Annotated in this window: 39 protein-coding genes and 1 pseudogene (1 of these 40 running past the window's edge); 17 read left to right on the forward strand and 23 right to left on the reverse strand. The window is 61.5% G+C overall.

From position 1 onward, the window contains the following. Nucleotides 1–260 precede the first annotated feature (260 nt). The 3 genes from CFR72_RS09020 to CFR72_RS09030 are packed head-to-tail and all read right to left on the reverse strand — an operon-like array spanning nucleotide 261 to nucleotide 3599. Nucleotides 261–1085, reverse strand: coding sequence for an ABC transporter permease (locus CFR72_RS09020; protein ID WP_110913644.1), 825 nt, complete (start codon nucleotides 1083–1085; stop codon nucleotides 261–263). A gap of 13 nt (nucleotides 1086–1098) precedes the next feature. Further along, a complete protein-coding gene (locus CFR72_RS09025) occupies nucleotides 1099–2019 on the reverse strand; it encodes an ABC transporter permease (protein WP_110913645.1) in 921 nt (306 codons plus the stop codon). Then, complete coding sequence (locus CFR72_RS09030; RefSeq protein WP_110913646.1) at nucleotides 2016–3599, reverse strand: ABC transporter substrate-binding protein; 1584 nt, start codon at nucleotides 3597–3599, stop codon at nucleotides 2016–2018. The genes CFR72_RS09025 and CFR72_RS09030 overlap by 4 nt, the downstream gene beginning before the upstream one ends. Before the next feature lie 121 nt (nucleotides 3600–3720). Between CFR72_RS09030 and CFR72_RS09035 the strand changes: the two genes are divergently transcribed. From CFR72_RS09035 to CFR72_RS09055, 5 genes are read left to right on the forward strand one after another with little or no spacing between them, the layout of a single operon-like run. Further along, nucleotides 3721–4824, forward strand: a complete 1104-nt coding sequence (locus CFR72_RS09035) for an ROK family transcriptional regulator (RefSeq protein ID WP_167400340.1) — start codon at nucleotides 3721–3723, stop codon at nucleotides 4822–4824. An 18-nt stretch (nucleotides 4825–4842) separates the two neighbouring features. Further along, a complete protein-coding gene (locus tag CFR72_RS09040) occupies nucleotides 4843–6282 on the forward strand; it encodes a M81 family metallopeptidase (protein WP_110913648.1) in 1440 nt (479 codons plus the stop codon). Nucleotides 6283–6285: 3 nt separating this feature from the next. Continuing rightward, nucleotides 6286–7320 (forward strand): ABC transporter ATP-binding protein, encoded by a 1035-nt coding sequence (locus CFR72_RS09045; protein WP_110913649.1) that lies wholly within the window; start codon nucleotides 6286–6288, stop codon nucleotides 7318–7320. Then, nucleotides 7317–8306, forward strand: a complete 990-nt coding sequence (locus tag CFR72_RS09050) for an ABC transporter ATP-binding protein (RefSeq protein WP_110913650.1) — start codon at nucleotides 7317–7319, stop codon at nucleotides 8304–8306. The genes CFR72_RS09045 and CFR72_RS09050 overlap by 4 nt, the downstream gene beginning before the upstream one ends. Beyond that, a complete protein-coding gene (locus tag CFR72_RS09055; RefSeq protein WP_110913651.1) occupies nucleotides 8293–9021 on the forward strand; it encodes a copper homeostasis protein CutC in 729 nt (242 codons plus the stop codon). Before CFR72_RS09050 ends, CFR72_RS09055 begins: the two co-directional genes overlap by 14 nt. 20 nt (nucleotides 9022–9041) lie before the next feature. On the opposite strand, the gene CFR72_RS09060 is transcribed toward CFR72_RS09055, so the two are convergent. Beyond that, nucleotides 9042–9971 (reverse strand): DMT family transporter, encoded by a 930-nt coding sequence (locus CFR72_RS09060; RefSeq protein ID WP_110913652.1) that lies wholly within the window; start codon nucleotides 9969–9971, stop codon nucleotides 9042–9044. Nucleotides 9972–10186: 215 nt separating this feature from the next. Next, nucleotides 10187–10438 (reverse strand): hypothetical protein, encoded by a 252-nt coding sequence (locus CFR72_RS09065; protein ID WP_110913653.1) that lies wholly within the window; start codon nucleotides 10436–10438, stop codon nucleotides 10187–10189. 207 nt (nucleotides 10439–10645) lie between these two features. On the opposite strand from CFR72_RS09065, the gene CFR72_RS09070 reads away from it, so the two are divergent. Together CFR72_RS09070 and CFR72_RS09075 are read left to right on the forward strand one after the other, a co-directional pair. After that, nucleotides 10646–12580: an esterase/lipase family protein gene (locus CFR72_RS09070; RefSeq protein WP_244182231.1), complete on the forward strand. Its 1935-nt coding sequence runs from the start codon at nucleotides 10646–10648 to the stop codon at nucleotides 12578–12580. Then, on the forward strand, nucleotides 12577–13587 hold the full coding sequence (locus CFR72_RS09075) for an Lnb N-terminal periplasmic domain-containing protein (RefSeq protein WP_110913655.1): 1011 nt from the start codon (nucleotides 12577–12579) through the stop codon (nucleotides 13585–13587). The genes CFR72_RS09070 and CFR72_RS09075 overlap by 4 nt, the downstream gene beginning before the upstream one ends. A gap of 15 nt (nucleotides 13588–13602) precedes the next feature. Here the strand turns inward: CFR72_RS09075 and CFR72_RS09080 are convergent, their stop codons facing one another. The 6 genes and pseudogenes from CFR72_RS09080 to CFR72_RS09100 all read right to left on the reverse strand — a co-directional run bounded on the left by CFR72_RS09080 (nucleotide 13603) and on the right by CFR72_RS09100 (nucleotide 21525). After that, nucleotides 13603–14964, reverse strand: coding sequence for an amino acid permease (locus CFR72_RS09080; protein ID WP_110913656.1), 1362 nt, complete (start codon nucleotides 14962–14964; stop codon nucleotides 13603–13605). Nucleotides 14965–15409: 445 nt separating this feature from the next. Further along, nucleotides 15410–16438 (reverse strand): annotated as a pseudogene (locus CFR72_RS18025) (TonB-dependent receptor domain-containing protein); the annotation flags it as partial. 18 nt (nucleotides 16439–16456) lie between these two features. Next, nucleotides 16457–17848 (reverse strand): TonB-dependent receptor plug domain-containing protein, encoded by a 1392-nt coding sequence (locus CFR72_RS18030; protein ID WP_244182233.1) that lies wholly within the window; start codon nucleotides 17846–17848, stop codon nucleotides 16457–16459. Between the two features lie 1014 nt (nucleotides 17849–18862). Beyond that, nucleotides 18863–19564, reverse strand: coding sequence for a GntR family transcriptional regulator (locus CFR72_RS09090; protein WP_244182234.1), 702 nt, complete (start codon nucleotides 19562–19564; stop codon nucleotides 18863–18865). Between the two features lie 25 nt (nucleotides 19565–19589). After that, the gene (locus CFR72_RS09095) at nucleotides 19590–20588 is read right to left on the reverse strand and encodes a 4-hydroxyproline epimerase (RefSeq protein WP_110913658.1); all 999 of its coding nucleotides are present in this window, start codon (nucleotides 20586–20588) and stop codon (nucleotides 19590–19592) included. A gap of 43 nt (nucleotides 20589–20631) precedes the next feature. Beyond that, nucleotides 20632–21525 carry a dihydrodipicolinate synthase family protein gene (locus CFR72_RS09100; RefSeq protein ID WP_110913659.1) on the reverse strand — a complete coding sequence of 298 codons (894 nt, stop codon included), beginning with the start codon at nucleotides 21523–21525 and terminating at the stop codon, nucleotides 20632–20634. Between the two features lie 74 nt (nucleotides 21526–21599). On the opposite strand from CFR72_RS09100, the gene CFR72_RS09105 reads away from it, so the two are divergent. The 5 genes from CFR72_RS09105 (at nucleotide 21600) to putA (ending at nucleotide 31055) form a co-directional block, all read left to right on the forward strand. Continuing rightward, the gene (locus tag CFR72_RS09105; RefSeq protein ID WP_110913660.1) at nucleotides 21600–22877 is read left to right on the forward strand and encodes an NAD(P)/FAD-dependent oxidoreductase; all 1278 of its coding nucleotides are present in this window, start codon (nucleotides 21600–21602) and stop codon (nucleotides 22875–22877) included. A 22-nt stretch (nucleotides 22878–22899) separates the two neighbouring features. Next, a complete protein-coding gene (locus CFR72_RS09110; protein WP_110913661.1) occupies nucleotides 22900–24480 on the forward strand; it encodes an aldehyde dehydrogenase (NADP(+)) in 1581 nt (526 codons plus the stop codon). Nucleotides 24481–24554: 74 nt separating this feature from the next. Next, on the forward strand, nucleotides 24555–26177 hold the full coding sequence (locus CFR72_RS09115; RefSeq protein WP_110913662.1) for an APC family permease: 1623 nt from the start codon (nucleotides 24555–24557) through the stop codon (nucleotides 26175–26177). Nucleotides 26178–26480: 303 nt separating this feature from the next. Continuing rightward, nucleotides 26481–27173 carry a GntR family transcriptional regulator gene (locus CFR72_RS09120; RefSeq protein WP_110913663.1) on the forward strand — a complete coding sequence of 231 codons (693 nt, stop codon included), beginning with the start codon at nucleotides 26481–26483 and terminating at the stop codon, nucleotides 27171–27173. Between the two features lie 225 nt (nucleotides 27174–27398). Further along, complete coding sequence (gene putA / locus CFR72_RS09125) at nucleotides 27399–31055, forward strand: bifunctional proline dehydrogenase/L-glutamate gamma-semialdehyde dehydrogenase PutA (protein ID WP_110913686.1); 3657 nt, start codon at nucleotides 27399–27401, stop codon at nucleotides 31053–31055. Between the two features lie 102 nt (nucleotides 31056–31157). Here putA and CFR72_RS09130 read toward each other — a convergent pair whose 3' ends face one another. The 6 genes from CFR72_RS09130 to CFR72_RS09150 form a co-directional block, all read right to left on the reverse strand. Beyond that, entirely contained in the window at nucleotides 31158–32135 is a 978-nt protein-coding gene (locus tag CFR72_RS09130; RefSeq protein WP_233045190.1) for an MIP/aquaporin family protein, read from the reverse strand. A gap of 338 nt (nucleotides 32136–32473) precedes the next feature. Next, entirely contained in the window at nucleotides 32474–37087 is a 4614-nt protein-coding gene (locus tag CFR72_RS18500) for a GH36-type glycosyl hydrolase domain-containing protein (RefSeq protein WP_456303979.1), read from the reverse strand. Nucleotides 37088–37114: 27 nt separating this feature from the next. After that, on the reverse strand, nucleotides 37115–41068 hold the full coding sequence (locus tag CFR72_RS18505) for a cellobiose phosphorylase (protein ID WP_456303978.1): 3954 nt from the start codon (nucleotides 41066–41068) through the stop codon (nucleotides 37115–37117). 518 nt (nucleotides 41069–41586) lie between these two features. Then, nucleotides 41587–42336 carry a hypothetical protein gene (locus tag CFR72_RS09140; RefSeq protein WP_110913664.1) on the reverse strand — a complete coding sequence of 250 codons (750 nt, stop codon included), beginning with the start codon at nucleotides 42334–42336 and terminating at the stop codon, nucleotides 41587–41589. Beyond that, nucleotides 42333–42917 (reverse strand): type 1 glutamine amidotransferase domain-containing protein, encoded by a 585-nt coding sequence (locus CFR72_RS09145; RefSeq protein WP_110913688.1) that lies wholly within the window; start codon nucleotides 42915–42917, stop codon nucleotides 42333–42335. Before CFR72_RS09145 ends, CFR72_RS09140 begins: the two co-directional genes overlap by 4 nt. Nucleotides 42918–43078: 161 nt before the next feature. Continuing rightward, nucleotides 43079–43984: a LysR family transcriptional regulator gene (locus tag CFR72_RS09150; protein ID WP_110913665.1), complete on the reverse strand. Its 906-nt coding sequence runs from the start codon at nucleotides 43982–43984 to the stop codon at nucleotides 43079–43081. Between the two features lie 115 nt (nucleotides 43985–44099). Here CFR72_RS09150 and CFR72_RS09155 point away from each other — a divergent pair, with 115 nt between their 5' ends. The 3 genes from CFR72_RS09155 to CFR72_RS09165 all read left to right on the forward strand — a co-directional run bounded on the left by CFR72_RS09155 (nucleotide 44100) and on the right by CFR72_RS09165 (nucleotide 49503). Then, entirely contained in the window at nucleotides 44100–45815 is a 1716-nt protein-coding gene (locus CFR72_RS09155; RefSeq protein ID WP_110913666.1) for an NAD-dependent malic enzyme, read from the forward strand. Nucleotides 45816–45930: 115 nt separating this feature from the next. Next, nucleotides 45931–47943 (forward strand): FUSC family protein, encoded by a 2013-nt coding sequence (locus tag CFR72_RS09160; protein WP_244182235.1) that lies wholly within the window; start codon nucleotides 45931–45933, stop codon nucleotides 47941–47943. Between the two features lie 345 nt (nucleotides 47944–48288). Beyond that, on the forward strand, nucleotides 48289–49503 hold the full coding sequence (locus CFR72_RS09165; protein WP_110913668.1) for a cation:proton antiporter: 1215 nt from the start codon (nucleotides 48289–48291) through the stop codon (nucleotides 49501–49503). Here the strand turns inward: CFR72_RS09165 and CFR72_RS09170 are convergent. The 6 genes from CFR72_RS09170 to CFR72_RS18425 all read right to left on the reverse strand — a co-directional run bounded on the left by CFR72_RS09170 (nucleotide 49439) and on the right by CFR72_RS18425 (nucleotide 55633). Next, nucleotides 49439–50824: a DUF4910 domain-containing protein gene (locus tag CFR72_RS09170; protein ID WP_110913669.1), complete on the reverse strand. Its 1386-nt coding sequence runs from the start codon at nucleotides 50822–50824 to the stop codon at nucleotides 49439–49441. The two genes, CFR72_RS09165 and CFR72_RS09170, sit on opposite strands and share 65 nt — an antisense overlap. Before the next feature lie 34 nt (nucleotides 50825–50858). Continuing rightward, nucleotides 50859–51812, reverse strand: coding sequence for a hypothetical protein (locus tag CFR72_RS09175; RefSeq protein WP_146220697.1), 954 nt, complete (start codon nucleotides 51810–51812; stop codon nucleotides 50859–50861). A 45-nt stretch (nucleotides 51813–51857) separates the two neighbouring features. Further along, nucleotides 51858–52808, reverse strand: a complete 951-nt coding sequence (locus CFR72_RS09180; protein WP_146220698.1) for a hypothetical protein — start codon at nucleotides 52806–52808, stop codon at nucleotides 51858–51860. Nucleotides 52809–52856: 48 nt separating this feature from the next. Next, a complete protein-coding gene (locus CFR72_RS09185; protein WP_244182236.1) occupies nucleotides 52857–54194 on the reverse strand; it encodes a class I SAM-dependent methyltransferase in 1338 nt (445 codons plus the stop codon). Next, complete coding sequence (locus CFR72_RS09190; protein WP_110913672.1) at nucleotides 54191–54739, reverse strand: dTDP-4-dehydrorhamnose 3,5-epimerase family protein; 549 nt, start codon at nucleotides 54737–54739, stop codon at nucleotides 54191–54193. Before CFR72_RS09190 ends, CFR72_RS09185 begins: the two co-directional genes overlap by 4 nt. A 144-nt stretch (nucleotides 54740–54883) precedes the next feature. Continuing rightward, nucleotides 54884–55633, reverse strand: coding sequence for an SDR family NAD(P)-dependent oxidoreductase (locus tag CFR72_RS18425; protein ID WP_408869965.1), 750 nt, complete (start codon nucleotides 55631–55633; stop codon nucleotides 54884–54886). Nucleotides 55634–56019: 386 nt separating this feature from the next. Here CFR72_RS18425 and CFR72_RS09200 point away from each other — a divergent pair, with 386 nt between their 5' ends. Both CFR72_RS09200 and CFR72_RS09205 read left to right on the forward strand, forming a co-directional pair. Then, nucleotides 56020–57063, forward strand: coding sequence for an NAD-dependent epimerase/dehydratase family protein (locus tag CFR72_RS09200; RefSeq protein ID WP_110913674.1), 1044 nt, complete (start codon nucleotides 56020–56022; stop codon nucleotides 57061–57063). A 120-nt stretch (nucleotides 57064–57183) separates the two neighbouring features. Continuing rightward, on the forward strand, nucleotides 57184–57671 hold the 5' portion of the coding sequence (locus CFR72_RS09205; protein ID WP_167400342.1) for a hypothetical protein. The gene runs 322 nt beyond the window's last position; 488 of the gene's 810 nt are visible here — the first part of the coding sequence; it begins with the start codon at nucleotides 57184–57186; the stop codon falls past the right edge of the window.

Below are 57671 nucleotides of genomic sequence, written 5' to 3' on the forward strand. Positions count from 1 at the left end.
ATGTCTCACCGCTGGGATGGGAACACATCAACCTCACCGGCGAATATCGCTGGCCTAAATCCTTAGCGTAGGATTTCGCCCCATCCCGCAAACGACCCCTGAAGGGACGGCCGGCGCTGGTGCCACTGTTGCAGAAGACGTATGAACTGCAATCCTCGCTCTGGCCCGCGCCGGTCGGGGAGGCGACGGCCACTGCGACCTGAGGCGGTGGGGCATGGCCCCATGCCCCTTTTGAAAAAATCTTCACCAGAAACTTTATCTCATTTCCCCATAACCTTGCGCACACCTTCGCCCAGCAGGTTGAAGCCCAGCACGGCGATCGTGATGGCAAGGCCGGGGAACAGGGACGGCAGGATGTCGATCCCCAGGTAATTGCGGCCATCACTCATCATCGCACCCCATTCCGGTGTGGCGGGGGCCACCCCCAGTCCCAGGAACGACAGGCTTGACGCCGTCAGGATGACCGATCCGGCCGTCAGCGTGGACTGCACCAGGATCGGCCCCAGCGCATTGCGCATGATATGGACATGCAGGATACGCCACGTGCCGGCCACCAGCGTGCGGGCGGCCTCCACATATTCCGTGCGTTGCAGGCTGTGCGTCAGGTTCTGCGCCAGGCGGGCATAGACGGGGATGGAAAAAAGCGAGATCGCCAGAAGCATGTTGAGAAATCCCGGTCCCAGCAGGCTGAGGATCAGCAGCGCGAGCACGATCCCGGGAAAGGCAAAGATGATATCGACAACCCACATGACCGCCTGTTCCACATATCCCCCCACAAGCGCGGCCAGCATGCCCGCCAGCGTCCCGGCAATGCAGGAGACGAGGACGCTGATGCAGACTTCGGCAAGGGAATAGCGCGTGCCATAGACGATGCGGCTGAAGACATCGCGCCCGAACGCATCCGTGCCGAACGGGTGGTGCCACGACATCGGCTGGAACGTGGCGTACAGATCCTGTGACAGCGGGTCGGCCGGACTGATGAGCGGGGCGAGGAGCGCACCCAGCACCAGAAACGTGGTCAGCCCCATCCCCGCCAGCAGTGAAAGCGGCAGGCGTGTGAGCAGGACGCGAAAGGAAGCAGTCATGGCGGGATCTCCTTCAGCTACGCCGTGCCCTGGGGTCAACCCGGGAAATGAGGATGTCGGCCGCAAGGTTGACCAGGATGACCGACAGGACCGCGACCAGCGTCACGCCCTCGATCACGGGATAGTCGCGCCAGCGCACCGCCTCGATCATCAGGTGGCCAAGGCCGGGCCAGCCAAACACCGTTTCGGTCACCACCGCCCCGCCGATGACACTGCCAAGGTTCATGCCGATGACCGTAATGACCGGGGGCAGGGCATTGGGCAGGGCATGGCGCAGACACAGGCGCACAAGGCCCACGCCCTTTGCGCGGGCGGTGCGGATGTAATCACGCGACAGCACGACGATCATGCTGGCCCGCGTCATGCGCCCGATCAGCGCCATGGGCATCAGCGCAAGGGTCAGCGACGGCATCAGCAGGCTGGACCATGAATGCGCGCCCATCAGCGGCAGCAGGCCAAGGCGCACGGAAAACAGTTCCATCAGCAGCAGCGCGAACCAGAAATTGGGCACCGACGCCAGCACGATCGTCATCCCCATGAAGATCCGGTCCCATATCCCGTCCTCGAACATCGCGGCGGCAAGGCCACCGGGGATGCCAAAACACAGCGCAAGGGCATAGGCACTCAGCCACAGCAGCAATGTATAGGGGAAATGACTGGCGATCTCGTGCCCCACCGACTGGCGCGATTCAATGGAAATCCCAAGATCCCCCTCCAGCGCACCGCGCATGAACCCGCCATATTGCTGCAGGACCGGCCGGTCCAGCCCAAGGCCATGATGCACCGCATCGACCGCATCCTGCGTCGCGGCGGGGCCGGCCAGCATGCGCGCCGGATCGCCGGGCAAGTGGCGGACCGCGACAAAGACCGCGAACGACACCACCAGCATCACGACCGGCAGCATCAGCAGTTTATTGACGATACGTGCGTTCATGATCGGGACTGCCGGTTGCGTGTCACATGCGTGATGTCCAGCGCCCCGTCCGGCCGCACGACCAGTCCGGAGATATCCGCGCGCATGCCCACCAGCGTATCGCGGGTATAGATCAGCACGGCCGGCGCGTCGTGCATGATCATCTGCTGTACCTTTGCATAGATGGCCTTTCGGTTCTCCCCGGACGTCTCCACGGCCCCCGCGTTGATCAGCGCATCGACATCCGGGTCATGGAAAAAGCCAAGGTTGGCCCCCGCGGGTGCGGCAGAACCGCTGTAGAACAGGGGACGCAACTGCATGTCCGCGATGAATCCCGACGACCATGATGCCAGTACGCCATCCAGTTGCAGCGCCTCCTTCTGCGCGGGACCGGCAAAGGCCTCGGACGCATAGACGCCGCCCTCCAGTCGCGAAATATGCAGCGTGATGCCTGATTTTTTCCACATATCCTGCAATGCCTCGGCAATGGGTTCGTCCATTTCCTGCACGGCAAGGCTGAATGTCAGGCCCGTGCCCAGCCCCGCTTCGGACAGGAGGGCGCGGGCGCGTTGGGGATCATATTGCGGGTCGGGCGCATAGCTGACGAAATAGGGGGAAACCGGCTGCAGCGGGGATCGTGCGGGCTGTCCCCTGTCACGCAGCAGGGCATGGACGAGTGCCTGCCGGTCGGTTGCGTAATTCAGGGCCTGACGGATGCGCAGGTCGGATCCCGCGCGCCGGTCCATGTTGATGGCAATCCAGTACAGCGGCCCATTGGCGTCATCATGGATGACAAAGCGGGGATCGCCCTGCATCTGCTGTGCATAAAGCGCGGGCAGGTCGCTTACGATATCGCTGTCGCCGGTATGCAGCGACATGTCCATGACCGAAGGTTCCGCCGACCAGATCCAGCGCACGCTGGTGATCTCCGGCGGTGTGCCCCAGTACTCCGGGTTGCGTGACTGCGTGACATATTCAGAACTTTTCCATTCCTCAAACCGGAAAGGTCCAGTCCCGTCCGCATGCCGCGACAGGGACGCGCCGGCATAGGGCGATGTGACGAAGGCCTGACTGAAGGAAAGCAGCAGCAGGAAATCAGGGTAGGGACGGCGCAGGTGAAAACGCACCGTCATGTCATCATCCGTGGTCGTGACCGCATCGACGACGGCCATGAAACGGCTGCTTCCCGCAAGGGGCGCGTTCCGGTCCAGCAGGCGACGGAAACTGCGCACGACGTCCCCGGCCGTCATGGGGTGGCCATCATGAAACCTGACATTGCGGCGCAGGACGAAATCCCATGTCATGCCCTGCGTGTCATGGGTCCATGTGGTCGCCAGCAGGGGATGGATGGTGCCATCCGCACCGGCACGCACCAACCCTTCATACATCGCGGTCAGGATGGAGGACGTATCCGTCGCCACCTGGTCCGCCGGGTCCATGCTGCGCGGGGGTTCTGTCTGCATGACGCTCAGCCCCCCGGACACCTGTGCCGCCGATGCAGGGGGCAGGGTCGTGGCCAGCATGCCGATGCAGGCGATGATGGTGGTGCGGAGCAGGGGCAGGCGGTACTGGCATGTCATATGGCGGCCACGATCACCCATGTCGTTTCGATCTGTTGTCACTTATATCACATAAAAAACTTACTTGACGAATGAAAGATCAATCAATGATATAAATTGATCTTTAGCCGAAATGGAGGGGCATGTGTCCTGCCGGTCGCATGTGCAGCTGCTACGCCTGATCAACCAGTTCGGCCCCCTGAGCCGGGCGGAGCTGATCCGTCTTTCCGGACTGAGCAAGGGTGCCGTTTCCATGGTGACGGCGGACCTGCTTGCACACGGCCTGATTGAAACCCGCGACACGGTGCATGGGGGCGGGCGGCCGTCAATCCGGCTGGGCATTGCCGCGGACAGCGCATTTTTCGTCGGGATATCGCTCGCCGACCGTCCGGTCATGGTGCTGGGCGACCTGCACGGGACGATCCTTGACCGCCACGACATCGACCTGCCGGACCGGGTGGAGGATATCGGCCCGCATGTGCGCCGCCTGATTGCCCGGGTCGCGCCCGAAGGGTCGATCCATGCGCAGCGCCTGCGTGGCATCGGGCTTGCGGTGTCGGGACTGGTGGATGAACGGGGCGGGATATGCGTGCGTTCCACCCTGACGGGATGGGAAAATGCACCGCTTGGCCCCCTGATCACGCAGGCCTGCGGACTGCCGGCCTATGTCGAAAACGATGCCAATGCCCTGACCGTCGCGCAATACAGGTTCGGCCCCATGCGGGAGGCCTCGTCCTTCAGCCTTGTTTCCGTCGGGCAGGGGATCGGGTGCGGGCACATGTTCGGCGGCGAACTGTTCCGCGGGTTTCGGGGCGGGGCGGGGGAGATCGCGCACGCCACGGCGGAACCGGGGGGGCTGCCATGCCTGTGCGGCAAAACCGGCTGCCTTGATACCGTGGCCTCGCTTTCGGCCATTTCGCACCTCGCAACACGGGCAGGGCTGCCGGGGGACCTGGAGCAGCTTGAGCAGCTTGCGGCCCAGGGCAACCTTGGCGCGGTGGAACTGCTGCACCGCGCGGGCAGTGCGCTGGGCCTGATGATCGCGCAGATGGTGCAGATCATGGACCAGCAGCATGTGCTTGTCGTGCGGCAGGGCGGCGAACTGACGGGCCTGTTCGGGCGCGCGATGCGGCAGGCGGCGGAAGGCAACATCCTGCCGCAGCTTGCCCCCCGGCCCGAGATCATCACCGGCGACGTCATGGCCGATTCATGGGCATTCGGTGCGGCCAGCGTCGCGGCCGACCGGTCGTTATTCCGCGAATTCTGACAAAAGGGAAAACAGGACATGCGTATTGCCGTGGGCGGCATTCATATTGAATGCAGCACTTATAATCCGGTTCAGACCCGGATGGAGGATTTCCGGGTCCTGCGGGGCGATGCCCTGTCGCAGGCGCCCTATTTTGCGTTCCTGTCCGATTACCCGGCGCAGTTCATCCCGACCCTGCATGCCCGCGCCATTCCCGGCGGTCCCGTCGCGGCGGAAACCTACCGCGCACTGCGTGACGAGTTCCTTGAGCGCCTGCGCGCGGCGGGGCCGCTTGATGGTGTGTACCTGTCCATGCATGGCGCGATGTTCGTGCAGGGCATGGGGGATGCCGAAGGCGACTGGATCTGCGCCACCCGCGCCGTCGTGGGCGAGGATGTGCCCATTTCCGTCAGCTATGACCTGCATGGCAACGTGACGCAGCGCATCATCGACGCCATCGACATGTTTTCGACCTATCGCACCGCGCCGCACATCGACGTTCAGGAAACGATGCGGCGGTCGGTCACGATGCTGGTGCGCTGCCTGACGGACGGCGTGCGGCCCCATGTCGTATGGGCGCCGGTTCCCGTCGTGCTGCCCGGTGAGAAGACCAGCACCGAGGACGAACCCGCGCGCGGCCTGTACGCCCGCCTGCCGGAAGTGGACCGGCGCGAGGGGATCTGGGATGCCTCGCTCATGGTGGGGTATGTGTGGGCGGACGAACCCCGTGCGACGGCGGCTTCGGTCATGACGGGCACGGACCCCGCGGCCATGCAGGCCGCAGCGGTGGAAATGGCCACGGCGTACTGGGACGCCCGGACGAAATTCGAATTCGGCTGCTGGACCGGCAGCATAAATGAAACGCTTGACCGGGCGCTGCAAAGCACAAGCGCACCCGTGATCGTGGCGGATTCAGGTGACAACCCGACAGGCGGCGGTGTCGGGGACCGGATCGACGTGCTGCGCGCGCTGATCGAACGCGATGCACGCGATGTCATCGTGGCCGGTATTGCCGACCCGCAGGCAACCCGCACGGCCTGCGCCGCGGGCGTGGGCGCGCAGGTCACCTTGTCGATCGGCGGTGCGCTCGATATTGCGGACACGACCCCGATCAAGGTGACGGGGGAAGTCCGCTTCGTCCTTGACGATCCGCAGGAGCGCGAACGTCAGGCGGTCATCGCCGTCGGCGGGATCCTTGTCGTCGTGGCGGCCCGGCGCAGGCCCTATCATAACATTGCGGATTTCACGGCGCTGGGCCTTGACCCGCACAAGGCGCGTATTGTCGTGGTCAAATCCGGCTACCTGTCGCCGGAACTTGCCACCATCGCCAATCCCGCGCTGATGGCGCTCTCCCCCGGTGCGGTGGACCAGCACGTGACCCGCCTTGCACGCCTGCACAAGGTACGCCCGACATTCCCGTTCGATACGTCCTTTACATGGTCGCCCCATGTTTATCCTTCGGCGCGAAAGGCACGCTGACACATGGCGGTGTCACGTCCTGTCCTTTCGGTCGAAGGGCTGAATATCCATTTCCATACGCGGCGTGGCGACATCTATGCCGTGGATGACGTGACATTCGATATCCACCCCGGCGAAATCGTGGCGCTGGTGGGGGAATCCGGTTCGGGGAAAAGCGTGACCAGCCTGTCGATGATGGGGCTTCTGCCGCGCATCGGCCAGATCACGGGCGGCAGGCTGCTGTTCCAGCCTGCGGGCCAGGACCCTGTTGACCTTGCCCGCGCCCCGGAAAAGGAACTGCGCAGGGTCCGGGGTGGCGGGATCGGGATGATCTTCCAGGAACCCATGACCTCGCTCAACCCCGCCATGACGGTGGGCGAACAGATTGCCGAGGCCCTTGTCCTGCATGATCAGGCGGACCGCCACGCCGCCATGGCGCGCGCGACCGACCTGCTGGCGGCGGTAGGGATCGCCAATCCGGACAGACGGGTGGGCAGTTACACGCACCAGATGTCGGGCGGCATGCGCCAGCGCGTCATGATCGCCATTGCCATCGCCTGCCGTCCCGCGCTGCTGATCGCGGATGAACCGACCACAGCACTTGATGTCACGACACAGGCGCAGATTCTTGATATCCTGAAACAGTTACGTGACGATACCGGCATGGCGGTGCTGTTCATCACGCACAACCTGTCACTGGTGGAGACATTCGCCGACCGGGTAATGGTGATGTATGCCGGGCAGGTGGTCGAATATGGCCGCGCGGCCGATGTGATGGAGACCCCGCGCCATCCATATGCCCGGGCACTGCTGGACTGCCTGCCGGTGCGCCATCTTGGCGCGCTGGGGGAGGGGGCATTGCCGGAACTCCCGACGATCCGGGGCCATCCGCCGGATCTGGCCCACCGTCCGGCCGGATGCGCGTTTGCCATGCGGTGCGACATGGCGCGCGACGCCTGTCGTGTCGGGCATCCCGACCTGCAGATGGTCGATGCGGCGCGCGGACATGCCACGCGCTGCATTGCATGGCGCGACATGAACGTGGCGGCAGGCGCATGAGCACGCCTCCCTTACTGTCGGTTCGTGACCTGAGCGTGGAATTCCACGCCCCCCGCAGTCTGCTGGGCCGTCGCACCGGAAATGTTCAGGCACTGGACAAAGTATCATTCGATATCCATGCGGGCGAGATCGTCGGCATCCTTGGTGAATCCGGGTCGGGCAAGACCACGGTCGGCCGCTGCATGGTCCGCCTTCAGCGGCCGACGGCCGGGAGCGTCAGTTTCGAGGGACGCGACATCCATGCCCTGTCCGGACCGGACCTGAACTGGTACCGCCGTCAGGTGCAGATGATTTTCCAGGATCCCGCCGCAAGCCTCAACCCGCGCCTGAGGGTGCGTGATATCGTTGCCGAAGGGCTGGAAATCCACAGGATCGGTACGCGCGAAAGCCGCCGGCAGAAGGTGATCGACCTGCTGGCGTCCGTTGGACTGGGCGAAGATGCGCTGATGCGGTTCGCGCATGAATTTTCCGGCGGACAGCGCCAGCGTATCGGCATCGCCCGGGCGATGGCGGTCGGGCCACGGGTGATCGTGGCGGATGAACCTGTCTCCGCACTCGATGTATCGGTGCAGGCGAAGGTCATCAACCTGCTGCGCAACCTGCGCGAACGGTTGGGCCTCGCCATGGCGTTCATCTCCCACGACCTGCCGACGGTCATGTTCCTGTGTGATCGTGTCGTAATCATGTATCTGGGCCGTGTCATGGAAATCGCCCCGATACAGGCCTTCCGCGCGCAACCCTTTCACCCCTATTCACGCACCCTGCTGGCGCTAGCCCCGGGACTGCGGCAGAGGGAAGAAGGCGACATGCCCGCCGCGACCGACCTGCCCACGGCGGCGCAGGACCTGCGCCACGGATGTGCGTTCCGTAACCGCTGTCCCCATGCCATGGCGGCCTGCACCACCGTGGTTCCCCCCCTGCAACAGGTCGCACCAGGCCGGTGGGTGGCCTGCCTGCGACCGGAGATATTTCATGACCCGTGTTGAAATCTGCGTGGAAACCCCGCAGGGCATCGCCGCCGCCAATGCGGCCGGGGCGGACCGGATCGAACTGTGCGCCTCGCTCGATGTCGGGGGGCTGACGCCCAGTGCCGGACTGATGCGGTGCGCGGCACGCGGCAATCTCCCCGCACTGGCCATGATCCGCCCGCGCGCAGGGTCATTTGTGTTCGACGGTGATGAGGCCGCCATCATGGTCGATGACATACGCGCGGCGCGTGAAGCGGGCCTGAAGGGGGTGGTGCTCGGCGCGATGCGGCCAGACGGAGGACTCGATCATGACCTTCTGCTGCACCTGTCCGATCATTGCACGGGAATGGAGCGGACATTGCATCGTGTGTTCGATCTGGTGCGCGATCCTGCCGCGGAACTGGAATTCGCGATCAGGGCGGGCTTTACCCGCATCCTGACCTCGGGACAGCGCCCGACCGCGCCGCAGGGTGCAGACTGCCTGGCGCGCCTCAATGCACTGGCGGCGGGCCGTATCACCGTCCTTGCCGGCAGCGGTGTGAATGCGGGCAATGTGGCGGCACTGATCCGCGCTACGGGCGTGGGCGAGGTCCATGCCTCCTGCAGGCGGCGTGCGCAATCTCTGGCGGATGACGGTGCATTTGGCTTTGGCCCGATGCCGGGCCTGACCGATCCTGACGCCGTCCGTGCCCTTATCGCGGCAGCGCGGGGAGCAGGGCAGGCAGCATCATAGAAAGTCGGAACGGTCAGACGTCATATGCTGGCTTCGTGTTCCATGCGATGCCGGGCGGCGCGCCGCTCCTCAAAGGCGAGGTGTTCGTAGCGGATGCGCTGGCGGATCCAGTTCAGCATGCCAGAGAAGGTGACCACGATAATCCCGACGAAGGTCCAGCCATCAAGCGCCTGATGAAACAGGAAATAGCTGAACACCACCGCCCACAGCATCTGGCTGTACTGCGGCAGGGCCACCCGGTTGGCGGGCGCACGGGCGGTCGCCACCATCATCAGCAACTGCCCCAGCGCGGCAAGGAAGCCATAACCGAACAGGAAGAACCAGGTTTTCAGCCCATGCGGCCAGTGCGCATGCGCCAGCATCAGCAGGCCATCGCCCACAAGCGGGCCAAACAGGCTGGACCCGAACAGTGACAGTCGCGGCGTATTGTTTCCCGCCAGGCGATAGGCAATGACGCCCACGGCATTGGCCACCGCCGCGATCAGGGCGCACAGGTGCCCCAGATGCAGCGCGCGCATGCCCGGCCGCAGGACGATCAGCACACCGATAAACCCGACAATGACCGACACCCACGCCCAGGCCGAGACCTTTTCATGCAGCAGGGTAACCGACAGGATGGTCACGAAAAGCGGCATGAGGAACATCAGCGACAATGCTTCGGGCATGGGCAGAAGCATGAAGGCCTCGACACTCGCGGCGGTGGCGGCGAAGGTGGCAATGGCGCGCACGATCCACATGCCGGGTCGCTGCGGCGAGAAGATGTCGAGGTAGGATTCGTCGCGGCGGCGGATGAAGGGGATGATCAGGAAGCCGAAGACGCCACCCGAAAAGGCGAACTCGAAGGGGTCCACCGCCCCCGCAAGCAGCTTGGAAAAGGCGTCGCTGACTGAAAATGAAGAAAAGGCGGCAAAGGCCAGCATCATGCCCGAGGAAAGAAAGCCCATCTTCATCTGCTGTATCCGTGATCCGTATGTCCCGGTCGAGACTTATGGGGCGACAGGTATGAAAACCAGCGCTGTCATGCAACCCCAGCCATGCGAAAAGACTGCGGCCTGTCTTGTCATTTCAGATATGACGCTTCGCCCGGAACATGCGGCAATCCCGTCCCCGCGGTCACGGCATCCATGGCCGTGCGCAGGGACGGCACTTATGCTGTCAGATAAGATCAGTCAGCGGATTTGCGTCCGAAGATGTAACTCGCCAGCGACGCGGCCGCGAGGATCAGGACACCATAGACCTTGCACGAAGTCGGGATCTTGTTTTCGTGGATCCGCACCTCGCCCTTCAGGCCACGCAGATGCTCGGCGATCTGCTGGTGCAGTTCGGCCTTGTGCTGATGAAGGGACTTTTCCAGATGTCTGGTAATGTCCTGAAGGTCTTCAGGGCTCAGCTTGCGGAGGTTTTCGGTAGCGCTCATGATCCGTTTGATCCTGTCTGTAATCGTCCAGAAATGCCCGTGAAATGATCGGGCCTGTTTTTCATATCGGTTTCACCGCGATACATTTCAACCCTTGCCCTGCCGTCCCCCTGCCCGGACGGGTGGCATGTCATTGCAATGGGCGATCGTATTGTAAATAACACACGGACTGTTCTCGTCGGGCATAGCAGGTACTTGATTTTTTCAATGACACATCCTTCGTCAGGTCGCTTTCGCCGTGTCCGTCCCCGCAGGGGGGCGGCGCGCATCACTGTCGCACTTACGCTTACGATGCTGGCGGCATGCGCCGGCCCGGTCGAGGTCCGCAAGGTTTCCCTTGTCAGAAGCTATGACGACGCCCGCCATACAACCCTGCAGGGTCATGGGCCGGGTCCCGATACGCGGATCGTGCTGCATCGGCGCGGGCTGGACAACCTGTGGAACCGCCATCCCGACCGCGCCATCGCGGCGCTGCGACAGCAGGCGGCCACGGACCATGACGACGAACTGCCCGACATGCTGTTTGCGCTGGCGGAACTGAGCTACCGGCAGGGGCTGCGCCATCACCGGGGGGAAGATTTCCTTGCCGCCGCGGTCTATGCCTATGCGTTCCTGCAGCCGGGACGGGCGGATGGCCCCAACCCCTATGACCCGCGTTTCCGGCAGGCAGCGGATTTCTACAACCTCGGCCTGACGGCGGCTTTTCCCGCACCGGTCGCAATCGTGGCGCAGCGCCGCGCCCTGCCGTTCGGGGAGATCGAACTGAGCGCCGATCCCGCGCAACTGCACTGGCATGGCCGCCTGCTGGAGGGGTTCCTCCCGACTGCGACACTGGCGGTCAGCGGCATGCGCAATGTCTATCGCACCCCCGGCCTGGGCGAGGCGCTGACCGCGCTGGGACGTCCGGAGGACGGCACGCCGGGCGCAACGCAGGAGACAACGCAGAACAACAGGATGTTCGAAGTCACCAGCCGCCTGCGCATTCCCGCGAACATGACGCTCGACATTGACGATCCGCGCAGGCAGGTGCTGACGGGACACCTGCATGGGCGCCTTGTCATGCATGTCATGGACGAAGCCCCCGACACGCCCGTTCCCCCGGCCTATGACCAGACGGCCGCCCGCGCCATCAGCCTGCAGGAAACGGCGCTGTGGACCAAGGAATATCGTGGCTTTTTCGATGGCACCACCTATGACGGCACGCAGCCACGACTGGTCGCCATTACGCCGCACCGGCCGGGCAACATGCCGGTGGTGTTCATTCACGGCACGGCGTCAAGCCCCTATCGCTGGGCCGGCATGGTCAATGACCTGCTCGAAAATCGCAATATCCGCGACCATTTCGATTTCTGGTTCTTTTCCTACGCCACCAGCAACCCGATCCCGTATTCCGCATGGCAGTTGCGCCGTGCCATTACGCAGGCCGTGGACAGCCTTGGGGGGACAAAGGCCGATCCCGCCCTTGGGCACATCACGCTGGTGGGGCACAGCCAGGGCGGCCTGCTGGCGCGCATGCTGGTGATCAATCCGGGCGACAGGCTGTGGAACGGCACGGCAGGCCGCCCGCTTTCGACGTTTCATCTCAATGCGCGCACCCGGGAGTTGATCCAGGAAACCATGTTTCCCACCCCGATGCCCGAAATCCAGCGTGTCGTGTTCATCGCCACCCCCCAGCATGGCAGCTACCTTGCCGGGATGTCGCTGGCCCAACTGATCGGGGGCATGGCCAGCCTGCCGTGGCGGGTAAGCGAAACCGCGCGTGAGATCGTGACCGGGGCAGGGGACAGCACGCATGTGGACAACCGCATGCCACGGTTGGGCAGTGTCTATGCCATGTCGCCACGTAGTCCCTTCATGCGCACGCTGCCCACGATCCCGATCATGCCCGATGTGCACACCAATTCCATCATCCCGGTCTGTGGCACGGGGGATCCGCTCTCACGCGCGGACGATGGCGTCGTGTCGTATGAAAGCGCCCATATTCCCGGCGTGGATTCGGAACTGGTGGTCCGCCATTCCGAACATTCCACGCAATCCAATCCCTTCACCATCGCCGAGGTGCAACGCATCCTGCTGCTGCAACTGGCGCAAAATCCCGCCACGGCATCACGGTCGATACCGCAGCGGGCCGCGGCACGATGAACAGGCATCCATTGCGCCGATGGGGCGGTCATGTGCTGCTGCTGCTGTGCGCCGTGCTTGTGGGGGCGGCCATATATTATTCCACCCTCCAGCCGGATGTGCTGCGGGTGGGGGCGGGCGTGGCGTTTCCCGCCCTGCTGCTGGGTTCCGCATGGGTGCGCCCCCCGCGCCCGAGGCGGATCCTGCGCATGGGACTGATCGGTGGGCTGGGTGCCTGGTATGTCACGGATCCCCCGCGCAATGACCGGCAGTGGGCGCCGGAATATTCCATTCCGGCCGACGCGTGGCGTGAGGGTAATGACATACATGTCCGTCACGTCCGCAATTTCCGTTATCGCACGCCAAGCGACGGCATCCCCGCATGGTACGACGCCACATATCCTCTGGACGGGTTACGCAGCGTTGACCTTGTCACCTCCTACTGGGCCGGGGAAACCATCGCCCATGTCTTCCTCAGCTTCGGCTTTGCCGATGGACGGCACCTCGCGATCTCCATCGAGACACGGCGGCAGGCGCGTTTCGATTATTCCACCATTGCCGGTTTTTTCCATCATTATGAACTGTTCTATGTCACGGCGGACGAACGCGACCTGATTGGCGTCAGGACCGACATACGGCGTGAACGCGTCTATCTCTATCGCCTGAATCTTTCGCCCGAGGTGCGCCAGCGTCTGTTCATGAGTTATGTCGGCGCGATCCATGACCTGATCAGCCACCCACAATGGTACAACACGCTGACGGATAACTGCACCACCGGCATTCTGGCGCGCGCCGGGGCGCGACTGCGTTACCGGCTGGACTGGCGCGTGATCCTCAGCGGCCATACGGCGGCAATGGCCTATGACATGAACCTGCTGGGGCCGTATGATCCGGTGCGCTTTGCGGATTTCGCGGCCCTGCATGCCGCAAGCCACATCGTCTGTGCACCCGGCGCCGTGCTCGGGCCGGATTATTCCGCAGCCATCCGCGCCCACCTGCCGCCGCCCGAAGGGCCGGGAACTCCGTAGGCGGTTTGCTCCCGATTACGGATATCCCTGTTCCGTGCGTGCGGCGCTGGCGCGGTCGCGGCGGCGGGCCAGCATCTGCCACCCATCATACAGGCAGACAAAGAATACCGCGTTCAGCAGGCTGGCAACCGCCGTCATGCGCTCTGTCGGGTCAAGCAGCATCGCAACAAACACCACGCAGATGCCACCAATGCTCAGATAGGCCTGCCAGCTACCGTCTGGCGTGTCCTGCCGCCGTTTCATGACAAGGTAGGTGACCGCGATCAGCAGGTAGACAAGCAGGATGACGCCACCGCTGCAATTGAGCAGGAAAGAGAAGATCACATTCGGCGACAGGATGGAGCAGAACGCCACGACCAGGCCTGCAAGCGTGCTGGCGATCAGGGCGGAATGCGGTGCACCCTGCGCCGAATGCCGTGCCATCAGGGCAGTGGCATTACCGGAACGGGCAAGTTCCGCCAGAATGCGCGATGTGATGTACAGGCTGGAATTCAGGCATGACAGGATCGCGCTGAACACGACGATGCGCATGATGGTTGCCGCACCGGGAACCCCCATGACCGTCATGGCCGCAACAAACGGGGATTTGCCTGCCGTAACATCGGTCCAGGGAACAATGGCAAGCAGCAGCATGATGGAGGTGAGGTAGAAGACCGTGATCCTGACCCCGATGCTGCGTGTCACGCGGGCCACGCCCATGCGCGGGTTGGCGGATTCCGCCGCCGCCACGGTCGCCACCTCGGACCCGATCATGCTGAACATGATGGTCGGGATGACCGCCAGCAGGGCGGTGACGCCATGCGGCGCAATCCCCCCATGTCCGAAATAATTGGCCCGGACGGATATTCCCGGCCCGAACATATGCCCCACGAACAGTACGCCCATCACGACGAACAGGATGATACTTGCGACCTTCAGCAGGGAAAGCCAGAATTCACACTCCCCGAACACATCCACCGATCGCAGATTGATCGCCATCAGCACAAGGATGATGCCCACCGCCAGCAGCCAGGTTGGCAGGGCGACCCAGTCCTGCAGCAGCAGCCCCCCGGCGATGGCCTCGCTTCCCATGGCCACCACCCAGAAAAACCAGTACATCCAGCCCGCGACGAAGCCCGCCCTGCTGCCATATCCCTGCCGGATATATTCCACGAATGAACCAAGGCCCGGCTGCTGCATCACCATTTCGCCCAGCATGCGCATGACGACCATGATCAGTCCGCCGCACAGGGCATAGGCCAGCAGGACCGCAGGCCCCGCCACCGCAATGGCGGAACTGCTCCCCACGAACAGGCCGGCCCCGATGACACCGCCAAGGGCAATCATGGCGATATGGCGATTTTTCAGCATCCGGCCGGAAGCGGCATCCTGTGTCATCAAATATCCTTCATGGTCACGGACTGCTGGCAGCCCGCCAGAACCGCCCCCACCATCAGGAAGAGGACGGCATCATGCCAGTTCCCTGCGGGCGGGAACGCTATCACCTTTCATGACATGTGTCCAAAACCGTAACGTAAATTCCCTTGTCATGATTTGGTTTTCCAGATTTCACCATGTCATTTCGCTGCATGTACGGAAATATTGCAACATGCCGAAAGAATGGGCATCGGTCCCGAATCCCGCCCATTGTGCATCATGGAAACCGCAAGGAATTGTCTGGTACAGGTTTTGGGAAAAGATCCGGACAGCACCGGACTTTACTGGTCATCAGGCCGTTGCGAAATGGACATCCATCATAAAGGAAGGCCCTGCGCCATCCCATCCGCCTGGGCAGGGATCCGGTGGATGGAAACAGGGCAGGGCGGTTGTCCATGCCGTGCGATCAGAAATCGGCCTTGATGGCGCCAAAGGCCATACGCGGCGTGCCCAGCAGCATCGACTGGTCGGTATAGGCGGATGCGGCGTTCATCGGGTTGCCGTTTTCGCCCATGGTGGCGATGTAGCGGGTATTGGTCAGGTTGGTCAGGTTGAACGACAGGGTCAGGCCACGCAGGAACCCACCCAGGCGTGGGCCGGTATCGCTGGTTTTCTTGACGTGCCACTGCAGGCCAAGGTTCGACAGCCAGTACCCCGGGATGCGGTATTCACCCTCGTAATCGTAATTGCGCTGCCCGACGTAATTGCCATCAATATAGAAGCTGAGCGAACGCCAGTCATAGGACAGGCGCGCCTTGTACATGAATCGCGGATAGTTCACGACCTGCTGCCCCTTCGTGGGATGGGTGCCGTTGGAATCCGTGATGTTATCGTCATAGACAGCGTGGTTGTAGCTGATGCTGTTGGTGATCGCGAGGTTGCGCAGCGGCGTCACCGTCAGGGCCGCATCAACACCATTCATGGTCACGCCACCCACATTGGCGACACTCGAAATCGGGTTGACCGCCGGGCCGGACGTGATCTGCTGCAGGCGGTTGTTGAAATTCGTGCGGTAGGCATAGACCGACGCGCCGAGCAGGCGGTCATGGTACCGGTAGCCGATGGCATAGGTCCAGGCCGTTTCCGGGCGCAAAGTGCTGCGCGCGTCGTTATAGGCCGTCTGCGTCACGGCGAACGGGGAGTTCGAGAGCTTGAAGCCCGATTCCGCATAGGTATGGACGTTTTCGGAAATATCGATGAACAGTTCATGACGTTTCAGGAATGTCCAGTCCACGCCGATATGCGGCAGGAACGGCTTGGCGATCGTCTGGCTTACGCCGCTGGTGATGTTGCCGATGTTACCGTAATAATCCTGATTCAGATATCCATCACCCACGCGCGTCGTGTTCAGCAGCGACTTGAACCCGAAATGCAGGGCCAGGTTGCGGATCGGGCGATAGGTATCCTGCACGAATGCGGTGAAGGTGTTGGTGTTGTAGTTCTGGTTGAAGACCTAGGCAAAGGGGTCCTTGAAATGTCCAAGCGGGTTGACCAGGTTGCCCTGCACGACGCCATTGACGACATTCGGTTCCGCATACTGGTACATCGGGGACTGGTAATCGTTGTTTTCATACCAGACGCCGCCGCTGATATGGTTGTGGGCGACATCGTAGGTCACCTGAGACAGCACGCCAAAACGCCGGATGGAAGGCTGCTTGACAAGTTCACTCAGGGGGGAACCATTGGGCGAACCGCTATAGGGCGTGGTCCACGTGGTCTGCTGGGATTCCCCATGGCCATAGGCGGTGGTGGTCCAGCGTACCTTGTCCGTCAGCGCCAGATCCGCCTTGAGGTAGCCTACGATGTCGTCCTGGTTGGTTGCACTATCATAATAGGACGCATCCGACGCATCGCTCAGATTGCCATACCCGGCGGGATAGCCGCCGCCCTTGCCCTGCGCCGCAAGGGCAGCGTCATAGGCGCGGATATAACCGCTTGCCTTGCCGTTATAGTAATTGTCCGCATTGTAGCCGAGATGATTGAGGATATCAGGCGACATGTCCTGATATTCCATCTCGTGCAGATCGCTCCAGTCGAAATAGGCGGAGATGGAGCTGTTCTGTCCGATCGGCTGCACCAGCTTGGCGTTGACCTGCTGGTAGAACTGCTCCCCATACCCTTTCCACTTGTCCTGATCGTTACGCATATACGACGCATAGAAGCGGGCGCCGGTGCTATTCAGGTCGCCACTGTCCACGCGCGCATAGGTGTGGAACGTATCAAAGCTGCCGAACCCCTGGTTGACCGTACCGCCGAGCTTATGGCTCGGGTCGCTGGTGGTATAGGCAAGCGACCCGCCAAGGTTGTTGGTCGCCGCCACGTCTTCCGCACCGGCGGACTGCGACACGTCAATGCCCTGCACATTCTCCGACGAGACCGCGAGCACGGGATTCATGCCGTTGTAGTTACGATACGTCATTTCGCCGAGGGGAATGCCATCGAGCGTCATGCCGATTTCCTGCTGCTGGAAACCGTGCATGAAGATCTGCGTGCTCCAGGTGCTGACACCCTGCGCGTCGGCGGACTGGAAATCCACGCCAGGCATGGTGTTCAGCGCCGCCATGGGGTTCGTGCCGGGCGGGGCGGATTCCAGGAGTTTCTTGCCGACGATCAGGTGCGCGCCATGCACCGTGCGATGTGCCGAAACCGACAGGGCTTCGGGGGCAGCGTGTGAACGGACCGGACCGGCAGGGTGGGCCGTGGCCGTTCCGCGTGTCGCATGCACGCCCGTCGCACGTGTCGTACCTCGTGCCGCGGCGTGGCCGGGGTGGGACGTGGCTGTCGTCGTGGTGCTGGTGGCGGCATGAACCTGATGAGACGACATGCCCGACAGGACCGTTGTCATCAAAAGCAGGCCTGAAAAGAGATTACGGTTGTTCATTCGTCTGTGTTCCTACCGGGCGGATGGACAGGGGAGGATCAGGATGCGCGCAGACATAAGGTGAGCCACGGTCCGGGCCGACAGGCGCGATGCCGCGTCATGACTGTCCGCCAGGTGGTAAAACAGATTGTTTTCATACAGCATCATTCCTCACCTCCTTTGCATATATTATTGAATTTCAAGAACAAAAACGTACGATCCAAATGAACACGCAAGTATTCCCATGACGCACCCACCCAACCGGACGTGGCGTTTTAGCCACAATATTTTCTCCGTTTGAAAGCGCAACCGGACGGAGCGATTGGTATGGATGTCCCGGCCTGGCATTCGCGTGCAGCATGCCGAATTCCCTTGGAAAATCACGCATATCCAGAGTGCTTCGTTATTTTTGTTTCTTTCAATCCCCTTATTGGTATCGAATATATCGTATACCGTGCATGAAATATAATATATGATCAATACGTTTTCGCATTATTCCGCGACAAAAAGATGTTGCGTCCCCATGCCGTTGCATATTTGACACATGTTTTATGATAAACATTACATGCGTCGGGTTAGTTTGATTTATGAAAAAAAGCAGGGGAACCCTTTCGGATTCCTGACATTCCCATGAAAGAAGGCTATCTTTCCCCGGAAAATGTATCGAAGATATTCAATCTCTTGGAATTCATATAATTATCAGCATATTAAAATACAGATCGAAACGTATTACATTTTCTACTCTGAATTTATTATGAGTCTGCTTTTGTGTCCTGTTCGACGACAGGAACCAGCATGTCACCATCGGTACGCATATGCAACATCATATATTATATGATGTTGATATTTATATATGGGATGTGATTTTCGTCAAAAAATTGGGCATCAGCGACGCAAAATCAATGCATCTGCCCTGTTTCCGGTCATTTTGTAAGGCGGGGCGATTCATGACCACAGGCCATCTGGGTCGCCTGCGTCCCCGCCATGCCCCGGCAGGCGTTACAGCCGGGAGCCGTTGCGCGGCAGTTCCTTGCGCAGGTCGTCATGCGTATTGCGGATATGGCTGCGTGACAGTTTCAGCAGGGTCTTCTCATCCCCATTGATCCATGCCTCCAGTATCTGGCCATGCTGGATGTTCGCCTGTTCCGGCCGTCCCATCGGTCCCAGATGGAACCGCACATAGCGGTCCGCAATGACATTGAGGCGTTCGATCATGGTATAGGTCAGCGTGCCCGCACCGGGGGCGATAAGGGACATGTGAAAGGCGCGATTGCATTCGCCCCAGTCAACATCATCCTGCATCGCGGCATTCCCGACCGCCGCCAGGGTCGCGCGGGCCAGTGCATGGTCGGCGGCGGTCGCGCGCCTGCTGCCTGCAACAGTGGCGGTGGGTTCAAGCTGCAGCCTGAGCGCAAAGACCTCGTCGGCTTCTTCCGCGCTCAGCGTATTGACGGTAAATCCACGATTGGCATGCGACCTGACCAGGCCATCCTGCTCCAGACGCGCCAGCGCCTCACGCAGGGGGATCTTGCTGATGCCCAGTTCGGTGGCGATCGTATCCTGACGGATGGGTTCGCCTTCTGCCAGTTCACCTTTAAGGATACGTTTGCGGATCAGGTAATAAAGCTGATCCGCAATGGTGCGTACCTGCAGTGATGTGGAATGGCGTACGATGCCCATGCGCAGGGGGCCTTTATGCAAGAAGGGTCACTCCGGATGGACGTGCTCAGACCACCTGGAAACCGTTGCTGAAAACATCTTCCTCATCAATCCAGATCGTGTTGAACCCGGTTGAAATGGCGCTGCCCGTAATCAGCGGGACGATCGCACGATGGTCGCCGACTTTTGTCTCGCTGTCGATACGTCCTGTAAAGCGGCTGCGGATATAGCTTTCATGAATGAACGGCTGGTCCACGCCAAGGACCCCCTTGTGCCACAGATGCGCCAGCCGTGCCGACGTGCCGGTGCCGCAGGGGCTGCGGTCGATGGCCTTGTCGCCATAGAACACGGCGTTGCGGCCCTGCTGCGCCGCATGTTCCCCCGGTTCCGCCCATAGGACGTGACTGACGCCGGAAATGGTGGGATCAAGGGGATGGACGGGGGTATAGGCGTCGCGGACAAGATCGCGGATCACCGGGCTGAGTTCAAGGATGCGCCGCGCGCCAAGTTCATCAAGCGTGCGGTACTGGCCATGCGGTTCCACGATGGCGTAGAAATTCCCGCCATAGGCCACATCGACCGTCAGGGGCCCGAATCCCGGCACGTCAATGGAAATCCCGGTTTTTGCCACCCATGCCGGGACATTGCGGATGGTAACGGATGTCACCCGGTTGTGTGTATGGGTATAGGTGATGTCGATGATGCCTGCCGGCACCTCCAGCCGAAGCTGGCCCCTGATGCGCGGCTGCAGCAGCCCGTGTTCCAGCCCGAACGTCACCAGCCCGATCGTGCCATGCCCGCACATCGGCAGGCAGCCGCTGGTTTCGATGAACAGGATGCCCCCATCCGTATCCGGACGGGTAGGGGGGTAGAGGAAACCGCCCGACATCATGTCATGGCCCCGGGGTTCAAAGCACAGCCCGGTGCGGATCCAGTCAAAGCGCGAGAGAAAATCCTGGCGCCGTTCGCTCATGCTGGTCCCACGCAGCAGGGGCGCACCACCCGCGACAAGCCGGACGGGATTACCCGCCGTATGACCGTCAACACAGAAAAACGTATGTCGCATCGTCATGTCCTTGATTAAAGTGCGGCCGTCGCGGGCATATGGCCTATCGTGCGGAAGGGCGCGTGGCGGCAGCCTTTTCCACCATGGCCGTAACTTCGGCACGACGCGCACCCGTCAGGGGCATGCGCGGCATGCGCACACGTTCATTGCCGCGTCCCATGATCTGTTCCGCCAGCTTGATCGACTGCACCAGATCATGTTCCGCATCCAGGTGCAGCAGGGGCATGAACCAGCGATAGATCTCCAGCGCCCGCGCCATGTTTCCCTTCTGCAGGGCCTCCACCAGTTCGACCGACTCCTGCGGGAATGCGCTGGTCAGGCCGGAAATCCAGCCCGCCGCCCCCAGTGTCAGCCCTTCGAACGCCACATCGTCCAGCCCGGCCATCATGATATACCGGTCCCCGAACGCATTGACCACATCGGTATAACGGCGGGTATTGGCTGAACTTTCCTTGACCGCAACGATTGTTTCCACATCCGTCAGTTCACGCAGCACATCCATGCTGATGTTCACGCGATAGGCGGTAGGGTTGTTGTACAGCATGATCGGCAGGTCGGATGCCGCCGCCACGGCCTTCAGGTGGGCGACAAGTTCCGCTTCCTTGGGCACATAAACCATCGCGGGCAGGACCATCAGCGCGTCCGCGCCGATCCGTGCGGCATCGGCCGCGAATTTCACCGCCCGCGGCGTCGTCAGTTCCGACACGCCCACGATGACGGGCACGCGTCCCTTTGCCGTTTCGCACGAGGCGGCCAGCACCTTCAGCTTTTCATCCGGTTCGAGCGAATTGTTCTCGCCGCAGGTGCCCATGATCGTCAGGCCATGGACGCCATCGCCGATCAGGTTGTCCAGAACCTTCTGCGTCGCGGCGAAATCGATCGACAGATCCGGGGCAAACTGTGTGGTCGCCGCAGGAAAAACACCCGTCCACTGCATTGGAACTCTCCACTTGATTTCGATAACGTTTCGTCTATCGTATACGTATCGATTTGGAAAGGAAGAAAACATCCATGCCCGAAAATACCGGTCGCGTTGCATCCGCTGTCGTGGTCGGGGGCGGGATTGTGGGACTTTCCTGTGCGCTGCGCCTCAGGGCGCGGGGCATGCATGTCACCGTCATGAATGTGGGCGCACCGCAGGACGCGGCGTCATGGGGCAATGCGGGGCATATCGCTGTGGAGCAGGTGATGCCCCTGGCGTCCCCACAATTCCTCCTCTCCGCGCCGGGACGCCTGTTTTCCCTGACGGGCGGGGCACTGGATATCGGCTGGCGATATGTCGGCACATGGCTGCCATGGTGCCTGCGCTATATCCGCGCATGTGGTGGTGCGACGGCACGGCGCGGGCATCTGGCCCTGCGTGAACTGCTGTCGCATGCCCTGCCTGCCTGGCGGCGCATGGCGTGCGATCTCGATGATCCCGGACTGCTGATCGAAACCGGGCATCTGATGCTGTGGAACGGCGCGCAGGATCCGCTTCCGGCGATGCGCGCGGTCATGTCATCGGACCACGGGACGGCCACGGTGCGTCCCATGGCGCAACATGAACGTGAAAGTCTGGTGCCGCTGCTGGGCCATGTTCCGCGTGGGGGACTGGTGTTTGACGGAACGGCGCAGGTACGTGCGCCCGCCCTGGTGATGGAGGCGCTGCGCAACCGCCTGCATGCCGATTCCGGCTGCGAACTGCGCCAGCAGCGCGTCATCCGGGTCACGTCGGGTCCGCAGGGGCCGCGCGTGTTCGTGGCGGATGGCACATCGCTGTCACCGGATGTCGTTGTCATGGCCGCCGGCGTGGGAACGCGCGACATCGTGCAGGGATGGACGCCGCCACTGATCGCGGAACGCGGCTATCACGTCGAATGGGACCATGGCGGGGCACCTGTCGCACCGCCGATGATATTCGCGGATCACTCCGTCATCGTCTCGCGCTTTGGCCCGAGGATGCGGGCCTCGACATTTGTCGAATTCACGCGCGCGGACGCCCCGCCAGACCCGCGCAAGTGGCAGAGTCTGGAACGGGTAGTACAAAACAGTGGCCTTCCGGTCCGCTCGAACTTTTCCCGCTGGGTTGGCTGCCGTCCGACCCTGCCTGATTACCTGCCGGCCATCGGCCCGATTGCGGGCCTGCCGGGCGTCATCGCCGCATGCGGGCACCAGCATCTGGGCCTGACGCTGGCCCCGTTCACGGCGGACCTGGTGGCGGCCATCGCAACCCATGAAGAAACACCGCTGGACCTGCATGCCTTCCGCCCCGACCGTTTCGGGCGGGCGCAGGCAAACGCGGCATGAAAGACATGAGAGGAAAGAGAGCATGACACTGAGCGGAGCCCTGCTGATCGGACAGCACGATGTCGGGGGCAAGACACATTTCCATGCGATCAACCCGGCGACGGATGCACGGATGGAGCCAGCCTTTGCCTGCGCCACGCATGCGGATGTGGATGCCGCCTGCCGTCTGGCGGCAGGCGCATTCGACCCTTATCGCGCCATGTCGTTTGAACGGCGTGCCGCATTCCTTGAACAGATCGCGACCTGTCTGGGCGAAAACGCGGATGCCATCATCGCGCGCGCGGGTGCTGAAACCGCATTGCCCGAAGGCCGCCTGCGCGGGGAAATGGGACGCACGATGGGGCAGTTGCGCCTGTTCGCCACCCTGGTCCGGCAGGGAGAATGGAGCCAGCCACGCATTGATCCCGCATTGCCCGACCGTACACCGATGCCGCGCGCCGACCTGCGGCAGCGCCGTATCGGCGTGGGGCCGGTGGCGGTATTCGGTGCCAGCAACTTTCCGCTGGCCTTCTCTGTCGCGGGCGGGGACACGGTTTCCGCGCTTGCGGCGGGATGCCCTGTGGTCTGCCGTGCCCATCCCGCCCATCCGGGGACCAGCGAACTGGTGGGGCGCGCGATCCGTCAGGCCATGACAGCCTGCGACATGCCCGAAGGCGTGTTCTCGCTTCTGGGCGGGAACGGGCACGAGGTCGGGGAATGGCTGGTGAAGCACCCGGCCATCATGTCGGTCGGCTTTACCGGTTCCTATGCCGGGGGGACGGCCATCGCGGCACTGGCGGCACAGCGCGACGTACCCATTCCCGTCTTCGCCGAAATGGGCAGCATCAATCCGGTCTATCTCTGCCCGCAGGCGCTTGCGGCCCGCACGGAAGCCCTTGCGCGCGGGTTTGTCGACTCCCTGACGATGGGGGTGGGGCAGTTCTGTACCAATCCGGGCATTGTCATTGCGCCCGAAGGCGAGGCGTTCGAATCATTCGTCCGTATCGCGGCGGAGTCGATCGCCACACGACAGGCCGCAACGATGCTGACGCCGGGAATCCACGCGGCCTATGACACGGGTGTGGACCGGCTGGCGCGGTGTCCGGGGATCGAGGCCGTGGGGCAGGGAAATGATGATGGTGCGCCCAACCGGGGCCGCCCGATGCTGTTCCGCACGACCGCGGAACATTTCATGCGCGAACGTAAGATGCAGCATGAGGTTTTCGGCCCTGTTTCGATCCTGGTTTCCTGTCCCGATACCGCCACCATGCACGCCATGACCGAAAGTCTGGAGGGGCAGTTGACCATCACCCTGCAGATGGATGGCACGGATACGGATTTCGCACGCGCGCTGCTGCCGGTCTTCGAGCGCAAGGCGGGACGTATCATCGTCAATGCATGGCCTACGGGGGTGGAGGTCTGCCCCGCCATGGTCCATGGTGGCCCGTTCCCCGCCACGACGGATACCCGCACCACATCGGTGGGAACGGCGGCGATTGAACGATTCCTGCGCCCGGTCTGCTATCAGGACCTGCCCGATATCCTCCTGCCGCCCGAACTGGCGCGCGCCAATCCGCTTGGACTGACGCGACTGGTCAACGGGACGATGCAGGCCCCCGCCTGAACCTCTGTCCACACCGGCTCGCGGTCCCGGCGGGCCGCGCGCCGCCATGCATTTACCAAGCGAGGAGGCGCGCCATGGCCCCGCCATCACCGGCATTCAATCGTTCGCTGTCCCTTCTTGACCTGACATTGCTGGGGTTCGGAGCCGTCTTCGGGTCGGGCTGGCTGTTTGCGGCATCACATGTCGCGGCGATCGTTGGCCCGGCCAGCATCATTTCATGGATCGCCGGCGGGATCGCGGTCCTGTTTCTGGGGCTGATCTATTGCGAACTTGCCGCCGCCCTGCCAGAGGCCGGGGGCATGATCCGCTATCCGGCCTATGCACATGGGCCATTGCTGGGGGCGCTGCTGGGTTTCATCACCGTCATTGCCTATTCCAGCCTGATTTCAATCGAAATCATCGCGGCGCGCCAGTATGCCGGGTCATGGATTCCGGGACTGACGGCCAACAGCGCGGGGGATCCGACCCTGCTGGGGTGGGCGGTGCAGGTCGCGGTCCTGTCCGGGATGCTGCGGATCAACATTTCCGGGGTCAAGACCTTCGCGCTGTTCAACAACATCATCACCATCTTCAAATTCGTCGTGCCCATGCTGGTCATCGGCGTGCTGCTGCTGTTCCTCCATCCCGGGAATTTCACGACATACGGCTTCATGCCCTTTGGCTGGCAGAGCATCGAGGGCGCCGTGTCCATCGGCGGCATCATCTTTGCCTATCTGGGCCTGACCCCCATCATCGCGGTGGCGAGCGAGGTGCGTAACCCGCAGCGCACCATTCCAATCGCCCTGACGCTTTCGATTTTCCTTGCCGCATTTGTCTATGTTCTGCTGCAGGTCGCCTTTGTCGGCAGCGTACCCGCCGGCATGCTTGCGGCCCACGGATGGGCGGGCATCGACCGCCTGCTGCCCCTGCCATTCCATGACATCGCCATGACACTGGGGCTTGGATGGCTGGGTTTTGCCGTCGTGATCGATGCGGTGGTGTCCCCCACGGGCACGGGCAACATCTATATGGGTTCAACCGCGCGCATCATTTACGCCTGGTCGCATTCGGGCACGTTCCTGCCATGGTTCGGCCATCTGGACCCACGCCATGGCGTGCCCCGCCGCGCGGCCTTCCTGACCTTCGGGCTTGGCGTGTTCTGGATGCTGCCGTTCCCGTCATGGGAGGCGCTGATCGGCGTGGTGTCGTCGGCCCTGATCATGAGTTACGCCTTCGCCCCCGTTGCGGCGGCGGCACTGCGGCACGCCGCCCCCGGACTTGCGCGCCCGTTCCGGGTTACGTGCATCAGGGTCATGGGGCCGGTTTCCTTCATGATCGCAAGCCTGATCGTCTTCTGGTCGGGATGGCACACGCTGTCATGGCTTCTGTCGGTGCAACTGCTGTTCGGGGTTATCTTCCTGGCCATCCGCGCCCTGCGCGGGACGGGCAATACGGGCGAAGACATCCGCAGCAGCGCATGGGTGCTGGCCTATTTCGCCGGCATGCTGGTCCTCTCGGCCTGCGGGACGTTCGAGGGATACGCGATCATGGCCCATCCCTTCGACGACATGATGGTGGTGATCTTTGCGGGCCTGATTTTCGTATGGGGGGAACATGTTGCCCATCGCGACATGCAGTTGCCCAATGTCACGGCTGACACACCGCAGGCAATGACACCGGATACGGTCATTGCCAACGAACCCGTGGTTTCACTCTGAAGGCATATCGTCATCTGCCATCTCTTTCCTTTAAAAGGTGGCATCCGAAACTTCCTGCTAAAAGCTTCACCAGAAACCCGCAACGGTTTCGAAGGGCGTCTTGCAGGCGGGAATGGCAAACCATTTGACGGCATGCATGGCGTATCATATAATTTGACACATAATGTATACCAACCTTCCTGTCGTATAACGTACCCTATGGTACTGCGGCAGGAGTGGGGCCCGGGATCATGATACAGGGATGCCGCTGTTTTCCTGTCTGGAACATATGGGGACAGGGCCTCCTTGCCAGGGAAAATACCTATGCTGCCATCTTCCATCTTTGACGTGGAAACCGGCCAGAAACGTGGCGCGGCATCCATCGTGGTGGGGGCGGCCCTGCGCAATGCCATCCTGACAGGCAAGCTGCCGGCGGGACAGGCGCTGCCGCAATCGGAACTGGCCGGTGGTTTTGGCACCAGCATCATTCCCGTGCGCGAGGCGCTGAAGCAACTGGAAGCCGAGGGACTGGTGACCTTCCTGCCCAATCGTGGCGCGATGGTCACCGGCATGACCGAACAGGACATCATCGAATATTCCGAAATCCGCGCCTCGCTGGAGGAAATGGCCGCCCATCATGCCGTCAGCCATATGTCGCGCATGGACCTTGCCCGGGTCGAGGATGCCTATGAAGCCTTTGTCGAGGGGGCGGCGAATGCGACAAGCAAGCATGATTCGGGCGACCTGAACCGCGCCTTTCACAATGCGATCTATGTCGCGGCGCAACGCCCGCGCCTGCTGGAAATGATCGACGACCTGCATATCCGGCTTAACCGCTATATCCGCAGCCATCTCGAGATCGAGGGGCGCAAACTGGTAACCGACCGGGAACATGCCGAGATCATGCAGGCCTGCCGCAGGCGCGATGCCGACGCGGTGGCACGCCTGACGCGACAGCATATCCTCGAAGCGGCCAATATTTCCATCAAGGTGATCCGCGAACGCGCGCAACGCTGACGGCGCGCTACATCCCGGCAATTCAGGCAGACATACCGCCGCCATATCGGGCAGGCAGGGGCAGATTATGCCCATTTTCCGGGCAGACGCCGCCAGCACGGGATGCAGCATGTCATAACGCTGCAAAAACATGCTATGCATTTTTAAATCATATATTATAATATCTTCATTATATCATTCTGGGGGCATTCCCCGGACATGCCGTCCTGCCTTGGGATCTTCATCATGGTGTTTTTCAAAGATTTTGCTGGCCCGGTGGATGCGCCGTCATCCCTGCGGCAACGGATAACCGATGCCCTGCGGCGTCCCGAACCTGACTGCATGGCCGAACTGGCCCCCGGCGCGACACTGACGCCGGAACAGGGCGCGCATACGACCGCGCTTGCGACCCAACTGACCGAAGGGCTGCGCCATAACCGTGCGCCCGGCGGGGTGGAGGCCCTGGTACAGGAATTCTCCCTGTCCTCGGCCGAAGGGGTGGCCCTCATGTGCCTGGCGGAGGCACTGCTGCGCATTCCCGACAATGCAACCCGCGACGCGCTGATCCGTGACAAGATCGGGTCCGGCGACTGGATGGCGCATATTTCGCGTGACCGTCCCCTGTTCACCAATGCCGCGGCATGGGGACTGCTGGTGACGGGACGGCTGAGCACCGGCACCAAAGACGGGCAGGCCGGGCTTGCACGCGCGCTGAAGGGGCTGGTGGGCCGGTGCGCCGAACCCGTGATCCGCAAGGCGGTCGATATGGCCATGCGCATGATGGGCGAACAGTTCGTCGTTGGCGAAACCATCGAAGCCGCGCTGAAGAACAGCGAAAAGCTGGAGGCCACGGGCTTTCGCTACTCCTACGACATGCTGTGGGAGGCCGCGCTGACGGCGCATGATGCCGAACGGTACCGGCAGGATTACATCACGGCCATCCATGCGATCGGCAGGCGGGCGCGGGGTGCGGATGTGTATGAACGTCCCGGCATTTCGATCAAGCTGTCGGCACTGCATCCGCGCTACAGCAGGGCACAGCGCGCGCGCGTGATGGCCGAACTGCTGCCGGTTGTCATCGAACTGACGGTACTGGCGCGGCAGTATGACATCGGCCTCAATATCGACGCCGAAGAAAGCGAACGGCTTGAGCTTTCCCTCGACCTGCTCGAAGGGCTGTGCCACGAACCGGCGCTGCAGGGCTGGAACGGCATCGGCTTTGTCGTGCAGGCCTATGGCCGGCGCGCGCCCTTCGTGCTGGACTTCATCATCGACCTTGCACGCCGCACGGGCCATCGCCTGATGGTACGCCTTGTGAAAGGGGCTTACTGGGACAGCGAAATCAAGAAGGCGCAGATCGAGGGGGTCACGGATTTCCCCGTCTATACGCGCAAGGTCCATACCGACATCAGCTATATTGCCTGCGCGCGCAAACTGCTGGATGCGCGTGACGTCATCTTCCCGCAGTTCGCGACCCACAATGCCCGCACGCTTGCCACGATCTATACGCTGGCAGGCAAGGAATTCCATGTCGGTTCCTATGAATTCCAGTGCCTGCACGGCATGGGTGAACCGCTGTACAAGGAAGTCGTCGGCCCGAACAAGCTGGGGCGGCCCGCGCGTATCTATGCCCCGGTGGGCACGCATGAAACGCTGCTGGCCTATCTGGTGCGGCGTCTTCTGGAAAATGGGGCGAATTCTTCCTTCGTGAACCAGATCGGCGATGAGCGGGTGCCGGTTTCCGCGCTGGTGGCGGATCCCATGACCATTGCGCGCGGCGTCGTGCCGTTCTGGTCCCCCAATCCCGCCATCGCGGCCCCGCCAGACCTGTTCGCACCCGAACGCCGCAATTCGGCGGGACTGGACCTGAATGATGAAAACTCCCTGACCGCGCTGGGCAGGGGACTGGCCGCGGACATGCCCGCATGGACCTGCGCCCCGATGGTGGCCACGCCGGTTGCCGCGGGCGCGGTGCTGGACGTTGAAAACCCGGCGGACCGGCGTGACAGGGTGGGGACATGGACGCCCGCCGATGTGGCGATCATCCCTGCCGTTGTGCAGGACGCCGTCAGGGGCGGCGTGGCATGGGCGACCATGCCACCGGGCAAGCGCGCGGAAATCCTTGAACGCGCATCGGACCTCATGGAATCCCGCACGGATGCGCTGCTGGGCCTGATCGTGCGCGAAGCGGGCAAGTCATTTCCGAACGCCATTGCCGAAATACGCGAAGCTGTCGATTTCCTGCGTTACTATGCCGCGCGGATCCATGCGGAATTCGACAACGCCACCCATATCCAGCTGGGGCCGGTGGCCTGTATCAGCCCATGGAACTTCCCGCTGGCGATCTTCACGGGGCAGGTGGCGGCGGCCCTTGCCGCAGGCAACAGCGTCATTGCCAAACCGGCCGAGGAAACGCCGCTGATCGCGGCACAGGCCGTAGACATCCTGCACCAGGCCGGTGTGCCCGCCGATGTGCTGCAACTGCTGCCCGGTGCGGGGGATGTGGGCGCGGCCCTGGTCGCGGCCCCGCAGGTCGCGGGCGTGATGTTCACCGGTTCGACCACGGTGGCGCAGTCGATCAACCGCCAGCTTGTCACCCGTCGGGACCACACGGGACAGCCTGTGCCGCTGGTTGCCGAAACAGGCGGCCAGAACGCGATGATCGTGGATTCCTCCGCCCTGGCCGAACAGGTCGTGACGGATGTCGTCGCCTCCGCCTTCGACAGCGCGGGGCAGAGATGTTCGGCACTGCGCATCCTGTGCGTGCAGGAAGATTGCGCCGATCATGTGCTGACAATGCTGCGCGGGGCGATGCGTGAACTGCAACTGGGCAATCCCGCCCTGCTGTCCACCGATATTGGCCCGGTCATCACGCCGGATGCGGCAAAAGGGATAGAGGCCCATGTCGCGGCCCTGCGCGCGAAGGGCGCGCCGGTGTTTCGTGTGGACATCCCGGCGCATTGCGGCCATAGCAGCTTTGTTCCGCCGACCCTGATCGAGATTGATTCCATCTCCGACCTCGGGCCGGAAGTGTTTGGTCCCGTGCTGCATGTCCTGCGCTATCGCCGGCAGGCGCTCGATACGGTCATCGATGCCATCAACGCGTTGGGCTATGGCCTGACGGGTGGGCTGCATACCCGTATCGAAACGATGGTCGATCACGTGACGCAGCGTCTGGACGTGGGGAACCTGTATATCAACCGCAATACGATCGGCGCGGTTGTCGGGGTGCAGCCCTTTGGCGGGCGTGGCCTGTCCGGAACGGGGCCAAAGGCGGGGGGGCCGCTGATCCTGCGTCGCCTTGTCGCGCAATGTCCCGCGATGGAAAACCTGCTGCCCGGCATGAAGGGTGGCGCGGTGCCACACATGATGCAGACATGGCACGACTGGCTGATGGGCAAAGGCCACCAGCAGGTGGCGCGGCAGGTGGCCGAGATGATGAAAACCCCGCTCTGTGGCGCGGAAATGGTACTGCCCGGACCGGTGGGGGAGGAAAACCTCTACCGTCTCATGCCGCGCGGCAATGTCCTGTGCATCGGTGGGGGCACGCGTGAAGACCTGTTGATGCTGGTTTCCATGGCGCTGTCCTGTGGCAATACGGTCTTCGTCACGGGCGGGACCGACGATACGGCGTGGCTGTCTGGCCTGCCGGCGGATGTCGCACGCCATGTCCGCGCTGTCAGTGACGTGGCGCAGCACGAATATGCGGTTGTGCTTGGCGCCTGCGATGATGACGGTTTCCGGACAGCCACACGCACCCTTGCCGAAGGGAAGGGACCGATTGCATCGGTCTTCGTCATGAAGGAAGGGGGCCTGCGACGCGAATTCCTCGTCGAGGAGCAGTGCCGCAGTACGAACACGGCGGCTGCGGGCGGCAATGCCAGCCTGATGTCGATCGGGTAGGAAATCTGTCCGGGGTCAGAAGATGGGTCCCGGGGTGCCGTCTTTTATCCACCAAGGCGGCACCCTCTGACGTTTTTTCATGCAGGCAGGTCCGAACCGGCCTCAGTCCGGTGTCGGTGCCGCCTGTGACGCCTGTGACGCCTTGGCTTTTGCCAGTTCCTCCAGATGGGCGCGATAGACCTCGTAATGTTCCGGGGCGGCATGTTTGAAATGGGGGTCGTCCAGATGAGGCACCCGCCCATGGTGGCCGAAATTGACCAGACGTGCCTCCAGAAGGTGGATCTTGCCAAACAGGTCGAACCGGATGGCCAGAACCGCCAGTGACGAACCGGCAAACGGCCCGATCAGGTAGATCCACAGATTGGTCCATGTCCCGTCAAACAGCGCGGGCCCCAGGCTGCGGGCGAAGTTGACGCTGTTCCCCGACAGCCACGCGGTCAGCGGGTTCATGACCAGGAAGAAGATCCCCCCGATCCATGGCGTGACGGCCTTGTAACGCGGATGCGCCGCAAGCCAGTAGAGCGTGACGATCAGCAGGCCGGTCACCAGTGCTTCGGACCCAAGGGCATACCAGACCGAAATGCTGGTATAGGGAATGGTCGCGCCGTAATGCACCTCGCTCGACAATACATGCCACGGGGCGAAAACCAGTCCCAGGGCATAGACCGCCGTCGTCCCCGCCAGCGCGCCGAGGATCTGCGCGATGGCATAGCCAAGGGCGTCGATCCAGACGATCTTTTTGGAGAGCATGAAGGCAAGGGTCACGGATGGGTTGAGGTGCGCGCCACTGATCTTGCCAAACGGTGTCATTGCCGCTGCTGTTCCCGCCATGCCAAAGCACAGTCCGCACAGGGCGGTCTGGATGTTCGGATACGGCGCCAGCAGGCGGGCGAAGAATGTTCCCGGCGCGGTCAGCAGGATGACACAGACCAGTCCCACGATCATCAGCACGGCCGTGGCCAGTGCCTCACACCAGTACAGGCGCCAGTGGAACGGCCGTTCCGGATGCGGTTCCCCCGACAGGGGACGGTCATGGAAATGGATGTGGAAATGCGGCCAGTGGATATGTGGCAATCGCACATGGGGAAGATGAAAATGCGGCAGGTGCATGTGCGGCATATGGAAATGCCGATGGTGCCTGTCCCTGTTTTCCGTACCGTCCTGATGTTCCGCCATTGCCCTGCCCATGTATTCATCATGCCGTGAAAACGGAAACACATCATATACTGATATTGACCTTTGTCATGGCGCCTCAATACATAGGTGGTATCCAGATATGACAGCGTAAATACATCGTGATCTCGTGGTCATATTCATTTATCTTATTATAGATATTTCGAGGTCGTTGGCCTTTTTTATCATTATATTTCTGGATTTTGCGGGGACCATATCCCTGTCGGTGATGCACGGCCCCATGCTTAGCCAAGTGTCACCGATACCGTATGCTGTCGTGCGTCATCGAGCATGGTGATGCGGTGGCTTTCCGCCATGGGCTGTCCATCCACAACCAGTCGCGTGACCCCACGGCAGACATGGTTCGGGTTTTCAACCCTGATGGCATAGCGCGCCGTGCGCCATGCAAGCTCCACCTCGAAAGCGGACCAGTCGGCGGGAATGCACGGATCAATGCACAGTTCCGTGCCCTCGACATGAATCCCGAGGATGGTTTCACACCCGACCCGCTGCATCCAGCCTGCCGATCCCGTATACCATGACCACCCGCCGCGTCCCTGATGGGGCGGGCGGGAATAGATATCCGCCGCCACGACATAAGGCTCCAGCAGGTAGGTCCGGGCATCGCGCATCGTCCGCGCATGCGTGATGGGCAGGAGTTCATGGAACAGGCCATGGGCGCGCGTCCCGTCATGCAGGGCCGCCACCGCCATGACGGTCCACAGCGCCGCATGGGTATACTGTCCACCATTTTCGCGGATACCGGGGGGATAACCGCTGATATAGCCCGGATCGGGACCCGCCCCCTCAAACGGTGGCGCAAGCACGAGGACCAGTCCCTGCGGATGTCCCGTCAGGTGCTGCAGCGCGGACTGCATGGCGTGTGCGGCCCGTTCCGGCGTCGCAACCCCGGACAGCACGCTCCATGACTGCGAAATCGCGTCGATCCGGCATTCCCTGTCAAGGTGCGATCCCAGCGGTGTGCCGTCATCGAAATAGGCACGCAGATACCAGTCCCCGTCCCACGCCGCCTCCAGCGCCTGCGCCAGGGCGTTTGCATGCGCCTGCCACACATCCGCCCGCGCGCCTGCCCCACATTCCCGTGCCAGCGGGATGAACGCCATCAGCGCGGCATGCAGGAACCATCCCAGCCACACACTCTCCCCATGGCCCTTTTCCCCCACCCGGTTCATGCCGTCGTTCCAGTCGCCCGTTCCCATCAGGGGCAACCCATGCGCACCCACAGCCATGCTGTGCTCGAGCGCGCGGGCGCAATGCTCGAAAAGGGACGCGACCTCGGCGGAGACGGCAGGGACCATGAAACGGTCATGCTCGGTCATCGGCAGCAGGGGAGCGTCCAGAAACGGGACCTGTTCCTCCAGTATCGCGCGGTCCCCGGTGGTTCGCACATAATGGGCGACGGTGTAAGCCAGCCATGCACAGTCATCGGAAATATGGGTACGCACGCCCGCCCCGGTCTGCGGCAGCCACCAGTGCTGCACATCCCCTTCGACAAACTGGCGCGAGGCCGCGCGCAGCAGATGTTCGCGCACCCGTGCGGGAGAAGCCACCGCCAGCGCCATGCCATCCTGCAACTGGTCGCGAAAGCCGAAGGCCCCGCTGGCCTGGTAAAAACCGGCCCGCGCCCGGACCATGCTGCTCAACGTCTGATAGAGCAGCCAGCCATTGAGCATGATGTCCATTGCGCGATCCGGCGTCCGGACCTGCATCGAACGGGTCAGCGCCTCCCACCTGGCGGTGACCCCGCGCAGGACCGCATCGGGATCGGCCGCGCGATATTTCAACACGAGGGAGCGCGCCGTATCCTCGTCCTGCGCCTCGCCCAGCAGGCAGACAGTTTCCACCCGGCCATCGGGCGGCAGGGTGACGAGCGTCTGCAACACCCCGCACGGGTCCAGTCCCGCGCCCAGCGCGCCCGCGACACCATCGGCCCGCGTGAAGGCCGCAGGTGCATCCAGCGTGCCATTGCGGCCCACAAAGGCGCGCCGGTCCCCACATGCGGCGGTCCTGTATCCCCCGATATCCAGAAAGGCGATACGGCGGCCATAGGTCGCATCCCACCGGTTGCACGCAAACAGGGCGCCGGTCTGTGGATCGAGCCATGTGATGACGAACGGTGCGGCATTCCCGCGCGCGGCCCCCAGCACCCATTCCACATAGGCGGTAATGGACAGGGTCCGCGGGCGGGGGGAGAGGTTGTGCAACTGGATGCGGGAAATCTTGACCGGATCGCTCTCCGGCACGTACTGCACCACCGTGCTGGCGATGCCATGCGCCACACGTTCCTGACGGGTATGGCCCCATCCGTGACGGGTGACATAGGTCGCGCCCGCATCCCGCCGGGTCGCGGCGTTCGGACACCACAGGTCATGCGTGTCCTGATCATGGAAATAGAAGATTTCCCCGCCCCGATCAGCCACCGGATCGTTCGACCATGGCGTCAACTGGTGTTCACGGCTGTTGAGCGCCCACGTATATCCCGTCCCCTCGGCGGAGATCTGGCACCCGAAATCATCATTGGCGATGACATTGACCCACGGTGCGGGTGTCGTTCGGCCGGGAGACAGGATGACCACATATTCCCGGCCGTTATCGGCAAAGCCGCCGAACCCGTTGAAGAATTCCAGTTCCGGCACAACAGGCCCGCCACGTGCGGCCATATCCGGGCCGGGTGGCGCGGTCCTGCGCGCGACCTGTGTGGCGGCGGGATGTGGCGGCGGCAGGGTTTCCGCATGCCCAAGCTGTTCGGCAAGGGACTGGCGCGCCGACAGCACGACCCGCGCCACCGATACCAGCAGGTCATGCAGGGCAGGGGGGATCAGGTCGGCACGCAATATGCGCACCGATCCTGCACCTGCTGCCACCCGGCCCGACGCACGCACCATGTCTTCAAGCGAGGTCTGAAGATCCTGGAGGTAGGAAGAGGGATGTTCATTGAGGATCACGATATCCACCGCCAGTTGCTTGAGCCGGAAATATTCCTGTGCCTGCAGCAGGTGACGCACCACGTCGGTATTGGCGTTATCATGGATCCGCAGCAGCACGATCGGCAGGTCGCCCGAAATGCCCTGCTCCCACAGGGCAGGCTGCGCGCCAGCACCGGCGCGTATGCTCTGCGTGTCGGCGCGCAGGGCTGGCCCTGCATAGATGATGTGTCCCGCAAGCCGCTGGAACAGGTCGGCATCCGCCGGGGTGATGTCCAGATGGCGCAACTGCACCTGCGCCTGCGTCCATGCCAGCATGCGCACCCGTTCGAACGCGACCGCATCCCGGTGCGTGTCGATCAGGTCCAGCAGTTCCGTGCGTGAGGCGGCGACCAGTGTCCAGAAGGTGATCCGCGTCATCGCACCGGGTTTGATGAGCAGCGTGCTGCGGATGGCAAAGACCGCATCCAGCACGGTCCCCGTGCGTCCCGACATCGTCCCTTCGGGCAGGAGCGCATGCGGCAGGCGCACGCCATGCCCGCGCCCGACAAAGTGCGCCCGGTCCGTTTCCACCTGTACCGGCGTGGCGCAGACCGCCAGATGCGCGGCCCAGATTTCAGGCTCCTCCGGCGTGCGGCGGCGGCGGGTGGCCAGCAGGGCGCGGGACTCCGGCAGGTATTCGGTCTGCACGAACAGCTTGGTAAACGCCGGATGCGCAAGGTCCGCCGCCTGCGCGATCAGCGCAAGTTCGGCATAGGACGTGACCTCGATCTCCAGCGTTTCGCTGCCACCATTGAACAGGGAAACCTGCCTGACCTCCACATCATCCTCGGCCGAGACCATGACCTCCATCATGGTGGTGACATCGCCATCACGGCGCGCGAATTCCGCCCGGTCCTCATGGAACATGACGGCATATTCGTCCGCCCGCACGCCGCAGGGTTGCAGGCCCGCGGACCAGACCTGCCCGGTGCGTACGTTCCTGAGATAGACATATGATCCCGTATCATCGAGTGTCGGGTCTTCGCGCCAGCGGGTGATGGCCTGCCCCTGCCACCTGCTGTATCCCGATCCCGCCGCGCTCAGCATGACCGTATAGCGCCCGTTCGACAGCAGGTGCGTCACAGGTTGCGGTGTATCGGCGGTGGCATAATACCGTCCGCCGGCCGTGGCCTGCGCATGGGAGGGTGCTGGTGCGGCTTCCTCCGACGGAAGGGCGCGTGCGACCGCGCCGGTGCGTGGCGCGCGTTCCTGCAGCAGCAGTTCGGCCGAGGCAATGGTCGGGTCATCATGGAAACGCGCGCGCATGATGCCATTCATGACCGTATCCGCGACCGCCAGGATCGACATGCCCTGATGATGGGCCATGTAGGCGCGCACGATCGCCATGCGTTCACGGTCCGGCACGCGCTGCGGTGTATAATCGAGGGATTCGTAAAACCCGTAACGCCCCTGTGCCCCCAGCCTGTCGAGGGCCGAAAGGTTGGCGACCGCCTTTTGCGGGTCAACCATGGCCGCCAGCATCGTGGCATAAGGCGCAACGACGGTGTCATTCCCCAGACCGCGTTTCAGCCCCAGCCCGGGCACGCCGAAATTCGAATACTGGTAGGTATATTCAAGATCGCGCACATTATAGGCGGATTCGGAAATGCCCCATGGAATGCCGCGCCCCTGCCCATAGGCGATCTGGCACTGCACGACCAGCCTGTTGGTCTGTTCCAGCAGGCTTCCGATCGGCGCGCGCATGACCAGCGACGGCATGAGGTATTCGAACATCGACCCCGACCATGACACCAGCGCCGCGCCATTGCCGACAGGGGTGATGGCACGGCCAAGGCGGAACCAGTTGCGCGCCGGCATGTCCCCCTTGGCGATGGCGAAGAAAACCGCCAGCCGTGCCTCCGACGCCAGCAGGTCGTAACAGTTGCTGTCCTGCGCCTCCTACGACACCACGAAACCGATCGAAAGCAGCTTGCGCGATTCATTGCACAGAAACCCGAACTCCATGTCCTGCGCCATGCCGCGCGCCGTATGCTCCAGCGCTTCAAGCCGCGCGTCCAGGGCATTGCCCCCGTCCGGCGCCATGTCACGCATGTGGCTCTCGAGGCTCCGCAGCGCCGCACCGGCCCAGAACCCCGGATCGGCACGCCGTCCGGCCGCCGTATCGTCAGGCCCGCGCCCGGTGCCCACCGCCAGTTCGTTGACAACACGCGCCCGTGACTGCAACACCGCAAGCTGCGCGGCCGAGGGGACCTGTGGGGCGGACAGGATCGCGGTCTTCAGCCCCGCAAGCGCACGCAGCAGGCGTCGTTGCCCGAGGGAGAGGGGCAGGCGTGCGCCATCGCGAAACGTCAGGTCCGTAATGGCGATGTTGAGCGCATCGGCAACCCCTTCGCGCCATGATGCGCAAGGGCCGCCGCGATCACGACGCCACATGCGGCACGTGCTGGCCAGCGCCACCAGATGACCCGCCATGTTGCCGCTATCCACGGTAGAGATGTAGGCAGGCTCCAGCAGCGTGAGGTCGGACGTGTCATACCAGTTGTAGAAATGCCCGCGATAACGCGGCATGGAAGCCAGCGTGACGAATGTCGCCTCCACCCGGTAAAGGGTATCGGCAAGGCCCGCCCACCCGAAATCGCGCGCACTGATGCAGCACAGCAGGTACAGCCCGATGTTTGTGGGGGACGTGCGATGCGCCAGAATGGCATCCGGGTCCTCCTGAAAATTGTCCGGCGGCAGCATATGGTCCGCCGGGGTCACGAATGTTTCGAAAAACCGCCACGTCCGCCGCGCGGTCATCCGCAAGGAGCGGATATCCGTACGCGACGGACGCGACCGCGCCGCCGTGACGGGAAACCTGCTGACCCACATCGCAACAACGGGCGAGGCCCCCCACACGACCGCAAGTGGCAAGGCGACAAACAGGCTCCACGCTGCAAAGCGTGTAACCATGTCCACCATGAAAAGGCAGAGCAGCGGGGCCGAAAGCATGCGGCGGTAATAGACCGCAACGCCTGGACGCGCGGTGGGAAGGGTCTGCGCCGCGGGCACCCATTGCAGCAGGTTGCGGTGGGTCACGCAGACCCGGATCAGGGTCCGCACGATCGCATCCCCCATCAGGTAGGCAAGATGTGCGGCAAACGTGATGTTGAGCAGCACGACAACCAGCGCGTCGCGACTGTCGGCCAGCAGGACGCTGCCGTAACTGCGCAGTGTGATCCATTCACGACGGGGGACAAAATCCGCAAGGACAGGCAGGAAAACCGGCAACGCCATCATCGCCAGGATGAACAGGGTCCAGATGGCGGCGAGAGGAAGCGGCAGGAACCAGCAGGCAAAAAACGCCAGCAGCACAAGCGGCGCACCCAGGGTCCGCCGCAGGTTGTCCGCCATTTTCCACCGCGCGATCCCCGACAGCCTGCGGCGCGGGTCCGTATGGCGGCCAAAGCCGGAAAAAATCCACGGCAGCAACTGCCAGTCCCCGCGCGTCCAGCGATGCAGCCTCTGTACCGCGACAAGGTAGTCGGTGGGGGAGTCCTCCACCACCTCGATGTCGGAGGCAAGGCCCGCACGGGCAAAAATCCCCTCGAACAGGTCATGGCTCAGCAGGGTGGAGTCCGGGACACGATGCGCAAGTGCCGCCTCGAACGCGTCGATGTCGTAAATCCCCTTGCCTGCATAGGATCCTTCGCCAAACATGTCCTGATACAGGTCGGACACCGCGGCGGAATAGGCGTCGATGCCACTGGCGCTGGAGAAAGCGCGCTGGAAGATCGTGCTCTTGTGGCCGACCGGCAGCGCGGGCGTGACCCGTGGCTGCAGGATGGCGTATCCTTCACACACGCGCGCGGTCACGGGATCGAAACGCGGCAGGTTCAGCGGATGCGCCATCTTGCCCACCAGCCTGCGCACCGTCTCAAGCGGCAGGCGGGTATCGGCATCAAGGGTGATGACATAACGGACGTCATCGGGCAGCACCCGCGCCGGGTCGGGCAGGAACGTGGTATTGCGTCCACCGCGCAGCAGCAGGTTGAGTTCATGCAGCTTGCCACGCTTGCGCTCCCATCCCATCCAGATACGCTCGCTGTTGCACCAGACGCGCCTGCGATGCAGCAGCACGAAGCGCGGGCCACCTGATGCCGCGCCATGACGCCGGTTGAGGCGGTCGATCCCCTGTGCCGCAAGCGCAAGCAGCGCGTCGTCATCTGGTGCATGCGCGCTGTCATGGTCGCGCCAGTCGCTGAGCAGGGCGAAATGCACCGCATCGTCCCGCGTCGCGAGGTAATGCACCTCCAGCCGTGCGACGAGTTCCGCGACGGTTTCCTCCGTCACCAGCATGACCGGCATGACGACCATCGTACGCAGGTGCTGCGGGATGCCCTCGCTCAGATCCAGTCCCGGTAGCGCCATCACCCGGATCGCCTGCAGCGCAAGGCGGTTGATGCAGGCCACGGCGGCGTCGGTTGTCGGCACGAAGGCAATGAACGCCACAACCATGACCCATGGCATCGCTGTGTCCACGGATGATGAAAACCAGACCGGAACGGCCAGGAACAGGAGCGCAAGGAGCGTGACCGCGCCACTATATCCCGCGATCCCCCACCGGCATCCCCCGCGCACCATCCGCATGAATGGCGTAGGCCTGAACCCCAGCACCTGTTCCAGTATCTGGCGCCCGTCCATCAGCAGGTAATATCCCGGATCCCCGCGCCGGGGATCATCCGGATGGTCCTGTCGCGCCGTACGGGCAAGCGAGACGGCGGCCTGCGCTATGTCCATCTCCGTACGGGCGCATCCACGGGCCAGTTCCTCTATCGCCTTGCGATAAAGGTCGCGACTGGCGAAATCCGCCTGCGTGAAGCTGTCATATCCGGCGAATACCCGGTCCACCAGGCAGATCCGCTCGAACGCCTCGGTCCAGTCCAGGCCCGCGATCAGGCGCAGGCTGGTGATGATGTTGCGGATCGTGGCGTTGAAGGCCCCCTGTTCATGCAGGTCGTCACGCACGGCGGCGTCAATCGTGCTGCCCCTGTCGGACAGGCGCTGTTCCAGCCAGACAAAGGCGGCATCCTTTTCCGGGTCCAGTCCACGCAGGCAATGGGCCATCTGCGCGCTGAATGCAGGCGTCAGTATGGCAGGATCGACCGAGGCGAGGAGGCTGGACAGGGCCGGGTGGCCATCCTTACGCGCCTGCGCCATCTGTGCCGCCAGCAGGTCGGCGGCGCGGCGGTCGGCATTGTTGTGCATGATGGCCTGGACCACGCGCCGCAGGTTTTCAATCAGCACAATGCGCAGCGTAATGGGAACGGCCCATAATTCGCCGATCGTCAGCGCCTCCACCTCCTGATAGGCGAGGAGATAGCCGCGCAGGACATCAGGCTGCAGGTTGCTGTCGGTATGGGCGACATAGGCCCACGCCACGGCGAATATCCGTGGCAGTCCCGCAAATGGCCCGTTGGCAAGCTTGGGCAGGCGCGCATAATATCCCGGCGGCAGGTCCAGCGTGATTTCACGGATCTGCATGTCCACCAGGGCATAATTGTCCGCCAGCCATTGTGCCGCGGGGGTCAGTGGCTGTTCCTGCGTGATGGCCTTTGCGATCCGGCGCTCCGCATCGCGCAGGAAGGCGCTGTTGCGGGCAAGGCGATGTGACAGGGGTTGCAGGCCCCATCGATGCGTGCGCCGCGACAGGGGGACGACAGACTGCGCCCTGGCCAGGCTCCGCGCATGTTCCTCCAGCCGTTCGGCGCCAAAAATCTCGCTTCGGACCGGAAAGGAGTCCGCCTCCCACGCCTGCGATGGATCATGGCGGGAGATGCGTCGCAGGAAACCTGACCATACGGACGCCGCCGCAGGGGAGGGAGCCGACGTCGATGCCGGATGCGCGTCCATGGCCTGCCCCACTCTGAAAGGGATGGAATCGAAAAACCCTTTTATGGTCAGTTTATTTCCTGAAAAGAATTTTCCTTGGCGCTGGCCTACCTTGCCCGGATATCTTCTGCAGGAGCACGGAGTCCTCCGCGGACAGCGCAGGGTTCAGGGGCGGTGGTGCCGGCCTGCGCGCCTTCTGTGGATTTTTTGCAGGCGGTTCAGGCGTTTTCGAAGATCCCATGGCTGGCCTCCCGTGGGCAGGGGATGTGTCAACGATGCAGGTCATGTGTTCGCATAATTGCCGGACATGGCATGATCGTTTGGAATGCGGGCAGACAACGCGCCATATCGCCGTCTGTTGCATGGGCATCTTTTTGCACACGGCATGTCCCATGCGGATCCCATGTGGACAGGGCGGTTTCGTGCATGGGTCCACGACACAAAAAACGCCGCCTTTTGAAAAAGGCGGCGTCCGGAAGCCTCCGTTCCCCTTGATGCGGTCCCCACGCATGACAGTTCCCGCCGCAGGGGACAGGCATTCACGCTGCCTGCACAGGCGGGGCAAGCCGGCCCGGATTGGCCCGCCAGTCGCGCAGGGCTTCCTCGCAATAGGGAAGGACCTCGAACACGGCCATCGCGGTCAGTGCGCCTGCGGCGTATGGCAGGCCAAGCGGGTCACGTTTCATGCGCGGCGGCACGGGCCGCATGACCCTGCGCCCCAGCAGCGCCTGCAACTGCGGCCAGTGCAGCACGGAAATCATCGCCACCGCCAGCAGCGGAATCATCTCCAGAAAGCTGTGCACATGCTGTTCGACAGGCTGCACCTCACGTCGTGTCACGGCATAACTGACGTCCCACATCGCGGTTGCTTCGTGCACGAAGAAGGACGCGATCATCAGCGACAGCACCGGCACGTCGATTTCCATGAACAGTCCCGCCAGCACCGGGACCGCAGCCTCCCCAAGCATCAGCAGGTGAAGTCCCGTCTCCTTCAGGCCGGTCGTATGTTCGATGTCCGTCCGGCGATGGCACCACCAGTCCGTAAGTCCGGATACCAGCCATAACGGGATGACGAAATACTGCAGCACCTTGCGCACGACACGGCGCGTCTCATCCGTTTCGGGGGGCGTTTCCTCCGCCACGGACTGACTGGCCATGCCCGCCTCCGTGCCGTCGGGTGGCGCCCGGCGCCCGCGCCACCATGCCACGACACCCGCGCCAAGCGTAACGCCCGCCGCCGCCAGCATGCCAAGTGCGTAATATCCGAGAAATGTGCGATTGTCCTTCATGCGACACGCCCCTGCTGCACAGAAGCAGGGGCAGAGGCATACAGCGCCACGATGGCGGGACAGAAAACCTTGAGATCACCCGGATTGCGTGACGTGACCAGCATGCCATCGGTGACGACAGGGCGATCCACCCAGTGCCCGCCCGCATTCGTCAGATCCGCGCGCAGGGACGGCCAGGAGGTCAGGGTATGGCCACTTACGCCCTGCGCATCAATCAGGGTCCATGGCCCATGGCAGATGGCGGCGATCGGCTTTCCGGCCTGCACGAATTCCCCCACGAACCGCACGGCCTCGTGATCCATGCGCAGGTGGTCGGGACTGGTGGTGCCACCGGGCAGGAGCAGTCCGTCGAATTCCGCGGCATGCGCGGCGCTGACCTGCATATCGACGTGATAGCGGTTGGTGGGATGGACATCGGCTTCCATCGCCTGGATTTCCCCGCGCACCGGGGAGACGAGGATCGTCCGTGCGCCCGCCTGGCGCAGGGCCGCGGCAGGATCGGTCAGTTCGACTTCCTCCACCCCGTCGGTCGCAAGGATCGCAATCGTCCGTCCGGCAAGGCTGCCGCCATTGCGCCGCATGGCCTGGTCGGGGGCAGGGGAGGGCACCTGTTCGGAATGGGCCTGCGAAGGAACATTTCGGGTTATCATGGTCGTTCTCCGTCTGCGGTAAGCATGGGATGCCGACAGGAATCTGCCCTGGTGGACCGGCACCCTGTCAGGGGTCAACGGCCCCCGGCGGGTCAGGTTCCAAAATCGTGTTGCCGCAGGGCCCGTTTGACGAAATCGAGGAAGAAGCGCATGCGCGGCGGCAGGTGCGTGCGCGAGGGATAGACCGCGCACAGCACGACATCCTCCCACGCATAGGCACTGAGACATTCGATCAGTCGCCCGCATTTCAGGTCATCGGCGATATCCCACAGCACCTTCAGCGCAATGCCCTGTCCGTTGACGGCCCAGTCATGGACAACCTCGCTGCTTGACGCCGCAAGATGTGGGGTGACGTGGATTTCCTTGCGCGTCTTGCCATCGTAATACGCCCATTCATTGAAGATGCGCTGCCGGCGCAGCAGGCAGATGCAGTCATGACGGAGCAGGTCGTGCGGCGTGGCGGGAAGGCCCTTGCGCGCGGAGTAGGACGGCGCGGCGCAGACCACGCGGCGACTGCTGATCAATGTGGTGGTCATGACGCCCTGGTCGGGGGGCATGCCCGCGCGTATCGCGATGTCCAGCCCATCGTCAATCACGTCAAGCCCCGCATCCGACAGCGTCAGGTGCACGGTGACATCAGGATATTTTTCCACGAACGCCGCCACGATACCCGCCAGCATCTTGCGCCCGAGTTCGGAGGGGACCCCGACCCGCAGCAGGCCGTGGGGAATCCCGGCCTTTGCCGTGACCTCGGCCTCGGCCTCCTCGATCTCATGCATGATGCGCGTGGCGCGTTCATGCAGCCTCTGCCCCTCCGCCGTCAGGGCGAAGTGACGCGAGGTGCGGGTGACAAGGCGGGTGCCAAGGCGCGCCTCGAACCAGCTCAGCCTGCGGCTCATCGCGGCGGGGGACATGCCCATGACACGCGCACAGCCGGCAATGCTGCCTGCGGCGGCCAGGATGCAGAAGAATCTGAGGTCGCTGATTTCGTCGGGCACGCGCCCTCCATGATTGCGTGTGGCGTACGGTTGCCGTGCATGCACGTGCTCTACACGGGATTGTGCAGATGGGTATTGTGCGCACTGTTTCCCCTGATCGCAACATCGAGTTCCCATGCCTGCTTCCGCGCAACCGTCTCCCGTTCCACCTCGCAAGATTGGCCTGAATGGACGTGACCTTCTGGAATGTCCTGTCCTGAACAAGGATAATGCCTTCGATGCGCGGGAACGAGACCTGTTCGGGCTGCATGGCTTGCTGCCGCATCATGTTGCGACACTGGAACAGCAGGTCGCCCGCGCCACGCGGCGCCTGGCGGCCCTGCCGGACAATTTTTCGCGCCATGTTGCGCTGCGTGAAATCCAGGACCGCAACGAAACCCTTTTCCATGCCATCGTTGCGCAGTCGCTCGATGAGTACCTGCCCATCATCTATACCCCGTGCATCGGGCGGGCATGCCAGCAGTTCAGCCAGATATGGACCCGCCCGCGCGGACTGTTCCTGAGTTACGAAGACCGGGGACGGATTGCGGAAATCCTGTCCGATGCACGCTGGGATGATGTGCGCGTCATCGTGGCCAGCGACGGTGGCAGCATCCTGGGAATTGGCGATCAGGGTGCGAACGGGATGGGCATCCCGATTGGCAAGCTTGCGCTCTATACCGCCTGTGGGGGGCTGGACCCGGCCTGCGCGATGCCGGTCCTGCTTGATGTCGGCACGGATAACGAAGCGCTGCTCCGTGACCCGGATTACATCGGGTGGCGCCATCGCCGCGTGCGCGGGGCGGAATATGATGCGTTCATCGCGGAATTCGTCGCGGCGGTGGAGGCGCGCTGGCCGCGGATCGCCCTGCATTGGGAAGATCTGGCGGGGGAGGACGCGCTGCGTATCCTCGACCTCTATCGCGGGCGGATGTGCACCTATAACGACGATATCCAGGGAACGGCCGGGGTGACGGCGGGCGCACTGCTTGCCGCGATCCGGGCGGGGGCCGCGCCGCTTGCGCAGCAGCGGATCGTCATCTTCGGTGCTGGCGGCGCGGGTTGCGGCATCGCCGACCTCCTGTCACGCATGATGGTGGCCGAAGGCATGGACGTGCAGGAAGCGCGCAGCCGGTTTTTCATGATCGACGTGGGGGGACTGGTCCGCCATGGCATGGCCGGGATCACGCAGTGGCAGGAACCCTTTGCCCAGCCACACGACATCGCCGCGACATGGACCGTGCGTGACCCCGCGCATGTTTCACTGTCCGAGGTGATGGCGCATGTCCAGCCAACGATGCTGATCGGCACATCGGGGCAGGGAGGGGCCTTCACCCGTGAAATCATCGCCCCCATGACACAGCGGCCGCAGCGGCCCGTGATTTTTGCCCTATCGAACCCGACCGCCAATATCGAAGCCACACCTGCTGACCTGCTGGAATGGACCAATGGCCGCGCCATCATCGGCACGGGCGGTCCGTTTGCGCCGGTGGTTTTTGGCGGGCGCGAACGTCCGGTGGACCAGATCAACAATTCCTATGTTTTCCCCGGTGTGGGGCTGGCCGTGGTGGCGGGCGGCATCACGCGCATGACCGATGGCATGTTCCTTGCCGCGGCACGGGCGCTGGCGGAACTGTCGCCGGCGGCAGGCGCGCGGGACGTGGCATCCGCCGCGCTGCTGCCACCGGTCTCCGACCTGCCCCGGGCCGCGATTGCCGTGGCCCGTGCCGTTATCCGGCAGGGACAGGCGGAAGGTGTCGCCCCCCCGGCCACGCCGGAGGCGATCGAGGATGCGCTGGAACAGGCGATATGGACCGCACGCTATCGCCCCTATGCAAAGGCGGGCAACTGAAGGCGGCCAGCCTGACATGGCGGTATTGTGCCGTCGGTGCGTATAGCTGCTGATGCCATTTCCGAATTCTGTAACTGCGGTCCTGCCGGGCATTGCGTGGCGGAAATGCTGCGACATGCTGCGCTGGCTGTACTGCCCATCGTCGCAGGCCGTCGGTTTTGCCGCGCGCAATACGCTTGCATCGCTGATTGCGCTGGCTGCCGCGCTGTGGATGGAACTCGACAGTCCCCAGTGGGCGGTCGCCACCGTATGGTCCGTGGCACAGGTGCGTCGCGGCGAAAGCATGTCGAAGGCACGGTGGCGGATCGTCGGCACCATGGTCGGGGCGATTGCCGCCGTGGCGTTCATCGCCGCCTTCCCGCAGCAGGCATGGCTGTTCTTCCCGGCCGTTGCGGCCTGGATCGGGCTGTGCAGTTTCCTTGCGACATTCAGCGTGAACTTCCGGTCCTATGCCTTTGTGCTGGCCGGGTATACCTGCTCCATCATCGCCGTGGCCGCCGCGTCACAGCCGGACAACGTGTTCTTCATTGCGGTATCGCGGGCGACCTATATCGTGCTGGGCGTGGTGTGCGAAGCCGCCATGGCGTTGCTGTTCGCGCACAACTTGGCGTCGCGCGCACGGGCGACGATGCTGACCCGTGTCGAGGACGTCCTGCACCGCCTTGCCTCCCTTCTGCGTGAAATCGTCCTGCATGACCGCGACACACTGGCGCATGCGGGCGAGTTTTCGAACATGATGGTGTCCGTCCATCACGGCATCGAATTCCCGGCCATCGAAATGGGGCGACATTCGCATGCGGGCGACCATGCGCGTGCGGTGTTCGCCAATATCTCGATCATGGTCACGCGACTGGTGGGGCTGTCGGGCAGTACGGAGCGCGCGGAACTGAGCCGGGACCCGCTGCTCCTTGAAACGCGGGGCAGGTTGCTGCAACTGTGCGATCGACTGGTTTCGTGCCGCCTTCAGCGCGACATGCTGGAAACCCTGCATGGGCATGTGACGCACCTGCGCGCGGTGTTTCAGGACCGTGCCCGGCATGAAACGGACGAGACACGGCGGATCACGCATGGCGTGCTGGATGCCGCGATGACGGACCTTGCAACGGCAATCGGGCACTGCCAGGCCATTTTCACGCCACCGCCACATGACCGTTTCCGCTTTCGCCTGCCGGGACATCGCGACCTGCGGCTTGCTTTCCATAACGGCTTGCGCGGGGCCATCGCCATCCTGGGGGCTGGCCTGATCTACGAAGTGACGGCATGGCCGGGGGGAATGGGCTTTATTGCGATCACGACGCTGGTCTGCGGGCTGTTCGCCACCCGTGAAAACCCGGTTGTCGGAACCGTGCGGTTCCTGTCGGGCGCGGTGTGGTCCGCCGTTGCCGCAGGATGCCTCGACCTGTGGATCGTGCCTTACCTCAGTGATTATGAGGAACTTGCCTTTGTCCTTGGCATTTTCCTGTTCGTGGGCGGCCTGGCCAAATACAATCCCGGCACGGCGGGTGCGGCGGCGGCCTACGGATTGCTGATGCCAAACCTGCTGATGCCCGGAAACCAGTTGCGCATTGACGAAGTTACCTTTCTGAACACGGCCCTGCATACCGTCCTTGCCGTCGGGTTGAGCGTACTGGTGTTCCGTCTGGTGCTTCCCTTTGACGCCCGTGACGAACGCATACGTTACGGGGCCCATATCCGCACCGAACTGCGCGGGTTGTGCATCGTGCCCCTGCCGCCATCTCCCCAATGGTGGATCGGGAGCAGTGTGGACCGGATCGGACGTCTGGTGCGGCATGCGGCACAGGCAGGCGATCGCACTGCAACGGGTGATATCCGCCAGACATTGCTGCTGTCTGCGGTCGGGCTCAATATCCTGCTGCTGCGGCAACTGAAACGCCAGCAACGTCACGAAGCGTCGCGGACCCTGACCCAGTTGATGCGGGCGCTGGCGCGATATCGACCGGTCAGTCGGCGGGGGATCGCGCTGGTTTCCGTGGCGCGGCGGCGGGTGCTGCTCATGCTGCGGCAGGAACCGGAGAATATGTGGCTGCTACGTATCCTTGGCTGCCTTGACGGGATAGGCCGCACGGCGGCCACCTGCCTGGCGCAGAGCAGTGCGGGCCAGAAATGATGAGAAGTGCCCTGCAGGCTGCCGCCGGGAACTCTGGACATTTACCGCGCGTTAGCGTGTCCTTTGCCATCAGTAATGACCGCGAAGGAGCAGCGTCCCATAACAGGAATTACAAATATATCTTCCAATATGGGGCGTGTATGGGCAACAGGATGTAAAAATACCGGTGAAATGTGCCCGTAAGCGGATATCGTCTGCGCAGATATTCCATGCACGTCCAAATGGAAACCGGGCTTCTGGTCTTTTGCGATAAAATCGCGCCAACGACATGAAGCATGTTTCATTTGCATATCTGATATATAAATATATAATAACACCCGTGAAAATCAAAAACAAGAGAACGGCATGGATCAACTTCTTCATCTTTGTGCGGACGTCTTCCTGTTCGTTTTTATTCCTTCCGTCTTATGGCGCCTGTCGCGCAGAACCATACCGATTGTCGTCATTCCCATCTTGCTGGGGATCGCCATTGCGGTCACGAAATATCCCGTGGAGGCATGGGGCATTCCCTCTCAATATGGGGAGGATATTGGCTGGCTTGCCGTTCTGGTTCTGGCCTTTACCGCCGGACTGGACATGTGGCAGTTCTCTGACGGATCAGACCCGAACCAGAATTTTACGGCACCTTCCATGGGACGCCTGCTCGGCAGCGCGCTGGTCGCACTGGGCGTGCCGTTCTGTATCGGATCCGCGCTGATCTATTTCTATTTCCTGCCGCTTCATGGCTGGGAAACCCCGCATGGCAGCCCGGTTATCGGGGCAATGTCCATCGGACTCTGCCTCGCCGTCAGTGCATTGCCGGTGCTGATCGGGGTGGTGCGGGAACTCACCCCCGCCGAACGTCCGATGGGGCAACTGGCACTGCGACTGGCTGTTGTTGACGATGCGGCATTATGGATCGGGCTGGCCTGCCTGGAATTCGCCGCCGAAGGGCCTGCTGCATTCCATGGGTGGCACATTACGCAGTTCGTCGCCGTTGCCCTGCTGGGTGCGCTGGCCCTGCTCAGCAGCGCCGCCGCATACCGCATGCCGCATCCCCCGATGTGGGTCATATGGATGGCCGTTCCCCTGTGGCTTGCAGGGGGGGCGTGGGCAAGCATGCAGATCGGCCTGCATGAACTGATCGGGGCCTATTTCGCAGGGGCCGTGATGCCGCCGAAATGGGTGCGCCGCCTGCCGGTGGAACAGGTGGGAACATTCGCCCTGATCTGGCTTGCACCGCTGTTCTTTGGCCATAGCGGGATGCACATCAACGGGGAGGCGCTGACCTGGCCGTCGGTTATCGCATCGTTCCTGCTGGTGGTCATTTCCATCACGACCAAGATGGGAGCCGTCGTCCTTTATCCACCATCGCCCGACATGTCACGCCGCCAGGCGCTGGGAATGGGGACATTGCTGCAGTGCAAGGGGCTGATGGAAATCGTCGCCGCCACAATCCTGCACAGCAAGGGAATGATCTCCGAATTCGCCTATGCGTCGCTGATGGTCCTTGCGGTCACGTCCACGACGCTGACGGGGCCGATGTTCCGGCTGGTGACGAAACGGAAGCCGGCGGCATAGGCACCTGTCCCCAGGCAGGCCTGGCAAGGAGGTCTGCGCGCACCAGCACCCCTGCCGCCGCAGCCACGGCAGGGAAGGACTTGCCAGACCGTTGCGCGATATCGAGCAGTGAATGATCGCCATCCGCAAGATTGAGGACCCATAACAGCGTCATCTGGTCAAAGGCGGAATGTGGGTCCTTTTCATCGCCGCCGCCAATGGTCTTGTAAAGTCCCCGGCGACCCAGTTGCGGCTCTCCATAGGGGCAGAGGCTGCGGGGATGGAAATCCTGCTCCATCATCGTGACAAGGTCCATGATGAAGCCAAATGACGCATACAGTCCCGCAGGCGTGACGAAATCCAGATTGTCGGCGGAGGTATGATACTGCGCAAACTGCCCGTTGGGAGAACGCATCAGGCAACCGACAGGCAGGTTGAACCCCGGTGAGCAATATTGCCGCTCATCATACCCGTAAGGTTCGAACGGCACGACTTTCCCACCCCAGCGTGTCTGCACAAGGTATTCGGCATAGCGGTCTATCGCCGCATTTCCCCGGCGGGACTGCTTGTAGGTCGGCAGTCCGTCATCGCCAAGGCAACTCATGACCAGGCCATGGCGGATATGGCGTATCCTGTCACGGTTCCGCGCCAGCCATGTGATTGAGCCAATGGTGCCGGGGATAAAGACAAAACGATAGGACAGGCGACGATCCGGCCTTTTCTGCAGGGTCCGGATCACCTCTATCGCAATCGCGATCGAGGACGCATTGTCATTGGCCAGCGCGGGATGGCAGCAGTGAATGGAAAACAGGACTTCGCCCGCCTCATTTCCTGATTCCATGGTCGCCGGGACCAGAACTTCGCCATAACTCAGTCGGCCGGGCCCAAGTTCGGTCCTGATTTCCACATCATATTCATCATCCGTCAGTTGTGAATATTGATGGGCGGACAGGCAGAACCCCCAATCCTTTCTGTAGTAGGATGTTCGATAGGGGATAAGGTCCGGCTGATCCGGAAGCCAGTGCAGGTGCTTTTCAAGTTCCTCGCGCGATACGCGGGCATGTATGGGAATACTGTATTGCACCAGATGGAGATTACACCGCGCCCAGTCAATCATTACCTCGCCCGTCGTGCGGCGGATCGTGGCACCATAGGCGTTCCATTCATCCGGCACGGTCCAGTCCAGAACCTCGGTGCCGGAAGCCACATGGGAGATGGAGAAGCCTTCCGTCCTTTGCGAGATGTATTCAAGTGTCTGCCGTATCCCTTTTCCCGTTATGCTACGGAAAATAGGGAATATATTCTTGACATGCTCATGAAGTATCTCAGGGCTTGTCAACATCTTGATGATATACCTTTCCCTGCGGAATATTGCATCAATGAGGGGTAAAAGCTCCACTGACAGGACCGATCACCTTCCCGGGGCCCTGCATGACACCGGTTTTTCCTGTCACACCCCATGTATTGAACGGAAACTGCACCACATTATACGCGCTGTTGGACGAAATCCATGCGTCCGATGTCGGTTTTCCATTGTAACCATTAACCATCACGAATGATCCGGGCGTCATGAACAACTGGGCCGCCACCATATTGGGCAGGGCACGCAATTCAATGATCGGCTGGTCAGACGGCCCCGTTTCGATATGGCCATCGAATTGAACCAGAGCGGACAGGATCGCTGTCCTGTGGTTATAATCCCAGTGCCCGCCCAGCCAGTCCATTTCAAACCCGCCTTCATCATCAATCCCCAACTGATTATTGAAGACGCCAACATCAACAAAAGTCATGCGTTCGCCCGCATCTTCCGCACCGCTTATGGTATAGATCCCAACCTTGTTGTTGAATATCTGTACGTGGGAAAGCCCGAAACCGTAGGAATGGTTGCCAAAGGTAATACCGCGCCGGAAACCTGAAATCGACATGCTTTCCAACGTCATTGCCGCAGCAAGGACATTGTTGTGATGCGTACTGTTGAAGACGATGCCATCCACGTTCCCATTTCCGTTCAGGCCTATCCCCTTTATGTAATGAACGAAGGTTGCATAATCAGGTGTCGTCTCGCTATCCGTACTGACCGTGATCGCAGCATCTCCTGCCGGCAGCGCCGAGGCGTCGATGTATCCGTCCTGAAGCGTGACACGCAGGGGATTGATCATGATGCCATGGGTAAGATGCGCGGTACGGCCGCCAAGGTTCAGGATGCATGTCCCATGCCCGGCATAGCAGGATTTCAATGCGGCCGGCAGGTCTCTGGAAATATCTGTCGCGGCAGGGGAGGCTGCCATACTTTCCGGAAGGGCGCACATCCCGGCCAGGAACAGCATCATGATATTTCCACAGACATACCGCATTCCAAAATCCTTTTTATATGTTCAGAATTCTTCTCTGGTTTTGGTCAGACTGAAAAAGGACACTTTCCCCAGCAGGCCGGTGGCCAGCGTCCGGGAGCGACACCACAGGGCCTTGATGAGCGGGAGAAAGTAATCCCGGACCGGAAGCCGCCGCAGCCGTTTCCCAAAGGAACTGCCGGGAAGAAAAAACTTCTCGGGTCGCCCTTCATAACGGATCGTGCTCAGGATATAGCGTTTCCGGTCGAGGACGGGATGGACGACTTCGTTTTCTTCCAGATTTTCCGTATCTTCTTCAAGATAGGCGGGTTCGTGACTGTACCGTCGCACATTCAGGTAATTTGACAGTTCAGTAACACGATGCCCCGCCAGTTTCGTTTCTATGGGAATGAAGGCTTCACAGTGGGGCCAGTTTTTCAGGGTTCCCGCCCTGAACTGCTCTGATAAGGCGAGCCTGCGCCTGTGCAGAAGACCTACGTTCCGGCGGGAAAAAATGCCTATCTGTAGAAATGTTTTGGTCAGGTCCATTTCTTTGTAAAGACCCATGCATGATTTATAGAAATGCCATTTATCAAACATGCCACCAGACGTCAGGCCGACCAGGTCACTTCCATCGCGGTGGATGTCGTTCATCAGCCGGTCAAAATCAATATTTCCACGAACGTCATATTCAAACAGTACATAATAATCATATTGATCGTATTTATCGGCAAAAAAATACAACGCATAATCCACGTTATACCACATTGGATTTCCACCGACCCCGAATTCAAGCCCCTGCCTGCGGAAATCCGACTCATGAAACGCAACGCAGGGCAGGTCTTCCGGAATATGGCATTCCCCGGATGTATTATTCGCCACAATAAACAGGTCACCATTTCCGATCATCGACCGGAGGCGTAAAAACTGGCGTTCAACAAAGCTGTCCCAGACATGGGTACGGAACAGGACAGCATATCGAGGTTCACGAACCACCGTCGGATTTCCTGATATGGTCTGGATATAGATTATCCCCAGACACGGTTAGAATATTTCGATATCGGGTATCGGGACCACAAACTGTCCCCCCCATTCACGAATGCGCGCCATGGTGCCGACAATCTCGTTTTTCAGGTTCCATGGCAGTATCAGCACAAAGTCCGGTTTCCTTTCGAAAATCGCTTCTGGCGAAAGGACCGGGATCCGGGTGCCAGGCAGCAGCATATTCTGCTTGTATGGGCTGGCATCAACCGTAAAGGGGATAAGTTCCGGGCCGACGCCGCAATAATTCAGGAGTGTATTCCCCTTGGCGGGCGCGCCATAACCTGCGACGACTTTTCCATTACGATGCGCGTCGATCAGGAACTGCAGAAGGTTGCATTTGATATTGACAACGGATCTGGAAAATTTCTCGTATGTCTCGAGGTTTTCAAGCCCGAAGTCACTTTCCTCCCGGCAGATCTCACCGACAGAGGCACTTTCCTTCAATCCGTCATTTTCCTTGTGCGTGGCATAGACCCGCAACGATCCCCCATGTGTCGGAAGCTGCTCGACATCAAAGACGCGCAGCCCATGATCCGACAGGGCACGACGGATCACCAGGAGAGAAATATAGGAAAAATGTTCATGATAGATGGTATCGAACTGATATTCCTTTATCAGTCTCAGGAGATGGGGAAATTCGAATGTCACGACCCCTGCGGGCGCAAGAAGGATTTTAAATCCCTCGAGGAAATCGTGAAGATCGGGAACATGTGCAACAACATTATTGGCGACCATCAGGTCGGCTGCATATCCTTCCGCTTTCAGGCGTGTTGCCGTCTGCGCGCCGAAAAAGGCGATTTCCGTCGGGATTCCTTTGGCAATCGCAATTTCCGCAACATTCGCAGCAGGTTCGATCCCCAGGCTCCTGATCCCGGCCTCCTGCACATATTGCAGGAGATATCCATCATTACTTGCGACTTCCACGACAAGGGAATTGTCATTCAGCGCAAAACGTCCCACCTGCGTGGCGACATATTTCTTCGCATGCTGGAGCCAACTGGCGGAATAGGATGAAAAATATATGTAGTCCCCGAAAATGGACTGTGGAGACTCAAACTCCGACAACTGCACCAGGAAACATTTCTCGCAGATGAATGCATGAAGTGGATAGAAGGCCTCCATCGCATTCTGCAGTTCCGGTTTGATAAATGAATTCGCCAGCGGGGAAAGCCCCAGGTCCACGACGCTCCGTCGAAGGGGCGTATTGCACAGGCGGCATGACCCCGTGGATGAATAGGGGATTGCCGAATGTACCTGCATGTGCGCATGCGGCGAAGGCTGTGTCAAACTTTCCATGGCGACGATCCATTCTACCAAAGTGAGGTTGCTGTTTTTCACCAGACCATGTCTTCACTGCCTTTGTAGTACGGCCATTGCAGATCCTTGGCGGAAATATGGGCAACCGGGCGGGGCCACGAAATTCTAAGGGCAGGATCATCAAACCGCAGGCCGGAGGCATGGTCTTGTGCGTATATGTTTGACATCGCGTAAAACACCTCGACATCATCATTGAGCGTCATGAACCCGTGGGCACAACCGGGAGGAATATAAATCATCTCGTTATCTGAACAGTTCAGGTAAAAATACTGATGTTTCAGATATGTTGGAGAATCTGGACGCAGGTCACAGATGACGTCATATATTTCCCCACGCAGGCAATGGACAAGTTTCGCTTCGGCATAAGGGGCGCGTTGGAAATGCAGTCCCCTCAATGTGCCTGCGTATGATGTGCGCGAAATACTTGCCTGCACGAAATCGCAGGATATTCCATTTTCCGCAAAACGGTCACGATCAAATATACGCCCGAATGAACCCCGTTCATCATGGTGACGGGGAAGGGTAATTGTCCGGGCACCGGATATTTCTGCCTGTCTGAACAGCATTGTGTCCGATCATACCTCCGGTATCAACCGGAGCATTGGACAACACTCCGGTGTGCCTGCTTAAGCACGCTTCATGCCAAAGGTTTCCTGTCTGGAAAAATATTATTCATGAAACATCAGTCCGATGCCATTCATGCCGGTGCTTTACTCCGCGGAATCATCAACATGTTCGGTGGGACGGATGACAATATCCGTGACCTCCGCACGTCGCGGGACGGAAAGGCAGTCCATGATGAGGGTGGCTATATCTTCTGGCTGGAGCAATGCAATGTCTGCGCCGGGGCGTCCTTCGTGCCGCAGGACCTCGGATTGCATGGGGGTTGCCGTCCGCCCGGGATAGACATTCAGGATACGGATGCCGCTTCCCCGGGTCCGTTCCCTGAAATATGCAATTTCCTGCGTGAGTTCATGCTTGCTGGCTGCATAGGCATCCTGTGTGACACGGGCGCCCAGGGATGCTGTCGAATTGATGAATACAATCTGTCCCCGTGCAGTACGGAGCGCAGGCAACAGCAGTTCCGAAAGGTGAATCGGCGCATGAACATTGACGGCATGAAGCAATCTTCTGATATCCGGCGTGATATCGGCAAGTTTTCCGGCGTCAAACATGCCAGCGGAATGAATCAGGATATCAAGGGACCCGAGACTGTCCATAAAAGCCGGTAATGCTGTCGCCTGCGTAATATCCACTGGCCAGACAGTCGTGCGTTCCTCTCCCAACTGACACGCCAGGGCGGACAGGGGCGCATGCCGTCGCCCCGCCAGGATGACGTGATGACCCGCATTACACAGTGCAACGGCAATCGCGCGGCCAATGCCACTTCCTGCCCCGGTTACCAGTGCCGTTTTATGCCTGCGGGGCAGGGGAGGTGTGAACTTCACTTCCTGGACCACGATATATGCTTTCTCTTTACGGCATCATGACCGCGTGGGCGACTGCCTCCTGAAACGTATTCGAAATGACAGGGTTTCGTTAATCCTGCATGCATCATCCGGACTTCGTGAAATACATCCGGTATGAAAATTTCGCGGAATTATTTGAAATTTGTTTTCCGGCACATAAAACCCGACAGGAAAAACAACGTTCCTGATCGCAGAAAAGCAGGCAAAGAAAACCTGCGTACAAACCGTCGATCAGGCGGTGACGCAGCCAGCATGCGGGGCAACGGGGATATCACCAAACCGGACCCGTTCTCCTGCGCATGAAATATTTATGGTCATACGACTGATATAATGAAGTTTTTATTATTTCTTCACCCTCGAAATCCAAGAAGAAGAATATGCGCATACTCGTGGTCGGAAATATGGGCTATCTCGGCCCGGTCGTCGTGCGGCACCTGCGGAAGCGTTTTCCTGCGGCGATACTGGTGGGATATGACAACTGCCTGTTCGGGCAATGCCTGACCACTGCGGGGCCGTTACCTGAAATTGCGCTCGACGCGCAGTATTTCGGGGACGTACGTGATATTCCGCCCCATGTCGTAAACGGCGCCGATGCGATCGTTCATCTGGCCGCCATTTCAAACGATCCCATGGGATCGCGTTTTGAAGAGGTGACCGACCAGATCAACCGTGGTGGCAGCCTGCATCTGGCCCGGATGGCGGCCGATGCGGGCGTAAGGCATTTCGCATTTGCATCCAGTTGCAGCGTATATGGCGTCTCCGACGGCCTGCCGCGCAGGGAAAGCGATCCGGTCGAACCCCTGACCGCCTATGCACGATCCAAGATCGATACCGAACGTGCCCTGATGCAGATGGACCTTGGGGAAATGACCGTCACATGCCTGCGTTTCGCAACGGCATGCGGGTTTTCGGATCGCCTGCGGTTGGACCTTGTCATCAACGATTTTGTCGCAAGCGCCCTGACATGCGGGAAAATCACGGTGTTGAGCGATGGCACACCATGGCGGCCACTGATTCATGTCTGGGACATGGCGCGTGCCATCGAATGGGCAATCACCCGGGGGGGAGAACGCCGCCTGGTGGTCAATGCAGGCAGTGATACATGGAATTACACCGTACGCGACCTTGCCGAGGCGGTTGCCCAGCATCTTCCCGGCACCACGGTCAGCATCAATACGGACGCCCCGCCCGACCGTCGATCCTACAGGGTCGATTTCTCGCTGTTCCGGACACTTGCGGCTGATTTCGTGCCCCAGGTCAGCCTGTCCGAAGCCATCGCCGAACTGATCGCCGGCCTGCGAGAGGTCGGGTTTTCGGATGCGGATTTTCGCAATTCTTCCCTGATACGCCTGCATGCGCTCAGGCACATGATTGACGCGGGGTATCTGGGGCAGGACCTGCGATGGGTCAGGAATTCCTGACCTTCTTCGTTCCCACAGAGCAGCAGGATAGAATTCATGACTCTTTTCCAACCGACATTCGCCACTTTCTGGGGAGGGGCCACAATTTCGGCATATGAATCCGCCTGTATCAATTCATATGTGGCACACGGGTACATCTTCATCGTCTATAGCTATGAAGCGATCGAAAACCTTCCGCCGGGTGTTATCAACGGTGATGCACGCGAAATTACCGACCCATCCAACATGGCGCGTTTCCTGATCAGGGGAAAACCGAACCTCAGCCATTTTTCGGATCTGTTCCGTTACGAACTTTCCCGCCGGACGGACCATATATGGGTTGATGCGGACATGCTGCTGCTGCGCCCGCTGGACCTGCCGCGATGGGATCTGCTGCTGGCCAGGGAAGATCCCGTTTCGGTCTGTGGTGCGATCATGCGACTGGAGCGCGACAATCCGAAACTCGACAGCCTGGTTCAGGAAACGCTGGCCATGCGGGACCTGGACCTGGTCTGGGGGGCAACCGGGCCACGCCTGCTGACGTCCCTGTTTGGCAAGCAGGTGGTCATACAGGATTCCTATGCACCGCAGTATTTTTTCCCGATCCACCTGCGCGAGGCATGGAAATT

This window comes from Gluconacetobacter entanii (assembly GCF_003206495.1).
Taxonomy (GTDB): Bacteria; Pseudomonadota; Alphaproteobacteria; order Acetobacterales; family Acetobacteraceae; genus Novacetimonas; species Novacetimonas entanii.

Excerpts from the sequence above, each read along its gene's own strand:
- CFR72_RS09020 (WP_110913644.1), bottom strand. The coding sequence starts at position 1,085 with ATGACTGCTTCCTTTCGCGTCCTGCTCACACGCCTGCCGCTTTCACTG.
- CFR72_RS09025 (WP_110913645.1), bottom strand. The coding sequence starts at position 2,019 with ATGAACGCACGTATCGTCAATAAACTGCTGATGCTGCCGGTCGTGATG.
- CFR72_RS09030 (WP_110913646.1), bottom strand. The coding sequence starts at position 3,599 with ATGGGTGATCGTGGCCGCCATATGACATGCCAGTACCGCCTGCCCCTG.
- CFR72_RS09040 (WP_110913648.1), top strand. The coding sequence starts at position 4,843 with ATGCGTATTGCCGTGGGCGGCATTCATATTGAATGCAGCACTTATAAT.
- CFR72_RS09045 (WP_110913649.1), top strand. The coding sequence starts at position 6,286 with ATGGCGGTGTCACGTCCTGTCCTTTCGGTCGAAGGGCTGAATATCCAT.
- CFR72_RS09050 (WP_110913650.1), top strand. The coding sequence starts at position 7,317 with ATGAGCACGCCTCCCTTACTGTCGGTTCGTGACCTGAGCGTGGAATTC.
- CFR72_RS09055 (WP_110913651.1), top strand. The coding sequence starts at position 8,293 with ATGACCCGTGTTGAAATCTGCGTGGAAACCCCGCAGGGCATCGCCGCC.
- CFR72_RS09060 (WP_110913652.1), bottom strand. The coding sequence starts at position 9,971 with ATGAAGATGGGCTTTCTTTCCTCGGGCATGATGCTGGCCTTTGCCGCC.
- CFR72_RS09065 (WP_110913653.1), bottom strand. The coding sequence starts at position 10,438 with ATGAGCGCTACCGAAAACCTCCGCAAGCTGAGCCCTGAAGACCTTCAG.
- CFR72_RS09070 (WP_244182231.1), top strand. The coding sequence starts at position 10,646 with ATGACACATCCTTCGTCAGGTCGCTTTCGCCGTGTCCGTCCCCGCAGG.
- CFR72_RS09075 (WP_110913655.1), top strand. The coding sequence starts at position 12,577 with ATGAACAGGCATCCATTGCGCCGATGGGGCGGTCATGTGCTGCTGCTG.
- CFR72_RS09080 (WP_110913656.1), bottom strand. The coding sequence starts at position 14,964 with ATGACACAGGATGCCGCTTCCGGCCGGATGCTGAAAAATCGCCATATC.
- CFR72_RS18030 (WP_244182233.1), bottom strand. The coding sequence starts at position 17,848 with ATGACAACGGTCCTGTCGGGCATGTCGTCTCATCAGGTTCATGCCGCC.
- CFR72_RS09095 (WP_110913658.1), bottom strand. The coding sequence starts at position 20,588 with ATGCGACATACGTTTTTCTGTGTTGACGGTCATACGGCGGGTAATCCC.
- CFR72_RS09100 (WP_110913659.1), bottom strand. The coding sequence starts at position 21,525 with ATGCAGTGGACGGGTGTTTTTCCTGCGGCGACCACACAGTTTGCCCCG.
- CFR72_RS09105 (WP_110913660.1), top strand. The coding sequence starts at position 21,600 with ATGCCCGAAAATACCGGTCGCGTTGCATCCGCTGTCGTGGTCGGGGGC.
- CFR72_RS09110 (WP_110913661.1), top strand. The coding sequence starts at position 22,900 with ATGACACTGAGCGGAGCCCTGCTGATCGGACAGCACGATGTCGGGGGC.
- CFR72_RS09115 (WP_110913662.1), top strand. The coding sequence starts at position 24,555 with ATGGCCCCGCCATCACCGGCATTCAATCGTTCGCTGTCCCTTCTTGAC.
- CFR72_RS09120 (WP_110913663.1), top strand. The coding sequence starts at position 26,481 with ATGCTGCCATCTTCCATCTTTGACGTGGAAACCGGCCAGAAACGTGGC.
- putA (WP_110913686.1), top strand. The coding sequence starts at position 27,399 with ATGGTGTTTTTCAAAGATTTTGCTGGCCCGGTGGATGCGCCGTCATCC.
- CFR72_RS18505 (WP_456303978.1), bottom strand. The coding sequence starts at position 41,068 with ATGGACGCGCATCCGGCATCGACGTCGGCTCCCTCCCCTGCGGCGGCG.
- CFR72_RS09140 (WP_110913664.1), bottom strand. The coding sequence starts at position 42,336 with ATGAAGGACAATCGCACATTTCTCGGATATTACGCACTTGGCATGCTG.
- CFR72_RS09145 (WP_110913688.1), bottom strand. The coding sequence starts at position 42,917 with ATGCGGCGCAATGGCGGCAGCCTTGCCGGACGGACGATTGCGATCCTT.
- CFR72_RS09155 (WP_110913666.1), top strand. The coding sequence starts at position 44,100 with ATGCCTGCTTCCGCGCAACCGTCTCCCGTTCCACCTCGCAAGATTGGC.
- CFR72_RS09160 (WP_244182235.1), top strand. The coding sequence starts at position 45,931 with ATGCTGCGCTGGCTGTACTGCCCATCGTCGCAGGCCGTCGGTTTTGCC.
- CFR72_RS09165 (WP_110913668.1), top strand. The coding sequence starts at position 48,289 with ATGGATCAACTTCTTCATCTTTGTGCGGACGTCTTCCTGTTCGTTTTT.
- CFR72_RS09170 (WP_110913669.1), bottom strand. The coding sequence starts at position 50,824 with ATGTTGACAAGCCCTGAGATACTTCATGAGCATGTCAAGAATATATTC.
- CFR72_RS09175 (WP_146220697.1), bottom strand. The coding sequence starts at position 51,812 with ATGATGCTGTTCCTGGCCGGGATGTGCGCCCTTCCGGAAAGTATGGCA.
- CFR72_RS09190 (WP_110913672.1), bottom strand. The coding sequence starts at position 54,739 with ATGCTGTTCAGACAGGCAGAAATATCCGGTGCCCGGACAATTACCCTT.
- CFR72_RS09200 (WP_110913674.1), top strand. The coding sequence starts at position 56,020 with ATGCGCATACTCGTGGTCGGAAATATGGGCTATCTCGGCCCGGTCGTC.